Raw genomic sequence first — 56,956 nt, forward strand, 5'->3', positions numbered from 1 at the left:
TGCACGGACTGGGTCTTGGAGATCTTCTTGGACTCCAGCCGATCGCGCTCGAGCATGTTCTTGAAGTCCATGTTGCCGCCGAAGTTGAGCTGGTAGGTCCGCTCCACCACCACGCCGCGGTCCTCGAACAGCTTGGACAGCACGCGGTGGGTGATCGTGGCGCCGACCTGGCTCTTGATGTCGTCGCCGATGATCGGGACGCCGGCTTCGGTGAACTTCCGCGCCCACTCGGGGTCGGTCGCGATGAAGACCGGCAGCGCGTTGACGAACGCGACACCGGCGTCCAGGGCACACTGCGCGTAGAAGCGGTCGGCCTGCTCGGAGCCGACCGGAAGGTACGACACCAGCACGTCGGCCTCGGTGTCCTTCAGCACCTGCACGACATCGACAGGTGTCTCGTCGGACTCGGTGATGGTCTCGCGGTAGTACTTGCCGAGCCCGTCGAACGTCGGACCACGCTGCACCGTGATGCCGAGCGGCGGCACGTCACAGATCTTGACCGTGTTGTTCTCGCTGGCCTGCGTCGCCTCGGCGAGGTCCTGACCGACCTTCTTGGCATCGACGTCGAAAGCGGCGACGAACTGGACGTCGCTGACGTGATAGGTCCCGAAGCGTACGTGCATCAGGCCCGGCACCTTCGACTTCGGATCCGCACCACGGTAGTAGTGCACGCCTTGGATCAACGACGTCGCGCAGTTGCCGACCCCTACGATCGCTACCCGAATCCCACCCATTCGATCCCTCTCTGCTTGATTTCGGCTGCCCGTCACCGGCGACGTTTTTCGTCGCGCTCCTTGTGGCGTTCAGACTCGATGAGCTGGGTCAGCCAGCTGACCTCTCGCTCGACCGATTCCAGGCCGTGGCGCTGGAGCTCGATGGCGTACGCGTCCATGCGTTCCTGCGTGCGCTGGAGTTGCGCGCGTACGCGCTCCTGCCGTTCTTCGAGCCGGCGCCTGCGACCTTCGAGGATGCGCAGCCGGACAGCGGCGTCCGTCCGTGCGAAGAAGGCGAAGTGAACGCCGAAGTTGTCGTCGTCGTCCCAGGTTGCGGGACCGGCTTCGGCCAACTGTTCGGCGAAGCGTTCCTTTCCTTCCGGCGTGAGCTGATAGACGATCCGCGCCCTCCGGCCAAGCGGCGGGCCGCTCACGGCGTCCTGCACGTCCGAGCTGAGGTATCCCTGCTGGAGAAGCGACTTCAGGCACGGGTACAGCGAGCCGTAGGAGAGTGCGTGTCCCCAGCCCAGAACGGTGTTGAGCCGCTTGCGCAGCTCGTAGCCGTGCATCGGCGACTCGTTGAGGATCCCGAGGACGGCCATCTCCAGCACTCCACCGCGACGAACCAGGGAACTCACCCCATCTCGGATTGATATATCGACTCGATACATCAGCTGGATACATGTCACGGTAGATGTCAGACAACTGGCTGTCAATGGCCGTTCATGGCCGTCCAGGTCCGTTCGCGGGAGTGGGCCGTCAACGTCAGAAGCGTCACGGACTCGGACTCCCGGCGGTTGGCCAAACCCCGTACCCTCGTTGGCATGTGGTCCCAGCGGTCGGTCGTCGACTACAGCCTGCAGCGTCGTGCGACGCTGCAGTCGCTGTTCACTGGCGGCGCAACGGTGATGGACGACGTCTGCGACGCCGACCCTTACCTGCTGCGGGCGGCGAAGTTCCACGGCGAGCAGACCGAACGGCCCTGCCCGATCTGCCGCAAGGAGAAGCTGACCCACGTCACGTACGTCTACGGCGACGAGCTGGGCCAATACTCCGGACGCATTCGTCAGACCGCTGAGCTGGAACCGATGGCCAGGAACCACGGCGAGTTCCGGGTGTACGTCGTCGAGGTCTGCCAGGGCTGTTCCTGGAACTACCTCACCACGTCGTATGTTCTGGGGGACGGTGTGCCGCGACGTCCGCCCCGGCGACAGCGCACCGTCGAGGACGAGTACTGACGAAGTACTGAAATTCGCACGAAACGGGACCCACGTCTGAGGTCTCAGGACAACCTGCTAGGAACGTGCTGCGTCGTAAGTTCACACCGACTACCAAGGATGGGACGTGACGACTCCTCCGTACGACCCGTACGACCCCGACGAACGGCCGTCGTACTACCGGTCCCGTCGGTCGGAGCCGCGACGAGCCGACCCCAGGGAGCCGTACCAGCAGCAGGACTACCAGGGCGCCGGCTCGCACTCCGCCCGGCACGCCGGTGGCACCTACCACGACGACGAGCGCTACGACAACCGTGGCTACGAGCGTGGCGGCCACGACCAGGGTGGTTACGACCAGCGCGGCTATGACCAGCGTTACGACGATCGTTACCAGGACCACCGCCACCAAGGCGGCTACCAGGACCAGTACGACGATCGTTACGACGAGCACGGCCAGGCCGGCTACGCCGCCTACGACGAGTACGACGACGAGCAGGGTCGCTACACCTACGACCCCAACGACCCGGAGGCCACGGCCGCCTACGGCCCGCCCGGCGACCGGCGCCGCCGCAAGCCCAAGAAGAAGGGACGCGTGCTCCGTCGCGTCCTGATCGGCCTGCTGCTGACGTTCCTGATCGGCATCATCGGAGGCACCGCGGCGTTCGCCATCGGCTACTCCATGACGACGATCCCCAAGCAGAACGACCTGGTCACCTCCAACGCCACGATCGTCTACTACGCCGACGGCAAGACCCAGCTCGGCACGTTCGCCGCCCAGAACCGCATCTCGGTCGATCTGGACAAGATCTCGGACCCGGCGGAGAACGCCGTCCTCGCTGCCGAGAACCAGACGTTCTGGACCGACAACGGTGTCTCGCCGACCGGTATCGTCCGCGCCGCCTGGAACGACTTCGCCGGCGGCCACAAGCAGGGCGCGTCGACGATCACCCAGCAGTACGTCAAGAACTTCTACCTCTCGCCCGAGCGCACCTGGGAGCGCAAGGTCAGGGAGCTCTTCATCACGCTGAAGGTGCAGCAGCAGCTGTCCAAGCAGCAGATCCTCGAGGGCTACCTCAACACCAGCTACTACGGTCGCGGCGCCTACGGCATCCAGACGGCTTCCCAGACCTACTTCGGCAAGGACGCCAAGGATCTCACCCCTGAAGAAGGCGCGGTGCTGGCGGCGATGCTGCGGGCGCCGAGCAACTACGACCCCGACTACCGGGAAGGCAACCTGAAGCGGCTGGACGGCCGGTTCCGCTACGCGCTGCGCGGCATGGAGGAGATGGGCAAGCTCGAGCCGGGATACGCGGAGACGGCGAAGCTGCCCAAGATCAAGCCACGCGGCAACTCCGAGAAGTTCCGCGGCCCGCGCGGCTACCTCCTCGACCAGACCAAGCGCGAGCTGGAGAAGCTGGGCTACGACGAGAAGGAGATCGAGACCGGCGGCCTGCGGGTCACGACGACCTTCGACATCAAGGCGCAGCGCGAGCTCGAGAAGGCCGTCAAGGAGAACTCCCCGGCCAAGAAGGCCGACGGCGTGCGCGTGGGCGCCGCTTCGGTGCGGCCCGCCACCGGCGAGGTCGTGGCGATGTGGGGTGGCCCCGACTACCTCAAACGGCAGTGGAACGACGCCACCCAGTCGCAGATCCAGCCGGGTTCGACGTTCAAGCCGTTCGCGCTCGCCGCGGCGCTCGAGCAGGGGATCAGCCTCGACAGCCGGTTCGCCGGCAACTCGCCGTACAAGCTGACCGGTGACAAGGTCAACAACGAGTTCAACCGCGACTATGGCAAGTACGTCAGCCTGCGGACGGCGATCGAGAAGTCGATCAACACCGCGTTCGTCGACCTGACCGTCTCCAAGCTCGGCGACGACAAGGTGGACGGCGACCAGAAGGTGATGGACGCAGCCATCCGCGCCGGCGTGCCGAAGAACTCGCCCGGCCTGGAGGCGATCCCGAAGGTCTCGCTGGGGTTCGCGTCGGTGCGGCCGGTCGACATGGCCAACTCCTATGCCACGTTCGCGGCCGGCGGTCAGCGGGCCAAGTGGCGGGTCGTCGACCAGGTCTCCGACCGGCACGGCACGATCTCCTATCCCACGGACGACCGGCCCAAGCCCGAGCTGGAGAAGGCGTTCGACGCCGACGTCGCCAACAACGTCAACGCTGCTCTCGAGCAGGTGGTGAAGAAGGGCACCGGTAGGAAATACGCCAGCAAGATCGGCCGGCCGGCAGCCGGCAAGACTGGTACCCACGAGGACGAGACGGCCTGGTTCGTCGGCTACACACCGCAGTTGTCCACGGCGGTCGCGTTCTACAAGGATGCCAACAGCGACGGTATCAAGGAGTCGCTCGACTGGGCCGGTGAGATGGAGACGTTCACCGGTGGTGGCTACCCCGCCAAGATCTGGGCGGCGTACATGAAGGGCGCGCTCAACGGCCAGCCGAAGGAGGCGTTCCCGAAGCCTTCCAAGGTCGGCAAGGCCTACAACCCGAAGCCGAAGCGCACCTGGACGCCCGACCCGAATCCGACCTCGCCCGGCCCCACGCCCACGGGTCCGGACTTCCCGACGCCCACCCAAACCACCGAGCCGGACCCCACCTGGGATCCGACGCAGGACCCCGATCCGACGCCGACCGAGACCAACGACCCGGACCCCACCCAGGATCCGTGGCCGACCTGGCCACCCGGCAAGAACGACCAGGGCGTCACCGGCACGCCCACACCAACGCGGGACTCCTGGTGGCAGTAGGAGCGGGATGGACCCGTGCGGGCGACGCCCGTACGGGCCCCGAGCTCGGCTGCGAGGCCCTGGTCCGCGCGCCGAAGGGGTGACGAATCCAGGGTTCGTAGGGCACCATGGCCCGAGCCCTTCGGGGTGATGCTTTCGGCCGAAGGTCGGTCAGGCAGTGCAGGACCCCACGCGGCGGTGATGCGTGGGCGCGCGCGGAGGTGCGGTGAGCAGGAGCCCGTCACGGGAAGACCCGTTGGTCAGGTCGGCGACGACCTGGCTCGGTGGTCCCATCGGCGCCTGCGCCCGGCTCGGCGCCTCCTGGTGGACCCCCGTCGTGGTCCTGTTCCTCGTCACCACGGCGACCTTCGCGGTCGGTATGGTGCAGAAGGCCCCCTGTCACGAAGCCGGCTGGCCGGGCGACCGGCAGGAGGCCTACACCAAGCTCTGCTACAGCGACGTCGCCTACCTCTACCGCGAGCGTGGGTTCGCCGACGGTAACAGGGCGTACGTCGACCGCGGCGACTATCCCTCGCTGGAGTACCCCGTGCTCACCGGCGCGGTCATGCAGGTCGCCGCGACCATGACGCACTGGATCGGCAACGGCAATCCCGACCACGACAGCGTGCTGTTCTTCGACCTCACCGTCGTCATCCTGTTCGGCTTCGCGCTGCTCACGATCTGGCTGCTGAGCCGGATGGTTCCCAGTCGTCCGTACGACGCGATGTTCGTGGCCGCCGCACCGACACTGGCGCTGGCCGGAACGATCAACTGGGACCTGGTGGCGGTGGCGCTGACCACGGCGGCGCTGTTCGCGTGGTCGCGTAACCGGCCGGCGCTGGCCGGCGTGCTGATCGGCCTGGGCGTGGCGACGAAGTTCTACCCGTTGCTGCTGCTCGGACCACTGTTGTTGCTCGCCTGGCGGGCCCGGCGGCTGCCGGCGTTCTTCCAGGCCGCGTTCGCCGCGGCCGCGGTCTGGCTGATCGTGAACCTGCCGATCCTGGTGCTGGCGCCGCAGAGCTGGCAGATGTTCTGGTCGTTCAACGAAGGCCGGGCGGCCGACTTCGGCTCGCTCTGGTACGTCCTGGCACTGGCCGGACACCCCATCGAGAACGTCAACCCCGTCTCGCTCGGCTGCTTCGCGCTGGCGTGTGCGGTCATCGCCGCACTCGCGTTGTTCGCGCCGACCCGGCCCAGGCTCGGGCAGCTGGCGTTCCTCACAGTCGCGGCGTTCCTCCTGGTGAACAAGGTCTACTCACCGCAGTACGTCCTGTGGCTGCTGCCGTTGGCCGCCCTGGCCCGGCCGAGGTGGCGGGACTGGCTGATCTGGCAGGCGGCGGAAGTGTTCTACTGGGTGGCGATCTGGCTCCACCTCGGCCAGCACTTGTTCCCGCCCGTCGCCGGCACGCCTGACCGCGTCTACTGGCTCGCGGTCGTCATCCGGTTGCTCGCGACTGTCTACTTGTGTGTCGTGGTGGTCCGCGACATCTTGGTACCGGCGGACGATGTCGTCCGTGCGAAGGGTGCCGTGGATGATCCGATCGGTGGGCCGTTCGATAGAGCGCCGGACAATCGCTGGCAGCGTCGCCGGCCCGGCAGTGACACCCGTCCAGGTGGCGGGAATGGCCAGTCCAGCGCAGGCGGGAGTGGCGGGGTGGGCACCGTGCATGAGGGAGTCGTGACGTGAGCGACCGCGACGAGGACGCCGAATACTGGCAGATGCTGCAGGACTTCCGGGGCGGCAAGCCGGCCAGGAACGAAGAGCAGCAGCCGCCGCAGGGCCGCCGTGCGGCGGGGCCCCGGCGTCGCCGTGACGTGCCCTCGGAGGACGACGTCGGCGGCTATCCCGGTCCGCGGCCGGGTGCGCCGGTCGGCGGGCCGGGCGGATACTCCGATCCCGGCACGGGTGCCCAGCAACAGCAGAACTACGGCCGCCGGGCCGACCGAAACCGTCAGCAGCCGCCGCAGTCCGGTGGTGGACAGGACTGGGCGGAGGAACGCCAGACCTGGGGCGGCGGTGGCCGCACCGGTGAGCAGTCCTACGGTCGCCGCAGCGGCCAGTTCCCCGTACCCCCGCAACCGCCGCCGTCGACGCCTCCGCAGGGATGGAGCCCCGACCCGCAGCCGCAGCCGCCGGCTCCACCACGCAAGGAGCGAGGCCGTGGCCGGCGCCGGCCCGAACGCGGTGAGCAGAGCGGCGAGCAGCAGCAACGTCCCGGCTGGGGCCAGCCGCCGCCGGAAGCCGCACCACCGCCGTGGGGATCCGCTCCTTCGGGTGAGCAGTCACGCGAGCGACGGGCACCGGGATGGCCGGAAGCTCCTCAGCCCAACCAGCCGACCGGACCGCAGACCGGTCCCCAGACCGGCCCGCAACCAGGTCCGCATGGCCCGCAGTCGGGCCCGCAGGCGGTGCTCGGTCCGGGCCCTGGTCCGGGTGGTCCGCGCTCGGGTGAGCTGCGCCAGCCGGAGAACCGGCGCCGGCGTGGTGAACAACCGGCAGACGCTCCGCAGGACTGGGCCCCGTCGTTCGCTCCCACCGAGGCTCCGCACCCGGGCGGTCCAGCGGCCGAGCCCGCGCTGACCGATCCGCACGACGAAGCTGCCACCCAGGAGACGACCCGGCGCGGGCGCCGCTCGGGCGGCGGCGAGGAGGAAGACAAGCCGGGCGGCATCCTCGGCCTGCTGAAGCTGAGCGCGATCGACCGCGAGGTGCTCGGCATCTGGCTGCTCACCCGCGTCTCGCTGTGGATGATCAGCGTCACCGCCCCTTGGCTGTTCGCCGGCGACGGTGGCGTGACCAGCTGGCTCGACCGGTGGCGGCAGTGGGACGTTCTCCACTTCGACCGGATCGCGACGCAGGGCTACTTCGGCCACGCCGAGCCCGAGGAGGCGTTCTTCCCGGGCCTGCCGTTGCTCATGCGGTTGTTCCACACGATCGGCGTGCCGACGACGTTCACCGGTTTGCTGGTGTCGTTCGTCGCCGGTGGCATCGCCGCCGTCGCTCTCTGCCGGCTGGCCGACCGCGAGTGGGGCGACGGTGCCGGCCGGCGGGCCACGATGGCATGGATGCTGGCGCCGCCCGCGGTGTTCCTTGCCGCTCCCTACACCGAGTCGCTGTTCCTCGGCTTCGCGATCCCGGCCTGGCTGGCGGCGCGAAAGACCAACTGGCGGCTGGCCGGTCTGCTGGCCGCCGGCGCGTGCACCGTACGCGTGTCCGGCCTGTTCCTGATAATCGCGCTGGCCGTGGAGTTCCTGACCACCAGGCGACGGCGGGGCACCGAGGCCAGCTGGCTGCAGGGCGCCTGGCTGGCCGTGCCGGCCGTACCCCTGCTCGCGTACACGAGCTATCTCTGGGTCAACACCGGTGATCCGCTGCGCTGGTACCACGCGCAGTCCAAGGGGTGGTACCGCGAGTTCACGATGCCGTGGGACTCGCTGATCCGCACCTGGCAGGCGGCGACCGGGCAGATCAAGTACACCAACGCGACGGCGGCGATCCAGGCCAACTTCGACTGGATGTTCCGGGCCGAGTTGGTCGCGATGCTGATCGGTGTCGTGATCACGGTGGTGCTGTGCCTGCTGGCCCGCTGGGGCGAGGCGACCTGGATCGGCCTGCAGGTGGTCGCATTCTCGACCTCGGCGTGGTTCTTCTCCGTGCCGCGAGCGACGCTGCTGTGGTTCCCGATGTGGATCTTCTTCGGCGCACTGGCGCTACGACATCGCCTGGTGTGGTGGGGCTATCTGGCGATATCGGCACCACTGTTCGGCGTCTGGGCGGCGGCGTTCTTCACCGGCCGCTGGAGCGGCTGACGCCGGCTTGGAGGTTGGAGGAAGGCCGCGTCGGCCGGCCTTCCTCCGCGCAATCGTCTAGTGGATCACCGTGTGGTCGAAGCGGGTTATGGTCATGCCCACGTTGACGTCGAGCTCGTCACCGACGTCCGGCGGCTGGATCGACGTCGGCAGGAACAGCACGCTCACCTGCATGTGCGGCGGCTCGGCGAACCAGCGGCGCTGCCCGGCGACGTAGAACGGCGACAGCGCCAGGCCGGCGGCCTCCAGGCCGCTCGTCGCCAGCACCTTCGCGCGTGTACGCAGGTTGGCGACGTGGCTCGGGGCCTCCAGCGCTATGCCGTGTGCGGTGCCGCCGGTCACGACGACGAGGTGCCCGTCGGTGGGTACGCGGCGCTGCCGGTAACCGAACCGCTCGCCTCGGCGTACCTTGTGCACCTCGAGCACGTGCGCCTTCGCGTGGTAGGCCTCGCGATCGGCGAGCCACAGCTGTGTGCCGATCCGCGCGCGGATCCGCAGGTCCGGATAGACGCGGGCCAGGATGCCCTGTTCGCCGGCCGACAGGTGTGAGACGAACAGCGTCTTCGCCGGGATACCGGCGTCTGCGAGCCTGCTGATCCAGGCCTCGACCTCGCCACTGTGCGCGCCGGCCTCCGGCAGCGGCAGGTGCAACGCCCAGCCTTCGAGCCGTACTCCACTCAGCAGGTCGGCGATCGCCGGCAGGTCGTCGGCCGACACACCGAAGCGGCGCAGCGTGCTCAGCAGCTCGATCACGACGCGCGGCCGCTTGCCGTCCGCCCCGGACGGGCCGTCGGCCAGGATCTGCAGGTCGGCCAGCCGGCTGACCGTGTGGATCATCCGCGGCTCGACGACCGGCGCCGGGATGAACGGGCGGTACGGCGTGAGCACGAGCAGGTCGCCCGGGAAGACTGACTTGGCGAGGGCGAGCTCGTCGTAGGTGCCCACCGCGAGCAGGTCGGCGCCGAAGCCGGCGGCCTCGGTCGCCAGCTGCTCCACACCGAAGCCGTAGCCGTTGCCCTTGGCCACGGGAACCAGACCTGGGTAGGCGTCGATCACGCGTTTGTGCTGTGAACGCCAACGTTCCGCGTCGACGTGTAGCGTCAGGGTCACCGGTTCAGCCTCCTCGGCGTCGCATGTAGAAGTCGAACGCCGTATACAGAATTCGAGAGATCGGAAGATCCCACTCGCCGACGTACTCGATCGCTTCGCCGCCCGTGCCGACCTTGAACTGCAGAAGCCCGACGTGCGGATCGGACTCGTCGAGGGTGTCTGTGATGCCGCGTAGGTCGTAGACCTGGGCGCCGGCCGCCATCGCGTCCTTGATCATGAACCACTGGAGCGCGTTGGACCCGCGCACGTCTCGCTTGTGCGTCGAGGACGCGCCATAGGAGTACCACGCGTGCGTGCCGACTCGGACACCGATGGTCGCGGCCGCCAGTTCGCCCTCGTGCCGGGCCAGGTAGAGGCGGATGCGGTCGGGCTCCTCAGCCGCGAGCGCGCGGAACATGGTCTGGAAATAGGTCAGAGGTCTCGGCGTGAAGTGGTCACGCCGAGCGGTCTCGACGTAGAGCGTGTGGAATTCCGGTAGGTCCTCGACGCTTCCGATCGACACTTCGACGCCGGCCTTGGTGGCCTTGCGAATGTTGCGCCGCCAGAGCTGGTTCATGCCGGCGAAGACATCGTCCTCGGTGCGGTCGGCGAGCGGGATCTGGAAGACGTACTTCGGCTGGCCGGCGGCGAACCCGCCGCCGAGATCCTGCGGCGGCCGCCAGCCGTGCGCGGTCAGCTGGTCGGTGACGCTGACGCCGTTCTTCTCGGTGGCGTCGGCCGGTGCGTCGCCGAGGCGCTTCCACTCACCGCCCGCCAGCGCGGACTTGACGGTCGCGGCGGACCAGCGCTTGGTGGCCACCGGCGGGCCCATCCGGATGCCGAACGCACCCTGCTCGGTGACGTGCTCGGTCAGCGGCGTGAGCCAGCGAGCCAAATCCGGGTCGGCCCAGTTTATGGCCGGTCCTTCAGGCAAGTAAGCAAGAGACCGTCGCATCCGTGGCAGTCGCCGGTAGAGCACGAGGCCGGCGCCGACTGGTTCAGCTTCAGGGCCGTCGCCGTCGAACCAGCCGATCGACTCGGCTCGCCATTCGCGCTTGACCTCGCCCCATGCCGGGGTCTGCAGGAAGCTGACGGATGGACAGGCACGAACGAACGCCAGATGTTCCGCAGCGGAGATGGTACGGACGCGAAGGGCCACGGACGCGAGGCTACCGGTCCCCGGCCGGAGATTTCTCTGGCCCCATGGTCCTTTTGGACGGCTTATGTACCTCGGCCGGCGGTTGATCCACATCAGGTGGATAGACATCTGACAAATCGGGCACATAGCACCTATCGCCGAATGCGCAAGGCCCACGAGGCGAGGCCCTGGAACTGAGGGGAGTGGCCGTGCTGAACCGGAGGCAGATCCGCGGCGCGCTCGCGGCCGGGGGTGCGGTGCTCGCGGGATCTGCCGTTCTTGGCCTGACTCAGCCCGGCGACTCCGGTACGACCGACGTCGTGGCCGCGCCCGCCCAGCTCTCCGTCAGCATCGACGACCAGCACACGGGGACAGCCAGCGGACGGGAGCTGACGTACCGGATCCGCGTCCGTAACAACGGGACGACCCCTGCCTCCGACGTTCGGATCTCGCAACGGCTGCCGGCGGCGCTCGAGCCGCTGTCGGCCGCGCCCGCCGCCACGGTCTCGCGGTCGGAGGTCGCGTGGTTCACCGATGTGCCCGCGGGTGCCGAGGTCACAGTCGCGATGACCGCTCGCGTAGGGCGTACCCACAACAACTACCCCCGGCTGGTGACGACCGGCTGCGTCGCTCCCGATGGGACCACCGAGCCGGCCGTGTGCGGCTCCGACGTCAACGCGCTGCGCACGCCTGCCCGTTCACCGCTGGGCTCGGTGCTGTTCGGCGCCTTCGTACTCATGCTGGCGGCGATCGGAACCGGCCTGTGGCTGTGGCTGCGCCGGGAGCCGGCGAAGCGGCCGGCACGGGCGCGGACCAGGCCGGTGATCGCAGTCGGCTGGAGGGCGCGACCCGGGCAGACGCTCGTGGCGTACGCGGCCGACGACCGGCTGGACGAGCTGGATCTCGTGGACGAGCTGTTCATCCCGTCGCGCGTGCGTGCGGCGGTCGACCGGCTGGCGAACCGGACCATCGGCCACGGAGCGCGCAGCCCTCCACGAGTGCGGCGCCGCTGTGAGCGGCCTTCCATCGCGGCGGTCAACGTCGTACGTGCGATCGCCCACCTGCGAATGACCTCGATCAGGTCGGCCGGGTCTCCGGTGTCGGGTCGAACCCGTTGCCGGTATCGATGAGTACTTGACGAGGCAAGAAAGCAAAAGAGCTACGAAACCTGCCTTCGCGTGCCCCGCGACAGTGCCAGCCAGGGATGGGCCGGCACTTGCGCGGGGCCGCTCAGTTTTGCGGCGAACGAATTTGCGGCGAACGAAGGTCAGCCACCCAGCCCGGATCGCAGCCATGCGATGTCGGCGCCCTGCTCCTCGGCGCCGCCCGGGGTCTCGACGATCACAGGTGCGCCCGCCGCCCGGATCACGCCGAGCAGGTCGTCAGGCTTGATCTCGCCCTGGCCGAGGTTGGCGTGCCGGTCCCGGGCGGAGTCGAACGGATCCCTGGAGTCGTTGCAGTGCACCAGGTCGATCCGGCCGGTGATCGCCTTCACCCGGTCGACGACCGTCGCCAGCTCCTCACCGCCGGCGTGGGCGTGGCAGGTGTCGAGACAGAAGCCGATCTGGTCGCCGCCCTCGGCCTGGCGGATCGCGTCCCACAGCCGGGCGATCGCGTCGAGATGACGGGCCATCGCCTTGTCGCCGCCGGCGGTGTTCTCGATCAGCACCGGGAGGCGCTGGTCGAGCCGCTCGACGGCCTTGCGCCAGTTGTCGAAGCCCGCGGCCGGGTCGTCTTTGGCCAGCACGTGGCCGCCGTGCACGATGATGCCGCGGGCGCCGAGCTCGGCGGCGGCGTTGACGTGCTGCTGCAGCAGCTTGCGGCCCGGGATCCGGATCCGGTTGTTGGTGGTCGCGACGTTGAGCACGTAGGGCGCGTGCACGTAGAGGCCGACGCCGGCCTCGGCCGCCGCGGCCTTGAGCGCCTCGGCGCCGCCTTCGTAGGCGAGCACCGGGCCCTTGTAGTCCTGCGGGTCGCCGAGGAAGAACTGCGCGAGGTCGGCTTGGCGGGCGCGCGCCTCGGCGATCGGGTCTTCTTGGTCGACGTGAGCGCCGATCTGGATGCTCATGCCGTGACTCTACGACCAGCCGCCGACAGCCGTGCCGCGCCCGCTGCCCAGGGCGATATGTACGAACTGTCACGGTTTGCGGAAAAAACTTGATCTTGGCGTGTTTGGTTTGCTTACGCCATGGACATGGTCAGATACTTTCTGTCGTGACCGCACGAGAGCAGCTGCACCGCATCATCGACTTCTTGGACGAGCGTCAGATCACCGCCGCCCTTGGCGTGCTGGAGCCGCTCGCAGACACCGGCTTCGGCCTGCATGCCGCAGTGCCCGAGCCGGCAGGCTGGTCCACTTACGACCTCGGTGACCTCGCCGAGGCTTCCGCACCGGCACGTTGCGCCGGCCGTCATCGCCGCTGGTAGTCTTGGCGGCTGGCCCGGGCATTCGTGCCCGGCCTTGACGTAATCCCTCCTGCCACGGAGAGACCGTGGCCGCTGAGTCCGAAGGAGGTGGAGTTTTCCACATGCGTCGCTATGAGGTCATGGTGATCCTCGATGCCGAACTCGAGGAACGCACCGTCGCCCCGTCCCTGGAGCAGTACCTCGGTCCCGTCCGCACCAACGGCGGTTCCGTAGAGAAGCTCGACGTCTGGGGTCGTCGCCGGCTGGCGTACGACATCGAGCACAAGGCCGAGGGCATCTACGTCGTCCTCGACGTCAACTGCGAGCCCGGCACCGTCCAGGAGCTCGACCGTCAGCTCAAACTCAATGAGTCGGTGCTGCGGACTAAAGTCATTCGCCCAGACGCCCGCTGAGCAGTTCCACCCAGACGGGAGAGTTATATGGCAGGCGAAACCACAGTCACCATCGTCGGCAACCTCGTTGCCGACCCCGAGCTCCGTTTCACCCCGTCGGGCGCGGCGGTGGCCAGCTTCCGAGTGGCCTCCACTCCGCGCACCTACGACCGGCAGTCGGGTGAATGGAAGGACGGCGAAGCGCTGTTCCTGACGTGCAGCGTGTGGCGGCAGGCGGCGGAGAACGTCGCCGAGTCGTTGCAGCGCGGCATGCGCGTGATCGTGCAGGGACGCCTCAAGTCCCGTACGTACGAGACCCGCGAAGGCGAGAAGCGCACCGTCTTCGAGATCGACGTCGACGAAGTGGGTCCCAGCCTGCGCAGCGCGACCGCCAAGGTCAACCGCGCCAGTCGCTCGCAAGGCGACTTCGGTGGCGGAGGCGGAGGCGACCCGTGGCAGACCCCACCGCAGGGCGGCGGCGGTCAGTCCGCTCCGCAGGGCGGTGGCGGCGACCCGTGGGGCGGTGGCGGCGGCGGTCAAGGCGGCGGTGGCGGCTCCTACGAAGAGCCTCCGTTCTAGAGCTAATCCCCAAACCAACTGACCATTCCCGCTCACCAGCGGGGCTCTCTAGGAGGGGAGCACCACGATGGCCAAACCCCCCGTACGCAAGCCGAAGAAGAAGGTTTGCGTGTTCTGCAAGGAGAAGATCTCCTACGTCGACTACAAGGACACGACTCTGCTGCGGAAGTTCATTTCCGACCGCGGCAAGATCCGTGCCCGCCGGGTGACGGGCAACTGCACCCAGCACCAGCGCGACGTCGCCACCGCGATCAAGAACAGCCGCGAGATGGCACTGCTGCCCTACACCAGCACGGCCCGCTGAGAAAGGAGGCCCTGAGATGAAGCTCATTCTGACCCAGGAGGTCTCCGGCCTCGGTGGCCCTGGCGACATCGTCGAGGTCAAGGACGGCTACGGCCGCAACTACCTCGTTCCCCGTGGTGTCGCGATCCGCTGGACCAGGGGCGGCGAGAAGCAGGTCGCTTCGATCAAGAAGGCGCGTGAGGTCCGCGAGGTTCGCGACATCGGTCACGCCAAGGAGATCAAGGGCCAGCTCGAGGCGCTGTCGGTCAAGCTCACGGCCCGCGCGGGCCAGGGTGGCCGGCTGTTCGGTTCGGTCACGCCGTCCGACATCGCTGACGCGGTGAAGGCGTCGGGTGGCCCCGACATCGACAAGCGCCGGATCGACATCAGCTCGCCGATCAAGACGGTCGGCTCGCACCAGGTGGCGATCCGTCTGCACGCCGAGCTCAGCGCGACGCTTTCGGTGGAGGTTCAGTCCGCCGCCTAGGATCCCTCGCGCTTGGTTTGCTTGATCGCGTCTGTCGTTTCTTTCCGGCAGGCGCGATCAGCCTTTTCCAGACCGTGGTGCGTCGGTTAGATGAGACAGTACGCAAGTCACTTCTTTTCACTGGGAGGGAACTGTGCGGCGATCTCTAACCGCATCCATCGTCGCGGCCGCGGCGGCAGTGTTTCTGGTCGCCGCGCCCACGGCCACGGTCACACCGGTCGCCGCTGATCCACAGGATCAGCTCACCAGCGACCTCGACACGATCCTCGATCGCGCCGGCTACGCCGACGGACAGGCCTCGGTGATGGTCAGCGAGGATGACGGCGACGTGCTCTACGCCAAGGGCGACACCGAACGCCTGATGCCGGCGTCCAACCAGAAGCTGTTCACCTCGACCGCCGCGCTCGACGTCCTCGGTCCGGACTACCGCTTCACCACCAGCGCGCTGGGCAAGGGACAGCGGTACGGCTCCACCTGGCTCGGCGACCTGTACCTCCGCGGCCAGGGCGACCCGACCATGCTGGCCTCCGACTACGACGAGCTGGCGGCGCAGGTCGCGGCGGCCGGCGTTCGTAAGGTCACCGGCAAGCTGGTCGCCGACGACACGTTCTTCGACGACTCGCGTTATGGCGACAGCTGGTCGTGGGACTACCTCGACGACTACTACGCGGGCGCGGTGTCCGCGCTCACCGTCGCACCCGACACCGACTACGACGCCGGCACCGTGATCCTCGAGATCAGCCCCGGCGCGGCGGCCGGTGATCCGGCTCAGGTGAAGGTCGTACCCGAGACGTCGTACGTCAAGGTGGTCAACAAGGCGACCACGAAGGCGTCCGGCTCGACGAGCCTCAGCACGAACCGGCTGCAGCTCGACAGCAACGTGATCACGGTCGAGGGCAGCATCGCGGTCGGCGCGGCGACCAGCAAGAACTGGGTCGCGTTGTGGGAGCCGACCGGCTACGCCGCGGACGTGTTCCGGCGGGCGCTGGCGCGGCACGGCGTTCAGGTGTTCGGACGGACCACGTCGGGCGCGACCCCGGCCGGCGCCAAGTCGCTCGCCTCGCATCAGTCGATGCCGCTTTCACAGCTGCTGGTTCCGTTCCTGAAGCTGTCCAACAACGGGCACGCCGAGGTGCTGCTCAAGACGATGGGGCGCAAGGTGAGCGACAGCGGCAGCTGGTCGGCCGGCATCGCGGCGATGACGCCGGTGCTGCAGGGATACGGCGTCGACACCGGCAAGCTGAGGATCCGCGACGGGTCCGGGCTGACCCGGATGGACGTCGTGCCTGCCCGGCAGGTCAACAACCTGCTGATCGGCGTGCGCGGCAAGCCGTGGTTCCAGACCTGGTACGACGCGTTGCCGATCGCCGGTGTGTCCGATCGGATGGTCGGTGGCACGTTGCGGAGCCGGATGGTGGGCAGTGCGGCGGCCGGCAACGTCCACGCGAAGACGGGCAGCCTGACCGGCGTGACCGCGTTGTCGGGGTACGTCACCGACAAGGACGGGCAGCTGCTGGTGTTCTCGATCCTGCACAACAACTTCATCACCACGCCGCGCCCGGCCGAGGACGAGATCGTGATCCGGCTCGCCAACTACACGCGGGTCGAGGGAGCCGCGGTGCAGCCGATGCGGAAGCCGAACAGCAAGTATGGTCCAAGTGACGTCGAGTGCAGCTGGGTGAAGAGCTGCTAGCTCTGCTGGGAGCGTGATGTGTGATGCGCCGCAAGCTCTGGTCGGTTCTCGTTCTGCTTGCCTGCCTGGGGATTGCGGCGCCGCTCACGCCGGCGGTCGCTGACACTGGTGCGCGCGTCGTCCAGGAACGCCGCGTCGACGCGCGCACCATCGACCTGACGATCTCGTCGCCGTCACTGCAGGAGCTGACACCACCGAAGGTCCGGTTGCTCCTGCCGTCCGGGTGGGACTCGCAGCCCGGCCGGCGCTGGCCGGTGCTGTACCTCCTGCACGGCGGCGGCGACCTCGACGGCTACCGCGCCTGGACCAAACAGACCGACGTCGAGCAGCTGACCGCCTCGCGCGACGTTCTGGTCGTGATGCCCGACGCGGGTTTCGTCGGCTACTACTCCGACTGGTGGAACCACCGCCAGGGCGGGCCGCCGGCCTGGGAGACGTTCCACCTCACCGAGCTGCGCTCCATCCTCGCCGACTCCTACCGCGCCGACTTCTCCCACGCGGCGATCGCCGGGCTGTCGATGGGCGGCTTCGGCGCGTTGTCGTACGCCGGGCGCCATCCGGGCCTGTTCCGCGCGGCGGCGTCGTACAGCGGGGTCGTGCACACCCGGTTGTATCCGAGCGACGTGCAGAACGCGCTGCTGCTCACCTTGCACGATCCGAACGCGCTGTGGGGTGATCCGGTGGCGCAGGAATCGATCTGGCGGGCGCACAATCCGTACGACCTGGCGGAGCAGTTGGCCGGCATCCCGGTGTTCCTCGCCTGTGGGAACGGGCAGCCGGGGGAGCTGGATCCGCCGCTGACGCTGCCGACGGACGGAGAGGGGCGCTTCCTCGAGATGGGGCAGGCCCTCGGCGAGCGGCTGCGTTCGCTGGGCGGGAACGTGACCGAGGACTTCTACGGCAACGGGACGCACTCCTGGCCGTACTGGGAGCGCGAGCTGCACCGCTCGTTCCCGATGCTCATGCAGGCGATCGGCGGGTAGATGGGTGGACTGGGGTGCGCCAGCACAGGCGGAGTCTCGGGAAGCCCCGGTTCCGAGCCCCGAGTGTCCGACCCGCCGGAGGCAACCCACAACGGCAACGCGCCGCGAACCAACCCAAGCCCAAAGCAGCCGATCGCGGACGACGGCGGCGACCCAGCGGTGTAGCCAGCCGAGGTGGGCGCGCGGCCACGTGCCGCGCTGCCGGATAGTCCACGCGGCAAAGGCTAGACGGTATGAGGTGACGCCGTTGTGCTGACGGGGTTGCGGGCCGGGGCCTCGCTCACAAGATTCGTGGGTTGCCGGGCAGGGGCCGCCTGCTCGGCCGATCCGACATTTGTGGGAGGCCCCGGTGTTCACCGAGCGTAGGAGTGTAGGGCTGGATGTGCACGCCAGATCGGTCGTCGCGGCGGCGATCGATGGCGTGACGGGCGAGCTTCATCAGGCGAGACTGACTCCCTCGCACCGGCACATCCGGTCCTGGTTGGACGAGCTGCCCGGGCCGGTGGCGGTGGCTTATGAGGCCGGTCCGACCGGGTTCGGGCTGGCCCGGTCGCTGGCCGCGGCCGGGATCGGCTGCGAGGTCGTGGCACCCAGCAAGTTGCAGCGGCCCAGTGGCGATCGTGTCAAGACCGATGCGAAGGACGCGGTGCACCTGGCCCGCCTGCTGCGGCTGGATGAGTTCACCGCGGTGTCGGTCCCGACCGTGGAGCAGGAGACGGCCCGCGATTTGGTGCGTGCCCGGGAAGACTGTCGTGGTGACCTGATGCGGGCCCGGCACCGGCTGTCCAAGCTTCTGCTGCGGCAGGGCATCCTCTACTCCGGCGGACAGGCCTGGACCGGCGCCCACGATGCGTGGCTGCGACGCCAGCGGTTCGACTCACCCGCCCTGCAGCTGGCGTTTGAGTCCGACTACGAGGCCGTGCTGACCGTGCTGACCGTGCAGGCCCGCCGGGACCGACTCGACACCGCGATCGCAGAGATGGCCGCCGACAGCCAATTCACCCCACTGGTGCGACGGCTGGGCTGCCTGCGCGGGATCGGCACCCTGACCGGGTTCGCGCTGGCGGTCGAGATCGGCGACTGGCACCGCTTCACCGGCAACACCATCGGCGCCTTCGTCGGGCTCGTCCCGTCGGAGTACTCCTCGGGCCAATCCCGGGCACAGGGCCCGATCACCAAGACCGGCAACTCCCACGTGCGTCGACTCCTGGTCGAGGCTGCCTGGCACCACCGCGCCCGCTACGTGATCGGCACGACCATGCGTGACCGATGGGAACTGGCTCCACCGGCCGCACGTGCCAGAGGCGATGCCGGCAACCGCCGCCCGCACAAACGCTGGAACACCTTCCGAGCCCGCCGCAAACGGCACGTGATCGCCAACGTCGCCATCGCCCGCGAACTAGCCGGCTGGTGCTGGTCCCTGGCCGTACTCGACGACTAACCACCCAGATCTGGCTCGTCGACCACAGGCGGTGCAAGCAGCGCGTGGAGCAACCCGCGACACAGCTATGAGCAACCCGACCCATCGGGTGACGCTCGACCCTAGACAAGCGGTCCGCTCCTGCCGAACACCCCGTCCCGCGGTAACCAACCCGCGCATATCAGTCTGACCGCGCGTCGCCAAACGACACGCTCACACCGCACGCCGACCACGCCACCAGGCGCCCGCCCCACCATCACGGGACGGGCGCCTCACCCTGCCACTTGACAAGACCGCACTACATATCAGCTGTGGGCCATGTCGACGAAGCGCTGGTAGTGGCCCTGGAAGGCGACCGTGATGTCGGCGGTGGGGCCGTTACGGTGTTTGGCCACGATGAAGTCGGCCTCACCCGGGCGGGACGACTCGCGTTCGTAGGCGTCTTCGCGGTGGAGCAGGATCACCATGTCGGCATCCTGCTCGAGGGAGCCGGACTCACGCAGGTCGGAGAGCATGGGGCGCTTGTCGGTGCGTTGCTCCGGGCCACGGTTGAGCTGGGCGAGTGCCACCACCGGGACCTCGAGCTCCTTGGCGAGCAGCTTGAGGTTACGGGAGAACTCCGAGACCTCGACCTGCCTGCTCTCGACTCGCTTGCCGGAGGTCATCAGCTGGAGGTAGTCGATGATGACCAGGCGGAGGTCGTGGCGTTGCCGCAGCCGCCGGCACTTGGCGCGGATCTCCATCATCGTCATGTTGGGTGAGTCGTCGATGTAGAGCGGGGCTTCGGCGATCTCGCCCATCTTGCGGGCCAGCCGCGACCAGTCGTCGTCGGTCATGTTGCCCTGGCGCATGTGGGTGAGCGGGACGCGGGCCTCGGCGGCGAGCAGGCGCATCGAGATCTCGGTGCGGCCCATCTCCAGCGAGAAGATGACGGCTGCCAGGCCGTTGTGGATCGCGGAGGCGCGGGCGAGGTTGAGCGCCATGATGGACTTGCCGACACCGGGGCGCGCGGCGACGATGATCAGCTGGCCGGGGTGGAGTCCGTTGGTCAGCGCGTCGAGGTCGGACGTGCCGGTCGGGACGCCGGACATCTGCCCGCCCTGCGCGCCGATCGTCTCGATCTCGTCGAGCGTGGCCTCCAGCACCTCGCCGAGCCGGGCGTAGTCTTCCTTGCTCTTCTTGTCGGTGACGCCGTAGATCTCGGCCTGTGCCCGGTCGACCAGCTGGTCGACCTCGGCGTCGCCGGCATAGCCGAACTGGGTGATCTTCATGCCGGCTTCGACCAGCCGGCGCAGGATCGCCTTCTCGCGGACGATGGCGGCGTAGTAGCCGGCGTTGGCGGCCGACGGCACCATCGACATCAGCGTGTGGAGATAGGGCGCGCCGCCGACCTTGCCGAGCTCGCTCTTGCGTTGGAGGTCGGCCGCGACCGTTACGGCATCGGCCGGCTCGCCACGACCATAGAGGTCGAGGATGGCTTCGTAGACAGTCTCGTGGGCCGGGCGATAGAAGTCGATGCCGCGCAGCACCTCGACGACGTCGGCGATCGCGTCCTTGGACATCAGCATGCTGCCGAGCACGCACTGCTCGGCCGCCATGTCCTGCGGCGGCGTCCGGTCGGGTGCGCCCTCGACCGACTGCAGACCGGGAAACTCCGTGACTGTCACGCGCCGCATCCTCCTTCCCCGTGGACCTGCACCTTGCGCAGTCTTCAAACGTACGTTCGAGCCGCTGAGGTGAGATTACCGCTGAGCACCGACATAGCCCAGTTGTGCGGCTGCACGAGACTAGGGCCGACGGAGGGCGGTGCGAAAGTTGGCCTGTTGACATTCTTGTGGACGAATCCTGTGATGTTGTGGATACCGCGCCGTAGCTTGTGAACTAGCCTGGGGAAAGCGTTGTGGAGAACTCGGTGATCTTGTCAAAAACGGCGCTGTGACCTGCGGCGATGGTTTCCACTACCTGTGGGTAAAAACTAGTTTCCGCCTTTTTCGGCCAGCTGGCGACGTGGTCGGATTGTTAAGGACCACTGTAGGCTTCTGGTCCTGACATTGTTACGCCACGACAGCAGGAGCCACAGGTGCCGGGAGGGCTGCGCACACGCGCGTTCCAGCGAGTCCGGAGTCCGTACGACCGCCAGATCTGGGCGCTGGCGCTGCCGGCGTTCGGCGCCCTGGCGGCCGAGCCGGTGTTCCTGCTCGCCGACTCGGCGATCGTCGGCCACCTCGGCACGCCGCAGCTCGCGGCACTCGGCATCGCGGGCACCGCGATCCAGTCGGTCGTCGGTCTGTTCATCTTCCTGGCCTACGCCACGACGGCCGCCGTCGCGCGCAGCCTGGGGGCGGGCGATCAGCGCACGGCGATCCGGTATGGCATCGACGGGCTCTGGCTCGCGGTCGGGATCGGTGCCGTACTCGCGGTGGCCGGCATCCTGGCGGCGCCGGCCGTCGTCACCGCGTTCGGTCCTTCTCCACAGGTGCACGAGCAGGCCGTGACGTACCTGCGGATCGCCGTGCTCGGCATGCCGGCGCTGCTGCTCACGTTCGCCGGCACCGGTGTGCTGCGCGGGCTGCAGGACACCAGGACACCGCTGTGGGTGGCCGGTGCCTCCTACCTCGCGAACATCGTGCTGAACCTCGTCCTCGTCTACGGCGTCGGCCTCGGCATCGCGGGTTCCGCGTGGGGCACCGTGCTCGCGCAGGCAGGCGGTGCGATCGCGCTGGTCGTGGTCGTCGTACGCGGCGCGCGCAGGCAGGGCGTCCGGCTGGTGCCCGACTGGCGCGGGATCCGCACCTCCGCCCATGCCGGGGTCCCGCTGCTGGTGCGCACCGTGACCCTGCGCGTGGCGCTGCTCGTCACCACCTACGTCGCGACCAGCGCGGGCGACATCTCGCTCGCCGCTCACCAGATCGCGTTCACGCTGTGGAACGCCCTGGCGCTCGCCCTGGACGCGATCGCGATCGCCGGGCAGGCCATCGTCGGCAAGGCGCTCGGGGCGGGAGACGTGCCGGGTACCCGTGCGTCCACCCGGCGGATGATCGAGTGGGGCTTGGCCGCGGGCGTGCTGTTCGCGGTCGTGCTGATCGCCCTGCGCCCGGTCTACGCGCCGTTCTTCACCGCCGACCAGGCGGTACGCGACACGCTGGCCGCGGTCGTGCCGGTGCTCGCGGTCTTCCTGCCCGCCTCCGGCGTCGTGTTCGTGCTCGACGGCGTGCTGATCGGCGCGGGCGACGGCCCGTACCTCGCCTGGGCCGGCGTGTGGACGCTGGTCGCCTACCTGCCGCTCGCGTTCCTGGTCTGGCAGGCGGACGCCGGCCTGGTCTGGCTGTGGTGGGCTTTCGGCGGCTTCATGGTGGCCCGGCTGGTCACCCTGCTCGTCCGCGAACGCGGCGACCGCTGGCTGGTCACCGGAGCGACCAGCCGCTGAGCATCAGCTGCCCTCGCCCAGTTCCAGCCGCCGCAACCGGTCGAGCGTGTCGGCGTCGGACTGCTCGAGCACCCGCAGGTAGCACCGCAGCAACGCCCGCTCCCAGGGCGACGGCTCCGGCTCGGTGGAGGCGTTCCAGGTGCCGAGCTGCGACCGTAGGGTCTCCCGTCCCCGCTGCAACCGGCTGTTCGCCGAAGCCACGCTGACTCCGAGGAACTCGGCTGCGTCCCTCGCCGGCCAGCCGAGCAGGTCGCGCAGCAACACCGTCATCCGCTGCGATGCCGGCAACCGCCGGATCGCCAGCAGCCAGGCCCGCTCGACGAACTCGCGGGTCCACAGCGCCGCCTCCGGCTCGGTCCCGTCGGGCCGGCCCTCCGGCGCCGGATCCGGTGCCGCGGGAAACGGCCGCCGCGACCGCGAGGCGAGCTCGTTCATGCAGACGTTGGTCGCGATCCGGTACAGCCAGGTACGGAAGCTCGACCGCCCTTCGAACGTCAACCGGCTCTGCCAGGCCCGGAGCAGTGTCTCCTGCACCAGATCCTCCGACTCGTCGTACGACCCAAGCAGCCGCGAGCAGTGCACCCGCAGCTCGTGCCGGTGCAGGCCGGCCAGCCGGGCGAAGGTGGCCTCATCCTTTGCCGGTGGGCCGTTCACCGCCGGACTCCTTCCGCTGTGTCGCCGGGGGTCGCTCCGGATCGCATCGCCGGGCGGCCTGGAGGTCCAGGACGACGTGCACCTGCTTGCCGATCAACCAGCCGCCGGTCTCCAGCGCCTGGTTGAACGTGATGCCGAACGCCTCGCGGTTGAGCGTCGTGCTGGCCGAGAAGCCGATCCGCGGCTGGCTGGCGTCGCCGAGCAGGTCCGGGCCGGCGCCGTGGAACTCGACCGCCAGTACGACCGGCTCCGACGTCCCGCGGATCGTGAGGTCGCCGTAGAGCCGGAACTCCTCGCCGTTGCGCAGGTCCATGCCGCTGCTGGCGAACTCGAGTACGGGATAGGTCTCGGCGCCGAAGAAGTCGTCCGACCTCAGATGCGCGTCGCGCTGCGCCTTGTTGGTGTCGACGCTCGCGGCCTGGATCGTGACCCTGGCCGCGGAGTCGCCCGGCACCTCAGCGACCGTGATCGTGCCGGCGAAGTCGTTGAACCGGCCGCGGACGGTGGACAGCCCGAGGTACTGCACCTCGAAGCCGACGCCGCTGTGCACCGGATCGATGTCGTAGGTGCCGGGCAGCGGCATCTCCCGGCCCTCGACAGTACGGGTGAACGAGCTGGTCATCGGCGGTCTCCGTCCGGTGTGGTCGCGCTTGCCGCACCAGGATCGGAAAACCGGCCATCGATCCGCTATCGATTCGCTATCGCCCCTCGTCAGCGTTGATCCGGGAACGGATCTCCTCCAGCAGGCTCTGGGTCTTGGCCTGCCGGTGCGCCAGCCCGAGCTCGCCGTAGCGGCGGTGGGCGTTCTCCAGATGCTCGACCGCGGTCGCGGTCTCACCCAGTTCGGTGGCGATCTCGCCGAGCGCCCGCCAGGCATGCGCGATGATCTGGTCCTCGCCGACCCGGCTCGCGGCCTCGACGGTGGCCCGGAACGTGCGCTGGGCGTCGTCGAACCGGCGGTGATGATGCTCTGCCCTCCCGATGTCCAGGAGCACGAACGCCTCGCCGACCCGGTCGCCGATGTCCCGGACGACGTCCAGCGCCTTCCGCAGGCTCGCGAGTGCGTCGTCGATGTCGCCCATCTGGCTGTGGAGAGCACCGAGCTGGGTCAGCATCATCGCCTCGCTCCGCACGTCGCCGGCGGTGCGGACGATGTCGAGCGCCTCGCCCAGCATCGAACGTGCGGTGTCGAAGTTGCCGTCGTAGATCTCGCAGCTGGCGCGCTTGCGCAGGGTCTGGGCGTACCCCACCTCGTCACCGACCGCACGGAGCAACTTGCCCACCTCACGCAGCTGCCGGAGGCAGCTCTCGGTGTCTCCGAGGATGCCGGCGGCGGTGGCCTGGTGGTTGAGGGATCGTGCGAGGCCGTGGTCGTTGCCCATGGCCCGGAACTCCCGCTCGGCCTGGGCCGCGTACCGCAGCACTTCGTTCGGCCGGCTCTGGGCGAGGTACATCGCGCTGAACGAGTGCAGCATCCTGGCGCGGCCGAGCCGGTTGCCGGCCTGCTCGACGGAGCGCAGCGCGACCTCGTTCGACTCCAGCCAGTCGTCGAAGTGCCCGAGCTCGAACAGCGTCGTCGCGCTGGCGACGATGTTCCAGCAGGTTTCGTCCAGCCCGGTGTCGGCAGCCTGCCGGATAGCCGCGACGATGGCGCTGCGTTCGCGTTCGAGCCAGGCGTATGGGTCGCCGCCCATCAGCTCGGCGAGCGACACGTCGCTTGGCCGCCACCTGGGCGCGGAGCCGTGCAGTGCCCTGAGCGCACAGCTCTTCGCCACCAGATGTGCCTCCTCGACCAGGGTCAGCCAGCCGCCCAGCATGCGTTCCAGAGCCGAGCGCCGGTCGTCGTCGGGTTCGTCGGCGGCCAGCCGTTCGCTCGCGTACACGCGGACCAGGTCGTGGAACCGGTAGCGCGGACGCTGGTCCGCGTACGTGACGACGGTCAGCAGCTGGGCGTCGACCAGGTTCTCGAGCTTGTCCTGACCGGTCGCGAAGTCGGTGTCCAGCAGCGCGGCGGCGACCCAGGCCGGGAAGTCGGGAGTGGGTACGACCGCGGCCAGCCGGAACAGCCGTTGCTCCTGTTCACCGAGCTCCCGGTGGCTGAGGTCGATGGTGGATCGGAGCTCCTGTCCGTGCAGGCTGAGCTCGTCGAGCCGGTGGACCTCGGAGGCGAGCCTGCCGACCAGTTCCCGCACCGGCCAGTGCCGCTTGCCGGCAAGCCTGGCGCTGGCCAGGCGCAGCGCCAGCGGAAGCCCGTCGCAGAACCGGACGAGCTCGGCGGACGCCTCGGGCTCGGCGTCGATTCGTTCCGGGCCGGCGACCTTGCGGATCAGTTCCAGCGCCGCGTCGGAGTCGAACACGTCGAGGTCGATGGAGAGCAGACCCGGCAGGTTGCCGAGCCGTTCGCGGCTGGTCGCGATCACCGCGCAACCGGCACTGCCCGGCAGCAGCAGCTCGACCTGCTGCTCCCTGGTGACACCGTCGAGCACCACGAGTACGCGCCTGCCGGCGAGCAGGCTGCGGTAGGTGGTGGCGCGCTCGTCGACGTCGTCGGGGATCGCGAGGCCGGTCAGGCCGAGCGCACGCAGGAACCGGGAGAGCAGCCGGGCCGGCGCCTCGTCGCCACCAGCCGTGCGTAGGTCGACGTAGAGCTGGCCGTCCGGGTACGCATGGGTCAGCTCGTGTGCGGCGCGGATCGCCAGGCTGGTCTTGCCGACGCCGCCCGGACCGGAGATGCCGACGACCGGGACGGCGTACGCTGCGGGCGAGCCGGCCTCAGGCGACAGTTCCGGATCCAGGGCCTGCCGGATCGCCGCCAGCTGTTCCTCGCGTCCGGTGAAGTCGGTGAGGCCGGCGGGCAGCTGGCGTGGCGTGGTCCACGTGGTGCCGGGCGGCCCGGCATCAGGCCGCCCGGGAGGCGCCGCCTCCGGCTCGGGCTCCGGCTCAGCAGGCGGATCGAGGGACGGGTCGCGGGTCAGGATCGCCTGCTGCAACGCGCGCAGCTCGGCACCCGGCTCGACGCCGACCTGCTCGGTCAGCTGGTCCCTGGCCTGGCGGTACGCCGAGAGGGCGTCCGCCTGGCGGCCGGAGCGGTAGAGCGCGAGCATCAGCAGGCCGTGCAGGCGCTCCCGGAGCGGATGTTCCTCGACCAGCGCGAGCAGCTCGCCGCTGAGCTCGTGGTGCCGGCCGAGGTCGAGATCGAGCCGGATCCGTTCCTCCAGTGCGACCAGCCGATGCTCCTCCAGCAGCGCGACGTCGCCGCGTACGGCCGCCGCCGGAACGCCGGACAGCGCGGGTCCACGCCACAGCTCGAGCGCCGAGCGCAGGGTTTCGGCCGCCGCCCTCCGCCTGCCAGCCGACGACTGCGAACGGGCGAGCGCGACGAGCCGGCCGAACTCCTCGGCGTCCAGGTCGGCGGGCGGGATCTCCAGCACGTAGCCCGGCTGACGGGACCGGATCGCCCACGGCAGGCCGGCCCGGTCGAACAGCTTGCGCAGCGCCGAGACGCAGATCTGGATCTGGCTGCGTGCGGTGGCCGGCGGCGAGGTCTCCCACACGGCGTCGATCAGGCGCTCGATCGGAGTGGTGCGGTTGGCGTTCAACGCCAGCACCGCCAGGACGACACGGTTACGCGGGCCACCGATGTCGATCGACCGCCCGTCGCTCAACAGCTCCGGCGGTCCGAGCAGGCGCAACCTCATCAGACCTCACACGTACCGGCCGCCGTACGTTCGCGGCGGTGGGGCCACAGGATAGACGGCCGCGCTGGCGTGGCGCTGGCGCGAGATCAGCCTCGCGGCACGACGAGCGGGAGCACCGTGGTGAGGTCCACCCAGTCCGAGCTCACGACCGACGCGTGCTGCCGGGCGAGGTCGTCGACCCGCTGGGTGGCCTCGGCGACCGTCGGGTTACGGCTGTCGATCGCGGGCGCGACCGCGTGTGCGTCGGTCATCACCACGAAGTAGTGGTTGTCGTCGTACCAAGCGAGCCCGGTGCCGGCGAGCCAGGCGCGGGCATCGCCGTCGAAGACCACGAACCACGGCCGCAGCGCCGCTTCGTACTGGTCGCGTGGATCGCCCGGTGCCACGCCGTGGACCGTCGGGAAGACCTGCGCGTCGCCGAGCCGGCCGGCGTTCCGCAGCGCCACGAGGTAGCGCGCGTACTCGACGTCGGTCCGCAACGTGTCGGTCGGGTTGCCCTCCTCGACCGTTCCGGGGATGACCTCGACGAACACCTTGCCGCGCAGAGCGTCACGGCTGGGCCAGTTGTCGGCCCTGGCGGCGGCGTCGAGCGTGGAGTACGAGCCGAGCAGGTCCGCCGGCCGGAAGACGTGCCCGGCCAGATGTGTACGGATGCCGGCGTCCAGCTCGTCGGGCCCGCGCCCGCGGTTGTCGGAGAAGCCGGGCTTCATCTCCAGCTTCAGCAGCACCGGTCCCCGGTTCGGATGGGCGTCGAGCCAGACCCGGATGTCGTCGAGGCAGTGCTCGAGGTTCTTGTTCCGTCCACCGGTGTAGAGGTCGGCCGGCGAGCTCGCGGCGACGCAGTTGTTGTCGTTGCCGAACGGGTCGTCGTGGCTGACCTTCCACTCGCGCGTGATGATGTTGGGCCACACGTCGAGCTCGATCATCGACGTACCGTTGTCGAGCGCGCGGGCCAGATAGTCGTACGCGCCGGGGTCGTAGGTGTTGTGCACGCCGACCGTCGTCGAGCCGGAGAGCTTCGCGGGATCGGCGGCTGCCGGGACGGCCGTGGAGGCCGCGAGCAGTCCGCCGATCGCCAGCGTCAGTGCTGCCGGGGAGAGTCGCACATCTCCGTGCTAGCCGATGGGCGGCCCGGTGGGAACGGCCATGGCAGCAAGACGGCAGCAAGCTGTCAGTCGTTGACCTGGCTGCGGTTCTTGAAGACCAGGTCCTCGTAGTCGGGATGCTTGGCGATCCAGTCGGCGATGAACGGGCAGATCGGCAGCACCTTCGCATCGGCTGCCCTGGCATCGTCGAGTGCCTTGCGTGCGATCGCCGAGCCGACGCCCTTGCCGGAGTAGATCGGGTCGACCTCGGTGTGGGTGAACACGATCATCTTCGGTGTACGGACGTACTCCGCGAACCCCGCGATCTCGTCGTCTACGCGCGCTTCGTAGCGCGCCGCGCCTGGGATGTCGACAATCGTCGGATCACCAGACATATTCGCCCTCCTTGCCACGGCTCTCGCCGTCCCCGTTGCCTGCCTACGTCCTACTCTTCCAGCACCGCCGTCAATCCAGCCCTGCGTCGTGCACCAGGATCGCGGCCTGCACGCGGTTGGTCAGCCCCAGCTTCGCCAGCGACCGGCTCACGTGGGCCTTGACCGTCGCCTCGCTCATACCTAGTTCGCGCGCGATCTCCGCGTTGGACCACCCCCGCGCCACTCCTTTGATCACTTCGTGCTCGCGTTCGGTCAGCTCGGTCAGCCGCTTGCGGGCGACCTGGGCCACCGACGTCTCCCGGTCCGCGAACGTGCTGAGCAGCCGCTTGGTGATCGTCGGGCCGAGCATGGCGTTGCCGGCCGCGACCGTGCGAACGGCGGCGGCGAGGTCGCGCGGCGGCGTGTCCTTCAGCAGGAAGCCGACAGCGCCTGCCCGCAACGCCCGGTGCACGTACTCATCCTGGTCGAACGTCGTGAGCATCACAACCTTCGGCGGGGCCGGGAGCTTCCCGAGTTCGACGGCCGCCGTGAGGCCGTCCATCCCAGGCATCCGCACATCCATCAGGACGACCTCGGGACGGTGGCGGCTCACGGCCGCGATCGCCTCGGCGCCGTCGCGTGCCTCGGCCACGACCACGAGGTCACCGGCGGACTCCAGGATCATCCGCAGCCCGGACCGGACCAGGCTCTCGTCGTCGACGATCAGGACGCGGATCATGCCGGCTCCTCCACAGTGTCGGCCGGAAGCCGGGCCAGTACCAGGAACCCGCCGTCCGGCTGTGGGCCGGCATCGAGCTCGCCACCCAGCAGCTCCACTCGTTCCCGCAAGCCGACCAGCCCGAACCCGCTCGCCGGCGGCGCCTCGACCGGCCGGCCCGGAGCGTGGTTGCGCACCATGACCTCGAGCATTCCGGGCAGGTAGCGGACCGCCACCTCGGTGGGCGAGTCTCCGGCGTGCTTGTGGACGTTGGTCAGCGCCTCCTGGACGACGCGGTACGCCGTCTGCTCGACGATCACGGGCAGCCGCCGCGGGCTGCCCTCGTCCTCGCGTTCGATGGGGATGCCGGCCGCGCGTGACTGGCCGAGCAGGCGCTCCAGGTCGACGAGGACGGGCGGTGGGCTCAACGCGGAGTCGGCGACGGCATGGGGCGAGCGCAGCACGCCGAGCACGTCGCGCAGGTTGGCCAGTGCCTCGCGTCCCGTGGAGCGGATCAGGCCGGCCGCCTCGGCCGTACGTTCGTCGGGCGCGCTCACCTCCAGCGCGCCGGCGTGCAGCACCATCAGCGACACCCGGTGGGCCACGACGTCGTGCATCTCGCGCGCGATCCGGGCGCGTTCCTGCTCGCGGGCCTGCTCGGTACGTGCGGCCTGCTCACGTTCGAGACGCTCGGCGCGTTCGTGCAGGCCGGCGACGACCTCGCGGCGGGCGCGGATCCACAGGCCGGCGACCATCCCCAGCCCGATGGTCAGCAGCACCATGAAGATGACGTTGCCCGCCTCTTCGGCCCGGTCCGGGCCGTCGAACGGCACCGGAACGGGCAGGCGGGACGCCACGACGAGGACCACCGTCGCGATCACGGCGTACAAGGCGAGGTGCAGGCGCCGGCGCAGCGACGTACCGGCGTAGTAGGACGCGAGGAACGACGGCGCCCAGAACGTGAACACGACGAGCGCGACCGTCGCTGTCGCGAACAACGGCCAGCGCCAGCGGCGGGCCAGCCCGGCCGCGACGGCGATGAGTGTCGCCATGCCGAGGACAGCCGGGTGCGTCCAGTCGTCGAAGCGCTGGATGCCTGCCAGTGAGATGAGTGTGGCCGACCCGCCCGCGAGCCACGGCGCGACGCGATGGAACAGCCGGCTGGCCCAGCCGAGAACTCGGCCACGGACCAGCACGGTCTCCGCGTAGGTTTCGCCGGCACTCACATCACGAAGCGTAGGTGGCGATCCGGGATCTGCCCTAGGCCGATCGTTACCGGACCCCCTACTTAAGTCGAAGTCCGCGGTCGACTCGTGGCCGAGGCGCGATCGACGTGCCGCACCGATGGTGGTCTCATGTCGACCGAAACCATCCTGCAGGTCGTCCACGACGTGATGGGCTCGCCGTGGATCTACCTCGCGATCTTCCTGCTGGCCGCACTCGACGCGTTCGTTCCGATGGTGCCCAGCGAGACGGTGGTCATCACGGCCGGCGTGTTCGCGGCCACCGGGCAACCGAGCCTGCCGCTGGTGATCCTCACAGCGGCGCTCGGTGCGTTCATCGGTGACCACGTGTCGTACCTCGTCGGCCGGACGGTCGGCCGGCGACTGCTGCGGAGGATCAAACCGGGCACCCGCAGGCGAGCCGCGTTCGACTGGGCCGAACGCGCTCTCGCCGAACGCGGCGGGCTGGTGCTGGTCGTCGCGCGCTACATCCCGGGTGGGCGGACCGCGATCACGTTGACGATGGGGTCGGTCGGCTATCCACTGCGGCGGTTCACGTTCTACGACACGATCGCCGCCGTCTCTTGGGCGGTGTACGGCGCGATGGTCGGGCTGATCGGCGGAGCGGCATTCGAGAACGACCCGATCAAGGGCGTCGTCCTCGGTGTGGGCCTTGCGATCGGCGTCACCCTCCTGGTCGAACTGGTCCGCTACCTGCTTCACCGTCGTGTGCCGAAATCGACGTTTCCCATGAAACAACGCGAGGAAGAGGTTGTTAGTTCATGAAGCGCACATTCGCCGGATTGGTCGGCCTGGCCGCGCTCACATCCCTGCTGGCGTTGGGGACTCCGGCTGCCGAGGCGACGCAAGTACGGCTTGCGCTGCCTGAGCCGACCGGTCCGTACTCCTTGGGCAAGCACGACCTGCTGCTGGTCGACCACAGCCGGCCGGATCCGTGGGTACCGGCTTCCGGCGATCGCGAGCTGCTGGTCTCGGTCTGGTACCCAGCCGCGCTGCCCGTGGGCCCGCGGGCGGAGTACATGACCGCGGCGGACTCCGAGCTGCTCCTGAAGCGCCAGGGCGTGACCGGCGTCGATCCCGCGGTGCTGAGCACGACGCGGACCACGGCCAGGATCGATGCGCCACCGCTGCCCGGGCGCGGCGGGCGGCCGCTCGTCGTCCTGTCACCAGGCTTCTCGATTCCGCGCACGACGTTGACCGGCCTGGCCGAGGACCTGGCGAGCCGTGGGTACGTCGTCGCCGGCATCGAGCACAGCTACGAGGCCGACGCGGCCACGTTCCCCGACGGCGAGGTGAAGACGTGCGTGGCCTGCGACCTGGCCGAGTCGGGCACGCAGGTCGTGGGCGGACGGGTGGCCGACGTGTCGTTCGTGCTGGACGAGCTGGAGCGACGGCCCGTCGGCAAGCTGGTCGACTGGCGGCGGGTCGGGATGGCCGGGCACTCGATCGGCGGTGCGACGGCCGCCGCTGTGATGCGCGCGGACGACCGGATCCGGGCCGGCGTGAACCTGGACGGCACCTTCCATCCACGGCTGTCGGAGAGCGGCGGGCTCACCCGTCCGTTCCTGCTGATCGGCACCGAGGCGTTCCACCGGCCGGGCGGGATCGACCCGTCGTGGAACGAGGACTGGCATCTGGTCACCGGCTGGAAGCGCTGGCTGACGGTCGCGGGCACCGGGCACTTCGCGTTCAACGACCTGCCCGCGCTCGCCAACCAGCTTGGCATCAGCGATCCGGAGGCGCCGCTGCCGGGTGCGCGGGCGATGGAGATCACCCGGGCGTACGTCGCGGCGTTCTTCGACCACCACCTGCGCGGGCGGGCTCAGCCACTGCTCGACGGGCCGTCCGAGCGGTACTCGGAGGTGAAGTTCTGGTAGGGAGCTGTGTATGCAGCCTCTGATCCGGCCGGCGACGGCCGATGACGCCGAGCAGGTGCGCGACCTGCAGCAGGCGCTGGACACCGAGTCTCGTTTCATGTTGCTGGAGCCGGCCGAACGAGACCTGGATCCGGCGCCGCTGCGGCATCGGCTGGGTGAGCAGGAGAGCGGCCGGATCCCGGCGTTCACCTACGTCGCCGCGGGTGACGGCGAACTCGCCGGCTATGCCGACGTCGACGTGCTGCCGTACGCCCGCGCCCGGCGCACCGGGTACGTCGTGATGGGCGTGCGCTCGGCGTACGCGGGCCACGGCCTTGGTGGCGGACTGCTCGGCGCGGCCGTCGAGGCGGCCCGGGAGCGGGGGATGCGGCGGCTGGAGCTGACCGTGATGACCCACAACCAGCGGGCGCTGGGGCTGTACCTCCGTACCGGCTTCGTGGTCGAGGGCCTGCGCCGGGCCGCGCTGTCGGTCGACGGTGCCGATGTCGACGAGTACTACATGGGCTTGCTGCTCTGAATCGCCGCGTCGGCGGCCACGATCAGGAAGTTCGGCATTCTCACGTACGCCTCGAGCGCCGGGTGATCGACCAGAGCCGGATCGAGGCCGGGCTCGACGACCTCGCGCAACGTGCAGCCGAGCGCGGCCAGCTCGTTGAGGTACGCCGAGAGTGGCCGGTGGAAGTCCGACGCTCCGGCGCCGGCGACCTCGTACTCCTCCAGGTAGCGGTCGACGCGGTACTCGCCGTGTTCGCGCCACGTCGGGTAGAGCATCTCGAACGCGGGATGCACGATCGCGAAGACGAACCGGCCACCGGAGCGAAGCGCTTCCACGCAGGCGCGGACGGCGGGCTTCCAGTCTGGGATCGCCATCAGCACCATGGAGCAGACCACGGCGTCGAACGGCTCGCCGAGGCCGGCCAGGTCAGTCAGGTCAGTCAGGTCGGCCTGGACGTACGTGACGCCCTGCCGCAGCTCGGCCTCCTTGTCCCGCGCGAATCCGCACATCGTCGCCGTGGGCTCGACACCGACGACCCGCGCGCCGCGGCCGGCGAGGAGCCGGCTGAGGTAGCCGTTACCGCTGCCGGCGTCCAGGACGCGCTTTCCGGAGACGTCGCCGAGCAGCCTGAGCACGTGCGGATTGACCAGGTGCCGCTTGGAGAAGTCACCGTCGTCAGCGGTCTCCTCCATCGAGTCGATCGTCGTGTTGTCGTTCCACTGCCGGATCGCGGCTTCGTTCGTCCAGCCAGAGCTCATCTGGACGACACTAGGTTCCGCGCCGCCGAACGTCGCGGCATTTTCCGGCCGGCCATCGGGCGTTCGACCAGGACGTAGGTGAGGGCGGCCGCGGCCAGCGTGGTGAGGACGACGGTGATGGTGCGGGGGAGACCGGTCAGGTCGAACGAGCCGGCCAGGGCGAGCAGCGGGTAGTGCCAGAGATAGATGCCGTAGCTCAGCCGCCGGCCAATCCAGGCGAGCGGCGGCCAGGCGAGGACCGATCCCCAGCGGGCGCCGGTCACGAGGCCGGCCAGCAGCGTCGTGGTCAGCAGGCCGGCGACGAGGAAGCCCCAGGTGTAGACGAACGGTGTGGACGGCGTGCGGCCGGTCACCGGCACGAACACCGCGAACGCCAGCAGCGCGGCCGCCGCCGGAGCGGACAGCCGGCAGCCCCAGCGGGTCAGCCCGGCCGCCACGGCAGGCGAGGCCCGGTGCAGCAGCAGCGCCAGCAGGCAGCCGAGCAGCAGTTGGTCGGCCCGGGTGTCGAAGCCGTTGTAGATCCGGTGGGCCGCCTGCTCGTCCCACAGCAGCAGCCGGATGGCCGTCGGCAGCAGGCAGAGGCCGGCGGTGATCGCGATCAGCGCACGGGCGGTCAGGCGGGACAGCAGGAACCGCAACGCCACCGGCCACAGCAGGTAGAACTGCTCCTCGATCGCCAGCGACCAGGTGTGGCCGAGCGAACCGGTCAGGTCGGAGTACGTGCCGGGCTGCGCGGCTCGCACGAGGTTCACCATGTAGGTCAGCGCGAGCAGGGCCGCGAGCCACTGCCCGTCCCACACGACGACGAACCCGGCGACGAGCAGAAGCGGTGGCAGCAGGCGGCGGAAGCGGCGGACGTAGAACGGGCGCAGGGTGATCGTGCCGGTGCGGTCGTGTTCGCGCAGCAGCAGTTGCGTGATGACGAAGCCGCTGATGCCGAAGAACACGTCGACGCCGATCGAGCCGCCGGGAATCGCCTGTGGATACAGGTGGTACGCCAGCACGGTGAGCGCTCCCACCGCACGCAACCCGTCGAGCGCCGCGTACCGGCCTGGCTGGTGGGTGCGGGTCCCGGTCGTCGTCATCGCGGTCCACGATGTCCGGAATGCCTGTGTGTTCCCCGGCCGCCGGCTGGGCGCCGGCTGTGGGACCGGGTTCGACACGACCAGGCCGAAGTGGCAAACTCCGGGAACCGTGACGACGCCTTATCCCCAGCAACCCCAGCAACCGCATCAACCGCCGCAGCAGGTGCAGTTCAGGCTCGGCACGGCCAAGCTGAACAAGAACTTCGGCGTCGCCGGGGCCGTCATCGGGATCATCGTCGGCGTCGTCATCGCGGCGGGCGCGCTCATCTCGGCGCTGGCGCAGAGCATCGTTCCGATCGCCCTGGCCGCGCTCGCCGCCGTGATGGTCATGCTGCGCCGGATCCTGCGGCCCAGGCGGAGCGGAGTGATCGCCAGGCAGGCGATGGGCAGCATCACGATCGGTACGCAGGGGATCGCGATCGCGAACGTCCAGGGCACCACGAACGTCTTCCCCTGGGAGGAGATCGAAGCGATCGGCGTGCTGAGCTGGAAGGACAACATCGCGTTCCGGAGCAGCTCGCCGCGGATCGCCCAGATCCTGCCTCCGATGCGGCCCGGCGTTCCCGTCTACCTGCCGATCTCGCTGCTCTACATCGAGGCGCCGCGGGAGGAAGTCGTGGCGGCCCTGCAGTACTACGCCGGTGGCCGGTTCGCCGGCGCCGGCCTCGACAAGGACACCTTCGGCCGCTGATGGGCGACGCTCAGTCCGGCGCCGGCTCGATCCCACGCAGCAGTGTGCGTACGACATCCCTGGCGAACTGCTCCAGCGGCTGCGGCGTGAAGTCCGTCCCCATGAACGAGCTGATGTAGGCCCGCTGGAAGCAGGCGCCGAGCAGCAGTTGAGCAGCCGCCTCCGGCCGGGCCTGCTTGCTCAGCCGCCCGAGCTTCTGCTCCGCGCGCAGGTACGCCGCGACTTCCTGGATGCCGCGCTGCGGCCCGGTGCCCGCCGCGCGCTGCAGCTGCTGGTGCTTGTCGAGCAGCGCCGGCTGTGAGAACAGCGAGCCGCCGATCGGGAGGCTGAGCTCGAGGAACGGCACCATCGCGACGACGATCTCCTCCAGGTGCGCGCGTACGGTCGACTGCCCCGGCCACTCGGGCAGCCGCGCGAACACTCCGACGCTCGCGGGCATCTGCTCGCGCAGCGCGGCCAGGAACAGTTCGTCCTTGTCGCGGAAGTGTTTGTAGAGCGTCGCTTCGGAGTAGCCGGCGGCGCGGGCGATCTCCTTCGTGGTGGTGCGGGCGAGGCCTTGCGTACGCATCAGCTCGACCGCGGCCGCGAGGATCAGGTCCCGGGTGGACTGCGCCACAGCCGCTCTCCCTCCATTTCAGGGCCTTCTGCTTGACAGGTGGTGAGTACTCACTCATCATAGAGGTTAGTGAACACTCACTAACCAGAAGGAGTGACTCCCTGATGAGTGACGCCAACAAGGCAGTGATCCGCCGGATCTACGACGAGGCGCTGAACCAGGGCAGGCTCGAGCTGGCCGACGAGCTCGTCGACGACTCGTTCCGGCTGCACGACTTCGTGCCGACGCCCAGACCGACCGGTCCGGAGGCGCTCCGGACCATCATCCGCCAGCTGCACACGGCGTTCCCGAACGACCTGAGGTTCACCATCGAGGACCTGGTGGCCGAAGGCGACAAGGTCGTCGTGCGCTGGACCCAGCGCGGCACGCACGAGGGTGAGTACTTCGGCGGCATCCCGGCGACGGGCTTGAAGATCGAGCAGCAGGCGATCGTCATCTACCGCGTCGCCGACGGCAAGGTGACCGATCTCTGGTCGCTGGTCGGCCAGGTCGACGCGGTGCAGCAGCTGCGCGAAGCCGCGAACGCCGCTGCCTGAGCTCCACCGGCGTTAGGGTCGGGCATGACCTCCGAACGACGGGCGCTCGACGAGCAGTTCGCCGGCGACACGCTCGACCCTGACGTCTGGCTTCCGTACCACCTGCCGCACTGGAGCTCCCGCGCCCAGTCCGCGGCCACCTACTCCGTCAGCGACGGCGAGCTGCACCTGAGCATCCCGCCCGATCAGCCGTTGTGGTGTGCCGACCTGCACGACGAGCCGGTCCGTATCTCGTGCATCCAGAGCGGGTGCCTCAACGGGCAGCAGCCGTTCCGGCCGGGACTCGGCATCCAGGAAGAGCAGCCGGAGTTCCGGGGATACACGCCGCTCTACGGCAACATCGAGGTGCGGATGCGCGGCACGGTCACCGCGCGGTCGATGTTCGCGTTCTACCTCTCCGGCATCGAGGACCAGCCGGACCACTCCGGCGAGATCTGTGTCGCCGAGATCTTCGGCTCCGACGTAGGGCCGAGCGGGGCGCACGTGGGGATCGGCGTGAAGAAGCTGCGCGATCCCATGCTGGCCCAGGAGTTCTCCGCCGATCCGCTGCCGATCGACGTCAGCGAGTTCCACACCTACGGCGTCGACTGGCGTCCGGGCGCGCTGGCGTTCCGCGTCGACGGTGAGGTCGTACGCCGGGTCGCGCAGGCGCCCGACTATCCCGTGCAGCTGATGCTCGGCGTGTTCGACTTCCCGGAGCAGGCGCAACCCGACGACATCGCGACGCCGGAGCTGGTCGTCTCGCACGTCCGCGGCCAACCCCTGAGCTGAGCCGCTCAGCTCGCCTGATACTTGAGCCAGGTCTCGATCCCCACCAGGGCGGACCGCTTCAGTGCCTCGGGTGCGCCGGAGTACTCGATCGAGGTCCGGGCGATGCCGGCGAGCTGCTCGTCGCTCAGGCCGAGAACGTCGCGGCCGAGCTCGTACTCGCCCAGCAGGTGCGAGGCGAACAGCAGTGGGTCGTCGGCGTTCATCGAGCACCGCACGCCGGCCTCCAGCAGCCGCGGCAACGGGTGCTCGTGCAGTGACGCGGCCACCGCGAGCGCGACGTTGCTGGTCGGGCAGACGTCCAGCGCGACATCGCGTTCGACCAGGAACGCCAGTACGGCTGGGTCCTCGGCCGCGCGGACGCCGTGCATCAGCCGGCGCGGCCGCAGCGTGTCGACGGCTTCCCGGACGCTCGCAGGTCCCTCCAGCTCGCCGGAGTGCGGCACCGACAGCAGCCCGGCCGAGCGTGCGATCGCGAACGCTTCGGCGAACTGTGCGGGCGCGCTGCCGGTCTCGTCACCGTCCAGGCCGAGCCCGACCACGCCGGAACCGGCCAGCTTGGCCGCCATCCGCGCGGTGACCACCGCGTCGTCCGGCCCGAGCGTGCGGTTGACCGCGACCACCAGTCCGAAGCCGATGCCGACCTCCTCGGCCGCTTCGTGCCCGGCCGACAGCGCCAGCTCGACGCCGGCGTCGATCCCGTCGTCGGGTGCGCGCCCGAGCAGGCCGGTCTCGAGCGAGGGCTCGATCCAGACCGCGCCGGCGCGCGCCGCGTCCTGAACGAGCTCGCGGGTCACCCTCGCCAGCGCCTCCGGCGTCCGCATCGTGTCGACGACCGCCGAGATCGTGGTCTGGAAGTGGGTGAACGAGGTGTACGGCGGCTCCGGCATCGGCGCCGGCAGCCCAGCTGTCTCGGCGATCGCGACGTAGGTTTCGGGGCGCGCGGCACCCGCCAGATGCACGTGCAGGTGCGCCTTCGGCAGGGCGGACAGGTCTCGCGTCGGGTCTCCCATGGAGATGAGTCAATCAGGTGGCGTGGATGCGTAGGCTTTCCTGCACGGCATCAGCAGGGAGGAACCGATCGACGTGGGTGTGAACGATGGCGGCTACCTGAGGTATCCGACGATCAGCGGAGACACGATCGTCTTCGTGTGCGAGGACGACCTGTGGAGCGTCCCGGCCGGCGGTGGGCGGGCCTGGCGGCTCACGGCGGGCGTCGCGGCCGCAACCCGGCCATGCCTGTCACCTGACGGCTCACAGCTGGCGTTCGTCGGCCAGGACGAAGGGCCCGGCGAGATCTACGTCATGCCCGCCGAGGGCGGGTCCGCGCGCCGGCTCACCTACGACGGCGCCGGTTGCGTCGTACGCGCGTGGACCGGTCCGGACGAGATCGTGTTCGCGTCCAACGTCGGACGCCCGTTCACCCGCGACTGGCGGCTGCACCGCATCGGCACCGACGGCGGGCTTCCCGTTCAGTTCGACCACGGCCACGCCGACGCCATTTCGTACGGCACGAACGGCGCCGTCGTCCTCGGCCGCCACACCGGCGATCCCGCGCGCTGGAAGCGCTATCGCGGTGGTACGGCCGGCGAGCTGTGGGTCGACGCCGACGGTTCGGGCGAGTTCCGGCAGCTGGGTGCCGACCTGGCCGGCAACCTCGCGAGCCCGGTGTTCGCCGGCGAGCGGATCTTCTTCCTGTCCGACCACGAGGGCATCGGCAACGTCTACTCCTGCGTGCCCGACGGCTCCGACCTCCGCCGCCACACCGACCACGACGACTACTACGCTCGCGCGCTCGCCGGCGACGGCAGCCGGCTGGTCTACCAGTGCGCCGGCGATCTCTACCTCCTCGATCCGGCCGACGAGCAGCCGCAGCGGATCCAGGTCGAGACCGGCAGCTCCCGCACGCACCGCAACCGGCAGTTCGTCTCGGCGGCCGAATACCTCGACAGCGCCACGCTCGGCCCGGAGGGCAGCGACCTGGCGATCACCACGCGCGGCAAGGCGTTCTCGCTCGCTCACTGGGAGGGCCCGGTCCGCCAGCACGGCGAGCCCGACGGCGTGCGCTACCGCCACCTCACCTACCTCATCGACCACAAGCGCCTGGTCGCCGCCGCCGGTGACGACGGGCCGCAGGAGCGGCTGGTCGTGCTCACGGCCGACGGCAGCGCGCCGCCCGAGTGGCTCGACCTCGACACCGGCCGCGTCCGTGAGCTGGTGCCCGGTCCACACATCGACCTGCTCGCGATCACCAACCACCGCTGCGAGTTGCTGCTCGCCGACCTGACTGGCGACGAGCCGCAACTGAAGCGGCTCGACAGCAGCACGCAAGGCCCGATCCACGAACCGGCCTGGTCACCGGACGGGCGGTACCTGGCGTACTCCAAGCCGATCGGCCCCACGCGCCGGGCGATCATGGTCTGCGAGATCGAGTCGGGTGACCTCCACCAGGTCACCGAGCCTGTGCTCAGCGACAGCTCGCCGGCGTTCGACCCGGAGGGCAAGTACCTCTATTTCCTCGGGCAGCGCGACTTCAGCCCGGTGATGGACTCGCTGCAGTTCGGCTTCGGCTTCCCGCTCGGCAGCCGGCCGTATCTCCTGACGTTGCGCAAGGACCTCCTCTCGCCGTTCGTGCCGGAGCCGCGTCCGGTCGTCAGTGAGGCCGCGGCCAAGCAGAAGAAGGCCGAGGAGGAGCTCAAGGAGGAAGAGGAAGCCAAGAAGCCCGAGGCTGAGAAGGACAAGCCGGAACCGGTCGAGATCGACTTCGACGGCATCACCGACCGCGTGCTGCGGTTCCCCGTTCCGGAAGGGCGCTACCTGCAGATCGCCGGTGTGAAGGGCAAGGCGCTGTTCTCCAACGTGCCGCTGCACGTCGACAACGGCGACGACGAGGACGACTCGCACGGCGGCCACGCGGTGCTGGAGTCGTACGACTTCGAGTCCCAGAAGAAGGAACGCCTGGTCGACAAGCTCTCGTCGTTCGAGCTCGACCGCGGCTGCTACACCCTGCTCTACACCTCCGGCAACCGGCTGCGGGTGCTGAAGGCCGGCGACAAGCCGTCGGAGGACGGCGACGAGGCGAGCCGGGCGACCGGCTGGATCGACCTGTCGCGGGTGAAGGTGTCGGTGCGGCCGGGCGCGGAGTGGCGGCAGATGTTCCGCGAGGCGTGGCGGCTGCAGCGTGACCACTTCTGGGTCGAGGACATGTCCGGCATCGACTGGGACGAGGTCTACAAGCGCTACCTGCCGCTGGTCGATCGGGTCGCGACCCGATCGGAGCTGTCCGACCTGCTGTGGGAGCTGCAGGGCGAGCTCGGCACGTCGCACGCCTACGAGTACGGCGGTGCCTACCGGCCGTCGCCGTACTACCAGCAGGGCAGTCTCGGCATCGACTGGGCGTACGACCCAGAGACCGAGACCTACCGCATCGCCCACATCGTGCGTGGTGACGTGTGGAACGCCGAGGCGACCTCTCCGCTGCGGCGGCCGGGCGTCGACGTCCGGGTCGGTGACGTCGTGCTGGCGATCAACGGCCGGACGCTGAGCCGCGACCAGCTGCCCGGCGATCCGCTGGTGAACCAGGCGGATCAGGAGGTCCAGCTGACGATCCGGCGCGACGGCGAGGAGCCGCGTACTGTCACCGTCCGCGCGATCGGCGACGAACGCGACGCGCGCTACCGCGACTGGGTCGAAGGCAACCGCGCGTACGTCAAGGAGAAGACCAGCGGCCAGGTCGGTTACCTCCACATTCCCGACATGGGATTCGGCGGGTACGCCGAGTTCCACCGCGGCTTCCTCACCGAGTTCGACCACGATGCGCTGATCGTCGACGTCCGTTTCAATGGCGGCGGTAACGTTTCACAGCTGCTGCTGGAGAAGCTGGCCCGTCGGCGGGTTGGTTACGATTTCACGCGGTGGAATGAGCCGGAGCCGTACCCGCTGTACTCACCGCGTGGACCCCTGGTGGCGCTGACCAACGCCGAGGCCGGCTCTGACGGCGACATCTTCTGTCACGTGTTCAAGGTCTGGCAGCTCGGCCCGTTGATCGGCAAGCGCACATGGGGCGGCGTGATCGGGTACTCTCCTCGCGCGCGGCTGGCCGACGGCACGGTCACCACCCAGCCGGAGTTCTCCTTCGCCTTCGACGACGTGGGCTGGAAGGTCGAGAACTACGGCACCGACCCCGACATCGAGGTCGACATCACGCCGCAGGACTACGCCGCGGGCCGCGACACCCAACTCGACAAGGCGATCGAGGTCGCCCTGCAGCGGCTCGAGGACAACCCGCCCCACCGCCCGAACCCAGCCGACCGTCCGGTGCTGACTGCGCCGTCGCTGCCGCCGAGGCCGCAGCTGTCCTGATCGGACGTGATCGCATGAGCTGGGCACCGGATCGCGACGGGTTACGCGGCAAGGTCGCCGTGGTCGCCGGCGCGACCAGGGGTGGTGGCCGCGGCATCGCCGCCGCACTCGGCGAGGCCGGCGCGACGGTCGTCTGCACGGGACGCAGCAGTCGTAAGGGTTCGGACACCTCCGACTACGACCGCCCCGAGACGATCGAGGAGACCGCCGAGCTGGTCACCCGGCTCGGCGGTACCGGCGTCGCGGTCCAGGTCGACCACCTCGACTCCAGCCAGGTCGAGCAGCTGGCCGGGCGGGTGCGGGCCGAGCACGGCAGCATCGACGTGCTCGTCAACAACGTCTGGGGTGCCGAGCGGCTCAAGGGTGGGCCGGCGGAGTGGAACACGCCGATCTGGGAGCACGACCTCGACCGGGGCATGCGCATCCTCCGGCTCGGAATCGACACGCACCTGATCACGTCACATCACCTGCTGCCGCTGCTGATCGGGCGGCGGGGCGGCCTGCTCGTCGAGATGACCGACGGCACCAGCGACTACAACGCCTCCACGTACCGCATCTCGGTGTTCTACGACCTGGTGAAGGTGGCGGTCAACCGGCTGGCGTTCTCCCAGGGCCATGAGCTCGCACCGTGGGGAGGGACCGCGGTCGCGCTCACTCCTGGGTGGCTGCGTTCGGAGATGATGCTCGACAACTACGGCGTCACCGAGGACACCTGGCGCGAGGCGCTGGAGCCGGATCGCGCCGACGGCCTGCCGACGGCGCCGCCGGGGTTCGAGGAATCGGAGTCTCCGCGCTACGTGGGCCGGGCGGTGGCCGCGCTGGCCGCCGACCCGGACCGGGCCAGGTGGAACCAGCGCTCGGTGACCTCGGCGGAGCTCGCCAGGGAATACTCCTTCACCGACGTCGACGGCCGGCAGCCCGACACGTGGGGCTCGCAGTGAGCCGGCCGTGCGCCCGGCGAGCCGAGCCTCGTACTTTCGGCTGAGCTGATTCGCGCCGGATATACGTACGATGAGCCCGTGAACGCCTTGCTGCGCTCGGTCTGGGCCGAACCCCGGCCGCCCAGTCCGCGGCCACGGTGGTGGCTCGACTGGGTGCTGGTCGGCGCGCTCGTGCCCACAGCCGTGTTCGAAGGCGTGGTCCGCACCGACGTTTCCTACCGCGTTGCGACGATTGTGATCGCTGTCGGATTGATCCCCACCCTGCTCTGGCGGCGGTCGCATCCGCTGCTGGTGGTGGCGATCGCGTTCGGCGTGTGCGGGCTCTCGCCGTTGCTGATGAACGGCACCCAGCCCGATCTCAACACGTTCGCGTTCATGCTGCTGTTGCCGTACGCCTTGTACCGCTGGGGATCCGGCCGCGAGATCGTGATCGGCTCGGTGATCGTCCTGGCCAAGCTCGGTTTCACGCTCGCGCTCGACCAGCTCGGCCCGATGGAGACGTTCGGCGGTGTGGGCGTGCTGACCGCGGCCGCGGCGGCGGGAGCGGCGCTCCGCTACCGCGCCTCTGCCCGGCAACGCCAGTTCGAGAAGGTCAAGCTGCTCGAGCGCGAACGACTGGCTCGCGACCTGCACGACACCGTCGCCCATCACGTGTCGGCGATGGCGATCCGGGCGCAGGCCGGGATCGCGACCGCGCAGCTCGAGCCCGGCGCGGCGGTCGACGCGCTCCGGCTGATCGAAGCCGAGGCGTCCAAGGCGCTGGCCGAGATGCGCGGGATGGTTCGCCTGCTCCGTAAGAACGAACCCGCCGATCGCGCGCCGAGTCCAGGCGTCCGCGAGCTCGAGCTGCTGGCCAGTCCCAGCGGCGATCCGCATGTGGGCGTCGACCTGGCCGGCGATCTCGACGACCTCCCGCCGCCGGTCGTGACCGTGCTCTACCGGCTCGCGCAGGAAGCGGTCACCAACGCGCGCCGGCATGCCCGGCACGTCACCCGGATCGACGTGAGCGTCGCCGCCGACGACCGGTCGGTGCGCCTGCGCGTGACCGACGACGGCGAGGCGACCACCACGCGGTCGCAGGGGTCGCCGGGCTTCGGCCTGATCGGCATGACCGAACGCGCGGGTCTGCTGGGCGGCACCTGCGAAGCAGGCCCCGACCCCGACCGCGCACGTGGCTGGACGGTGAGCGCGGTGCTGCCGCGCACCGGCACCGGCCTGGCAGCCGGCTAGGCCGCCGCCGATGAGCATCCGCGTGCTGGTCGCCGACGACCAGGAGATCGTCCGCACCGGCCTGACGATGATCCTTTCCGCACAGCCCGGCATCGAGGTCGTCGGCTCGGCTGCCGACGGCAAGCAGGCGGTCGAGCTGGCCCGGCAGCTGCGCCCCGACGTCTGCCTGTTCGACATCCGGATGCCCGGCCTCGACGGCATCGAGGCGACCCGCCTGCTGGCCGGACCCGACGTCGAGCATCCGCTCGCGGTCGTCGTGATCACGACGTTCGACCTCGACGACTACGTCTACGGCGCGCTGCGGGCGGGCGCGAAGGGCTTCCTGCTGAAGGACGCCGGCCCGGAGCTGCTCGCGCAGGCGATCCACGCGGCGGCGGGCGGCGACGCGCTGATCGCGCCCAGCGTCACCGCCCGGCTGCTCGAGGCGTTCGCCGGTGCGGCGCCCGCGGCGAGGCCCGCTCAGCCGATCGAGCCGCTGACCGAACGCGAGGAGCAGATCCTCGCCGCCGTGGCCCGCGGCCGGACCAACAGCGAGATCGCCGACGAGTTCTACGTCACCTTGTCGACGGTGAAGACCCACATCGCCAGCCTGATGGCGAAGCTCGGCGCCCGCAACCGCGTCGAGATCGCCATGTGGGCGTACGAAACCAACCGGGTGAAGCCCGCCCGCTAGGTGCGATCGGACAATCCTCCAAGCCTCAGCAGCAGCCAGATGCTTTACAAAGTAGCTTTGCAGAAGCTCCATCGCCGTCGTGCCGGCTCGGCTTCCAGCTGCCCGACGGTGGCCCTGTGCTGGCCACGGCCGGGATCTGCCTGCTCGCGATTGATCGCAGTGGCTGCGGGCAGAGCACGCCGTGTCCTGGCCGGACGGTCCGACCGTTGTCCGGTCCGTCGTCGGTGGTCGACGGCGGACATTGACGCATGTCACCACACCCCACAGCCGAAAGTACGCCCGGATCGCTGTCCTTGTGGTGCTGCGATCCCGGCTCTTCGTCCGATGTGCCGGGACCTCCCCGATCGCGACGATCGGTGGCATGACGACGACAACACCGACCAGGCCAAGCACCCGGCGACGCGCACCGGGGTGGCTCGCGCCCGCAGGACTGCTGGTGCTCAGCTTCGTCCCCGTGGTGGGGGGCAGCTTGCGGCTGACGGAGCTGGCCGGTGGTCCTGCCGCGCTGCCGGACGTCGACCGGTTCGCCGGACTGTCCCTGCTGCTGACGGCGCACATCGTCGGCGCCAGCGTCTACTGCGTGCTCGGTGCGTTCCAGTTCCCGGCCAGGTTCCGCGGGAAGCACCGCGGCTGGCACCGGATCGCCGGGCGTGTGCTGGCCGGCTCCGGGTTGGTGGCCGCGCTGGCCGGGCTGGGGCTGACGTTCGCCGCAGGCCCGGTACCCGGTGACGGCGTGCTCCTGCAGGCGATCCGGCTGGTGGTCGGCTCGTTGATGGTGTTCTCGATCGTCGTCGGCTTCACCTCGGCCCTGCGCAGGGACTTCCGTAACCACCGCGCCTGGATGATCCGCGGCTACGCGATCGGTCAGGGCGCGGGCACCCAAGGTTTCACCCAACTGCCCTGGATCCTGCTCGTCGGCCAGCCCCTCGGGCTCAGCAGGACTCTCCTCCTCGCCGCCGGCTGGGCGATCAACCTCGCCGTGGCTGAACTGATCATCCGAAGGAGTTCTCGATGAAGGCAATCGTGCAGGACCGCTACGGCTCGCCCGCCACGCTGGAGCTGAAGGAGGTCGGCAAGCCCACGCCGGCCGGCAACGAGGTGCTCGTCCGGGTCCACGCCGCCTCGGTCAACGCCTACGACTGGCACTTCATGCGCGGCGACCCGCTGCTGGCGCGCCTCATGATGGGCTCCCTGTCCAAGCCGAAGCAACCGATCCGTGGCCGCGACTTCGCCGGCACGGTCGTCGAGGCCGGCGCCGGCGTGACCCGGCTGCGACCGGGCGACGAGGTGTACGGCGACTCGTTCCACGCGAACGGTGCGTTCGCGGAGTACGTCTGCGTACCGGAGTCGATGGTGGCCCCGAAGCCCGCCAACCTGAGCTTCGAGCAGGCCGCGGCGGTGCCGCTGGCCGCGAACACCGCGCTGATGGGGCTCCGCGACCTGGCAGAGGTACGGCCGGGTCAGTGCGTGCTGATCAACGGCGCCTCGGGCGGCGTCGGTACGTTCGCCGTCCAGCTCGCGAAGGCGTACGGCGCGGACGTGACGGCGGTGTGCAGCACGCGGAACCTCGACCTGGTGAAGTCGCTCGGCGCGGACCACCTGATCGACTACACACAGGACGATTTCACACTCGACAAGCAGCGCTACGACGTCGTGTTCGACCTGGTGGCCAACCGCCGGCTCCGCGACCTGCGCGGCTGCCTGTCACCTGCCGGCACACTCCTGCTCAGCGGTGGCGGCGTCTTCGACGGCGGCAGCCTGGTCGGCCCGATGGGCCTGGTGATGCAGGCGCAGCTGCTGGCCCGGTTCGCCCGCCAGCGCCTGCTCGTGCTGAGTGAGCAGCCGAGCAGCGCGAACCTGTCGGTCCTGCGCGAGCTGATCGAGGCCGGCGACGTCAAACCCGTGATCGACCGGACCTACTCGCTCGCGGAGGTGCCGAAGGCGATCGAGTACGTCGAGACCGAGCACGCCCGCGCGAAGGTCGTCATCGCGGTCATTCCCAGTTGACCGAGACCCGCCCCGCGGTCGAGCCGCAGCATCGCTTGTAGGCGATCTCCGAGCCGCACCAGCACGGCGCCTTCCGTTCCGGCGGCCACTCGACGCCCCTGCCCTGCCTGGCCAACTCGAGCGCGTAGCCGGAACGGGCGCCTGGCCCGGTGGGATCGAGGCCACGCTCGGAGGCGTAGGCGCGGAACTCCTCGAACGTCGCCGGAACGACCACCACCTTGGCGCTCTGGGTCGCGCGGTAGGTCGCGAGCGTCGCCGCGACTTCGGCGCGATGGCCGTCCCAGGTGCCGCCGTAGCCCTCGGCGAGGCTCGGCCACTTGGCGGCGAACGCGCCGAACGCCGGCTCCGGCCAGTAGAGCACCGCGATCCGATGGGACTTGCTCGGGTGGGCGTGGTCGTCGGCCGCGGCCGGGGTACGTTCGTCCGGTTGCGCGGCCGCTTGCTGCTCGGCGGCTGCCACCTCACCGGCGAGCTCGTCGAGCGAGTCGGGATCGAGCTTCAGCCCGGCCCGGATCCGCCGGCGCTCGGCGAGCATCGCATTGCGCAGCTGGACGTCCAGCGGGTCGGCGGTGCCGTCGCCGGGCAGGCCGAGCCCGTCGATGGCCTCGGTCAGCCAGGTGACGGCGGTGTCCGGGGCGCCGACCTCCTGCAAGGTCTCGGGTACGAGGGTTGCCGCCTCGAACGACTTGCCCAGCAACGGGCGCAGCTCGGCGAGGATTGTCCAGCCCTCGTCGGCCCGGTCGGTCTCGATCAGCAGCTTGGCGTAGAGCAGCCGCGGGTAGATCCGGCCGTCACCGGCGGGCATGCGGGCAAGAGAGAGTTGACAGCAGCGCAGGGCCTCGCCGAGGTATTCGGCATGGCGGTAGAGCTCCGCGGCCATCACCAGCGCTTCTACCCGGTCGACGTCGGCAGCGAGGTCTTCGACGCGGACGGCCTGGCGGATCCGATGGGCGATCGGCACAGCGTTGCGGGCTCGCATGCCCTTCCGGTACAGCTTCGTCAGGCCTGCGAGCTCCAGCTGGCGGTCCCACGGAATCCATGCCACAAGGCTTTGACCTTACTGCTCGGGCGCTGGTTCCGTAGGTCGTGTTTCATAAATAGGGCCGGTGAAGCGCGCGGCGCAGCCGCGCCGCGAGTCAGGCGACATTTATGAAACACGACCTAGTCCCAGAGCGCGCTCGGCCAGTTGTGCCAGATGTACCGGTTCGCGCAGGCCGGCCTGGCGTACCTGGGTCCGGCAGCTGAACCCGTCGGCCAGCATCGCGGTCTCCTCGGGCGCCTCGCGGACGGCAGGCAGCAGCATGCGCTCGCCCGCGGCCATCGACACCTCGTAGTGGCCCTTCTCGAAGCCGAAGTTGCCGGCCAGCCCGCAGCAGCCGGAGTCGAGCACCTCGGCCTCGACGCCGAGGGCCGACAGCACCTGCCGGTCGGGCCCGAAGCCCAGCTCGGCGTGCTGGTGGCAGTGCACCTGCACCATGGCTTTCTGGCCCGGCTGCCGTACGTCGAACTCGTCGGCGTGGCCGGCGAGCAGCTCGGCGAACGTCTTGGTCTGCGCCTTCAGCTTGGCCGCGGTCGCGTCCTCTGGGAACAGTTCGGTCAGCTCGCCCCGGAACAACGACGTGCAGCTGGGCTCCAGGCCGACGACCGGCACGCCCTGGTCGAGCCAGGGCTGCAGCGTGCGAAGCGTCTTGCCGAGCACGCGCTTGGCCTGGCCGAGCTGGCCGGTCGAGACCCAGGTGAGGCCGCAGCAGACCGCGCGGTCCGGCACCTCGACCCGGTAGCCGAGCGACTCGAGGACCGCCGTGGCCGACAGTCCGATCTCCGGGTCGAAGTGGTTGGTGAACGTGTCCGGCCACAGCAGCACGCGTGGCGCGTCGGGCGGCAGCGGGCGGACCGGACGCGTGCGGAACCGGCGCCGGAACGTGCGGGCGAGCAGCAGCGGGATCTCCCGTTCCTGCGCGATTCCGCCGACCTGCTTGGCGACCGTGGCCAGCGCGGGGTCACCCACCAGGGCGTTGACCAGTCCGGCGAACGGCGCCGCGAGCCGGAGCCACGTCGGCAGCCAGCCCATGGAGTAGTGCGAGGCGGGTCGCAGCCGGCCCTTGTAGTGCTTGCTGAGGAACTCCGCCTTGTACGCGGCCATGTCCACGTTCACCGGGCAGTCGGTCTTGCATCCCTTGCACGACAGGCAGAGGTCGAGCGCGTCCTTGACCTCCTCCGAACGCCAGCCGTCCTCGACCAGCTGGCCGGAGGCCATCTCGAACAGCAGCCTGGCCCGACCGCGGGTGGAGTGCTTCTCCTCCCTGGTCACGCGGTAGCTCGGGCACATCACACCGCCGTCGGCGGCGACGCACTTGCCGACGCCCATGCAGCGCCGGGTGGCGCCGAAGAACCCGTCGGCGTCGTGCGGGAAGCTCAGCGTGGTGCTGCCGTCGATGGTCGGCGTGCCGAGGAACACCCGCAGGTCGTCGTCGATCTTGGCCGGGTCGACCACGCGGTGCGGGTTCATTAGGCCGTCAGGGTCCCAGGCGGCCTTGAACTCGTCGAACGCGCGCAGGATCTCCGGCGGATACATCCGGTCCAGCAGCTCTGACGTGGCCTGCCCGTCACCGTGCTCGCCCGACAGCGAGCCGCCGAAGCTCGTGACCAGATCGGCCGCGTCTTCCATGAACCGCCGGAACCCCTGGACGCCCGGCTTGGTGAGCAGGTCGAAGTCGATCCGGACGTGGATGCAGCCGTCGCCGAAGTGGCCGTAGTAGACGCCCTTGCGCCCGTGGTCGGTGAGCAGCCGGTCGAAGCCGCGGAGGTACTCGCCCAGCCGCTGCGGCGGGACGGCCGCGTCCTCCCAGCCGGGATAGGCCTCGCGACCGTCGGGCAGCCGGGTGGTCGAACCGGCGCCTTCCTCGCGGATCCGCCACAACGCCTTCATCTGAACGGGATCGCTGACGACCAGGCCGCTCGCGCCATGGCCGGCCATCACCTTGGCGATCGTGCGTGCGCGGTCCTCGGCCTCCTCGGTCGTGGCGCCGCCGGTCTCGACGTACAGCCAGGCCCCGCCTGCCGGAAGCGCGTCCAGCACGGGGTTGCCGGGGTTGCGGGAACGGACGATGCCGACGATCTGCGCGTCGACGCTCTCGATCGTCAACGGGGACAGGTCGAGCAGCGGCATGACGTTGTCGGCCGCGACGAACTGGTCGGGAAAGCCCAGCACGGCAAGGGCCCGGACCGGCGGCGAGTCGACCAGCCGGACGTCCGCGGACAGGATCGTCGCGCACGTTCCTTCCGTACCGACGAGGGCGCGGGCCAGGTTGAAGCCGGCGCCGGGCAGCAACTGGTCGAGGTTGTAGCCCGAGACGCGGCGCGTGAGGTCGGGGAACGCTGAGCTCACCAGGTCGCCGTAGGTGTCGCGCAGTCCGCGCAGCGCGCGGTAGAGGTCGCCGACCCGGCCGGGCTGCTCGCACAGCCGGCGCAGCTCGTCGTCCGGTGTCGGTCCGACCGTGAGCCGGGTGCCGTCGGTGAGCAGGACGTCGAGCGCCTCCACGTTGTCGACGGTCTTGCCCCACGCGACCGAATGCGAGCCGCAGGCGTTGTTGCCGATCATCCCGCCGAGCGTGCAGCGGCTGTGCGTCGACGGATCGGGCCCGAACGTCAGGCCGTGCGGCGCCGCGGCCTTGCGCAGGTCGTCGAGCACGGTACCCGGCTGGACGGTGGCCCGTTTGGCATCGGGGTCGATCGCGGTGACCGCGTCGAGGTGCCGGGTGAAGTCGAGGACGAGTGCCTCATTGATCGCCTGCCCGCTGATGCTGGTGCCCGCACCGCGCGGCAGCAGCGGCACACCGAGCCGCTGGCACGCGGCGACGGCGGCCAGCACGTCGTCGACGTCCAGCGGTTGCACCACGCCGATCGGCACGTGCCGGTAGTTGGACGCGTCCGCCGAGAAGACGGCTCGGGTCGAGGTGTCGAACCGGACCGAGCCGCGGATCTGCTTCTCCAGCGCGTCTCGCAGGGACCTTCGATCGCTCACAACTCCTGGCACAAGAGACGAGCTTACGAGCCGGCTGTGTCCATCCAGCCCCCACTCCTACTCGGCCCTGGTCGCCAGCAGCGCGTAGAGCAGGGGTATCCGGGGTGCCTTGTCCGGAAGTCGCCACCAGCCGCGTTTGGTGCGGTGCATGGTCGGCCACCGCTGCCAGGGGATCTCGCCGGTCTCGCGCAGCCGGTCGATCCGGAAGCCGGCACCGAGCAGGGCGGTGACCAGCTCGCCGATCCCGTGCGCCCACTCATAGCTCACGGTGGCGGTCTGCAGGGCTGGCCCGTCGGTGTAGGTGCGGTCGGAGTCGCGCCGCCGGGCGCCACGTCCCGCGAGGTAGTCGGCGCGCAGCGACAGCCGCCCGCCGTCCTCGTCCGTGTTGTCTTCCGGGCGAGGTGCGGTGCCGAGCGACATGAGCAGCGGATGGAACTCCACGACGTAGACCCGGCCGCCCGGCCGCAGCAGCTGGTGGACGACACTCGCCCACCGGTCCAGGTCCGGCACGTAACACAGCGCCCCCTTGCCGGTGTAGACGACGTCGAACCGCTGCGTGCCCAGCACGTCGATGGCGTCGTGCACGTCGGCCTGGACGAAGCCGGCCTCCAGGCCCGCGTCGGCGGCGAGCTCCCTGGCGGCCTCGACCGAGGCAGCCGAGATATCCAGCCCGGTGACCCGCGCGCCTCGCCGGGCGAGCTCGATCGTCTCGGTGCCGAGGTGGCACTGGAGATGGAGCATGTCGCGATCGGCCAGCTCGCCGAGGTCGTCCCACTCGTAGTCGGCGAACCAGTACGCCGCCTCGCGCCGGTAGAACTCACTGGCCGTGTGCACGGGAACGCGGGCGTCCCAGTTGGCCTGGTTCGCTTCGATCATCTGGCGCTCGCTGGGCATGGTTTCAGGATCGCAGCCGGATCACCAGCCAGGTGAGGCAGGCGAGCGTCGCGGCGCCGAGGCCGGTGAACCCGACGCCGGACCAGCCGAGGTGCTCGTACAACGTCGCGCCGAGCGCCGCTCCGGCCGAGCCGCCGACGAACGCCAGGACGACGAACACGGTGTTCAGCCGGGACCGGGCGTCCGGTCGCAGCGACATCACCCGGGTCTGGTTCGACACCATCGCCAACTGCAACCCGGCGTTGAGTACCGCGATCGCGAGCAGCGAGATCGCGAGCGCGTGCTGTGCGAGCGTGAAGCCCACCGCCGCCAGCCAGATCAGCCCCGCGCCCGCGCCGGCGACCGGCAGCGGCCCGAACCGGTCGGCGAGCCGTCCGGCCAGGGGAGCGGTGCCCGCACCCACCAGGCCGACCAGGCTGAGCAGGGCGGCCTGACCGGCGTGGAAGTGGTACGGCGGCCCGGTGAACAGGAACACCAGCGTCGCCCAGAACATCGTGAACGTGCCGAACACCACGGCCTGCAGCAGGCTGGCGTGGCGCAGCGCCGGCTCGGTGCGCAGCAGCTCCGGCAGCGAGCGCAGCAGCCGGGCGTAGGACGCTCCCGTTCGCTTGCTCTCCATGGGCAGCAGCGCGACCGTGACCAGCCCGATCGCGGCGGTGGCGAGTGCGGCGATCACGTAGCTGGTCCGCCAGCCCGCTTGCTCACCGATCACACCGCCGAACGCCCGCGACCCGATGATGCCGACCACCACGCCGGTCTGGGCCGCCGCGATCACCCGGCCGCGATGCTGAGCCGGCGCGATCTCGGCCGCCAGCGGGATCAGCAGCTGGGGAATCACGGTGAACGCCGAAGCCAGCAGCACCGCGCCGAGCAGGACCGGGAGGCTGGTGGCCCCGCTGGCGAGGCCGAGCGCGCCGACCGTACCCGCCAGCAGCGCGAGCAACAGCGGCCGCCGGCGTACGACATCGCCGAGCGGGAGGAACAACAGCACGCCGAGCGCGTACCCGAGCTGCCCGAACGTCGCGACCCACCCGGCCGCGCCGGCGGAGACGCCGAGCCCGGCCTGGATCAGCGTGAGCAACGGCTGCCCGAGATAGATGTTGGCAACGGTCACGCCACAACACACGGCGATGACCGGGACCAGCAGCCTGGGCAACGCGCCGGCCTGCCCGGCGCCAACATCGGCCGTCCGGGTAGCCCCGGCGGAAGCAGCGGAAGACCCGGCGGGGGCACCCGGACCAGCGGAGGCAGCGGAATCGACCGAATCCGTGGCATCCGCCGAGGTCAGGGCGTCAGACCTGTCGGTGGAACGTGTGACGCTAGTCAAGGGGGTGACTCCCATCTAAACCAACTAGTTGGCTTCGACGCTAGCTCCGGATCTCGCCAGATGCAAACCATCCAGTTGGTTTACTCCGCTGTTACACTGAGGCACATGGCGTACGACGCGGAAGCGACCAGGCAGCGCATCCTGGCCGCGGCGACCGAGGAGTTCGCCGAGCGCGGCATCGCCGGTGCTCGCGTGGACCGGATCGCCGCGAAGGCGAAGGCCAACAAGCAGGCGATCTATGCCTACTTCGGCAACAAGGAGGCGCTGTTCTCGCGCGTCCTGCAGAACGTGATGGGCGAGCTCGCCGCGACCGCACCCGTCGACGCCGCCGACCTCGGCGGATACGCCGCCCGGCTCTACGACTACCACCGTGCGCACCCGGAGTTCCTGCGCCTGCTGCTCTGGGAGGCGCTGGAGTACGGCGACCGCGAGGTGCCCGACGAGGCCGACCGCACCAAGCACTACGAGCAGAAGGCCGGCGCGATGGCCAAGGCGCAGCGCGAGGGCCTGATCGACGAGGAGATCGACCCGTCGGTCCTGATGCTGTTCGTGATCGGCCTGGTCAACTGGGGACGCGCGGTGCCGCAGGTACGCCGGATGCTCGGCGCCGACCTGTCACCCGAGCAGGCCCGCCGGCAGATCGCGACCGCCGTTGCCCGGCTCGCCAACCAGGACGCTCAGTGACGCTCCTCCTCGGCCGCGGCGACCTGACCGAACTGCTCGCCGTCGACGAGTGTCTGGCCGCGATTCGCGTCGGCTTCGCGGCTGCCAGGAGCTCGATCGAACCGCAGCGCGTACGCACCGACCTGCCCGGCCAGGCCGGCACCGCGACGGCGCTGATTCCCGGGCTCGTCGACGGCATCCCGGCGTACACGGTCAAGGTCAACGCGAAGTTCCCCGCCGCCTCGCCCGCCCTCCGCGGCATCGTCTGCCTGCACGACCTCTCCACCGGCGAGCTGCTCGCCGTGCTCGACTCCGCCACGATCACCGCCTGGCGAACGGGACTGGCCGCCGCCCTCGGCACCCACCTGATCGCGCGGGCAGGCGCGCGATCCGTCGGCGTGATCGGCGCCGGAGCCCAGGCCGAGCTCGTGCTGAAAGGACTGGCCGCCCTGCGCCCGATCGACGACCTGGTCGTCCACGACCTCGTGCCGGAACGCGCGACCGCGTTCGGCGGCGACCCGGTCGCGACATCCGCCGAGGTCGCGCGACGCAGCGAGATCGTCGTTCTCGCCACGTGGTCTCGCTCGCCACTGCTCGCCGCCGCGGACCTCCGTCCGGGCATGCACCTCACGTCGCTCGGAGCCGATGAGCCGGGCAAGGTCGAACTCGCCGCGGACCTGTTGCGGTCCGCGACCGTGCTCGTCGACGACGTACGCCTGGCCACGGCCGTCGGAGCGATCAGTCACGCCGACGCGACGCTTGCCGAGGTGGTTCAGGGCAAGGCACCGGGGCGTACCCGCGACGACGAGATCACGGTGTACGCCCCGGTCGGCCTACCCTGGCAGGACCTCGCGCTGTCCTGGCTCGCCTATCAGTCGGCAACCAGGCAAGGCAGCGGCAGCACCTACGACTGGCTGGCCTGACCCGCGGCCCGGCACAGCCGCAGCACGTTCGCGACCACCTGGTGACCGGTACGCCCGGCCGCCGTCAGGATCGACTCCGGGTGGAACTGCACGCCCCACCGCCGCCGCTCCGGGTCCTCGATCGCCATCGCCACGGTCTCGCCGCTCGCGTCCTGCGTGACCGCCGTGACGCGATATCCCTTCACCTGCTCGGGCCTGGCGTAGATCGAGTGGTACCGCGCTCCGGTCAGCGGGCCTTCGAGCCCGGCGAGCAGCTCGCCGCCGAGGACGTCCACCGAGCCTGGCTTGCCGTGCGCGGGCGCGGGTAGCACGCGCAGCTCACCGCCGTCCGCCTCGACCATCGCCTGCAGGCCGAGGCAGACACCGAACACCGGAAGCCCGCGCGCGTCCAGCGCCCGCAGCAAGCTCTCCGCGTCGAAGTCCGCCGGCCGGCCGGGTCCCGGCGACAGTACGACGAGGTCCGGGCGGAGCTCGTCCAGCAACGACTCGGGAAAGCCGAACCGGTGCGTCACGACGTCCGCTCCGTGCTGGCGGAAGTAGTCGGCGAGCGTGAGCACGAACGAGTCCTGGTAGTCGACGACCAGCACCCGCATCCCCTTGCCTGGCTGGGCAGTCTCGGCAGAGGCGGCGACGTCCGGTGCCGCCGCACCCGACACGACGTCGAGCAGGGCCCGCGCCTTGAGGTGCGTCTCGCGTTCCTCCTCATCCGGTTCGGAGTCGTGGAGCAGCGTCGCACCGACCCGGACAGCGGCGATCCCGCCACGGATGTTGGCCGTACGCAAGGTCAGCCCGGTGTTCATCGACCCGTCGAAGCCGACGAACCCGACAGCCGCGCCGTACCAGCCGCGGGGTGTCTCCTCGTGGTCCTCGATGAACTGCATCGACCACTGCTTCGGTGCGCCTGTCACCGTGACCGCCCACATGTGCGTGAGGAACGCGTCGAACGCGTCGTACTTCGGCCGCAGCTCGCCCTCGATGTGGTCGACGGTGTGGATGAGCCTGCGGTAGAGCTCGATCTGCCGTCGCCCGATCACGCGCACCGAACCCGGCCTGCAGATCCGCGACTTGTCGTTGCGGTCGACGTCGGTGCACATCGTGAGCTCGGACTCGTCCTTCACGGAGTTGAGCAGCGTGCGGATCTGCTCGGCGTCGCCGAGTGCGTCGTCACCCCGGCGGATGGTGCCGGCGATCGGACAGGTCTCGATCCGAGATCCCTGTACCCGCACGTACATCTCAGGCGAAGCGCCCACGAGGTACTCGCCCTCGCCGAGGTTGAACAGGAACTCGTACGGCGCCGGGTTGTGTGCCCGCAGCCGCTCATAGAAGGCGGCCGGCGAGTCGCACGGCCCGTGCACGACGTGGCTCGGCGTGACCTCGAACAGGTCGCCGCGCCGGAACTTCTCCTTTGCCTGCTGGACGATCTCGGCGTACGCGCCGGGTACGGGCGGTTCCGGCAGGTTGCGCGAGGCGACGACCGGCGTGTCAGGCGTCCGGCGTGGCAGGCCCTCCGTCGTACGGTCGCCGGCGGCGAACTCGTAGTCGTACCGCGTGCACGTCTCCCGCTTCCGGTCCAGCACGACGATCTGGTCGGGGATGTGGAGCACGAAGTCGCGCTGCTGCTCCGGCCGTTGGTGTCTCAGGCGTACGGGCTCGAACTGGAACGCCAGGTCGTAGCCGTAGGCGCCGAACAGTCCGAGGTGGTCGTCCTGGTCGCTGGCGAAGCAGTCGGCGATCGCGCGCAGCACGGAGAAGACCGTGGGCTGCCGGGTGCGGTCCTCCTCGGCGAACGTCGCGTCCTCCGCCGCCGGCACGTACACCTCGAAATGGTCCTCGGTGACGGCGTCGAGCCGTCCGGCGCTGTCCACCGCCTCGGCGAGCGCCGGAACCAGCACCCGGCCACGACTGTTCAGCGCGCGTACCGTGACCGTCCGGCCGCGGGCGACCAGCTCCAGCGGCGGGTCGACGTAGCCGACGTGCCAGCGGCTGTACCTGCCCGGGTAGTCGACGCCGGAGCTGAGCACGCCACCACGCCGGTGGTCGAGGTCGGCGGTCAGCCGGCTGAGCTGCTCGGGTTCGGCGGCGCCGGCCGTGCGGTGCACGGTGATGCCGCCGCCGGTGACGTACCGGATCGTCTGGCCCATGGGGGTTGGCTCCTGTCTGGTCAGCCGCACCGGACGGGCCTCGGGCGTGGAAGCACGAAAAAGACCGCCGGTGACGGCGGTCTGGTTTCGCTTGGAGAGCGCGGAAACGCGGCAGCCGCCTAGGGGCGGCGCCACCACTGAAGCTGGAGTGGAGCCCGGAAGCGGGCACTGTTCCGCGTACGCATGGGGCCCATCTTACTGCGCCCGGCTTAGTAACCCATGGAAGCTCGTGTTGTCGCGCGGACGGAGGCTCCGACGAGCTGGTTGACCAGGCCCTCCCGCAACCCGGCAGTTACCAGCTCGCGAGCCGGCGGCATCCCGAGCTCGCGCATGGCAGCGCTCACGGTCTCGGTCGGCGTGGCGTACGGCCACACGCCGGCGACGATCACGTGCACGGCACCGGCGAACAACCACGCGTCCTGCACTCCGAGGTTCGGCAGCTGCCGCCGCACCAGCTCGGCGAGCCGGTCGGTGTTGTGGTTGGTGGTCTGCTTGAAGCCGAGCGCGAACTCGTGGGAGATGTTGCGTTCCAGCACGCCGGCCATCTGGCTGGCCAGGTCACACAGCAGCGGCCGGGCGAGCACAGTGCCGGCGATCGTCTCGGCGACCCAGGTCTCGCGGGCGTACGGGCGAGCCGGGTCGGCGGGCGACCCGGACAGCGCCGCCTCCAGTTCGTTCAGCCAGTCCGTCCAGTCGGCGGCGAGCAGCTCGAGGAAGATCGCCTCGCGGCTGTCGAAGTAGCGCAGCACGTTCGACTTCGCCAGGCCCACCCGGTCGCTGAGCTCGCGCAGGCTGATCTCCGC

Annotated in this window: 51 protein-coding genes (2 of these 51 only partly in view); 28 read left to right on the forward strand and 23 right to left on the reverse strand. The window is 69.7% G+C overall.

The window, feature by feature from the left end:
- On the reverse strand, positions 1-734 hold the 5' portion of the coding sequence (locus tag ACYVF6_RS07440; RefSeq protein ID WP_460517589.1) for an inositol-3-phosphate synthase. 346 nt of this gene lie to the left of the window's left edge; only the first 734 of its 1,080 coding nucleotides appear in the window; the start codon lies at positions 732-734; its stop codon lies beyond the left edge, outside the window.
- A gap of 32 nt (positions 735-766) precedes the next feature.
- A complete protein-coding gene (locus tag ACYVF6_RS07445) occupies positions 767-1,315 on the reverse strand; it encodes a PadR family transcriptional regulator (RefSeq protein ID WP_460517592.1) in 549 nt (182 codons plus the stop codon).
- Between the two features lie 222 nt (positions 1,316-1,537).
- Here ACYVF6_RS07445 and ACYVF6_RS07450 point away from each other — a divergent pair, with 222 nt between their 5' ends.
- The 4 genes from ACYVF6_RS07450 (at position 1,538) to ACYVF6_RS07465 (ending at position 8,471) form a co-directional block, all read left to right on the forward strand.
- A complete protein-coding gene (locus ACYVF6_RS07450; protein WP_460517595.1) occupies positions 1,538-1,951 on the forward strand; it encodes a DUF5318 family protein in 414 nt (137 codons plus the stop codon).
- Between the two features lie 106 nt (positions 1,952-2,057).
- Complete coding sequence (locus tag ACYVF6_RS07455; RefSeq protein WP_460517598.1) at positions 2,058-4,682, forward strand: transglycosylase domain-containing protein; 2,625 nt, start codon at positions 2,058-2,060, stop codon at positions 4,680-4,682.
- 205 nt (positions 4,683-4,887) lie between these two features.
- The gene (locus ACYVF6_RS07460) at positions 4,888-6,348 is read left to right on the forward strand and encodes a glycosyltransferase family 87 protein (RefSeq protein ID WP_460517601.1); all 1,461 of its coding nucleotides are present in this window, start codon (positions 4,888-4,890) and stop codon (positions 6,346-6,348) included.
- Positions 6,345-8,471, forward strand: a complete 2,127-nt coding sequence (locus ACYVF6_RS07465) for a mannosyltransferase family protein (RefSeq protein WP_460517604.1) — start codon at positions 6,345-6,347, stop codon at positions 8,469-8,471. The genes ACYVF6_RS07460 and ACYVF6_RS07465 overlap by 4 nt, the downstream gene beginning before the upstream one ends.
- Before the next feature lie 57 nt (positions 8,472-8,528).
- Here ACYVF6_RS07465 and ACYVF6_RS07470 read toward each other — a convergent pair whose 3' ends face one another.
- A complete protein-coding gene (locus tag ACYVF6_RS07470) occupies positions 8,529-9,581 on the reverse strand; it encodes an alanine racemase (RefSeq protein ID WP_460517607.1) in 1,053 nt (350 codons plus the stop codon).
- Positions 9,582-9,585: 4 nt separating this feature from the next.
- Positions 9,586-10,719, reverse strand: coding sequence for a lipid II:glycine glycyltransferase FemX (locus tag ACYVF6_RS07475; RefSeq protein WP_460517610.1), 1,134 nt, complete (start codon positions 10,717-10,719; stop codon positions 9,586-9,588).
- 188 nt (positions 10,720-10,907) lie between these two features.
- Between ACYVF6_RS07475 and ACYVF6_RS07480 the strand changes: the two genes are divergently transcribed.
- The gene (locus ACYVF6_RS07480) at positions 10,908-11,828 is read left to right on the forward strand and encodes a hypothetical protein (protein ID WP_460517613.1); all 921 of its coding nucleotides are present in this window, start codon (positions 10,908-10,910) and stop codon (positions 11,826-11,828) included.
- Positions 11,829-11,965: 137 nt separating this feature from the next.
- Here the strand turns inward: ACYVF6_RS07480 and ACYVF6_RS07485 are convergent, their stop codons facing one another.
- Entirely contained in the window at positions 11,966-12,766 is an 801-nt protein-coding gene (locus ACYVF6_RS07485; RefSeq protein ID WP_460517616.1) for a deoxyribonuclease IV, read from the reverse strand.
- 146 nt (positions 12,767-12,912) lie between these two features.
- On the opposite strand from ACYVF6_RS07485, the gene ACYVF6_RS07490 reads away from it, so the two are divergent.
- The 8 genes from ACYVF6_RS07490 (at position 12,913) to ACYVF6_RS07525 (ending at position 18,962) form a co-directional block, all read left to right on the forward strand.
- On the forward strand, positions 12,913-13,125 hold the full coding sequence (locus tag ACYVF6_RS07490) for a hypothetical protein (protein ID WP_460517619.1): 213 nt from the start codon (positions 12,913-12,915) through the stop codon (positions 13,123-13,125).
- A 101-nt stretch (positions 13,126-13,226) separates the two neighbouring features.
- Positions 13,227-13,517 carry a 30S ribosomal protein S6 gene (gene rpsF / locus ACYVF6_RS07495; RefSeq protein WP_460517621.1) on the forward strand — a complete coding sequence of 97 codons (291 nt, stop codon included), beginning with the start codon at positions 13,227-13,229 and terminating at the stop codon, positions 13,515-13,517.
- A 27-nt stretch (positions 13,518-13,544) separates the two neighbouring features.
- Complete coding sequence (locus tag ACYVF6_RS07500; protein ID WP_460517624.1) at positions 13,545-14,075, forward strand: single-stranded DNA-binding protein; 531 nt, start codon at positions 13,545-13,547, stop codon at positions 14,073-14,075.
- Between the two features lie 67 nt (positions 14,076-14,142).
- A complete protein-coding gene (gene rpsR / locus ACYVF6_RS07505) occupies positions 14,143-14,379 on the forward strand; it encodes a small ribosomal subunit protein bS18 (RefSeq protein WP_460517627.1) in 237 nt (78 codons plus the stop codon).
- Between the two features lie 16 nt (positions 14,380-14,395).
- Positions 14,396-14,845 carry a bL9 family ribosomal protein gene (gene rplI, locus ACYVF6_RS07510; RefSeq protein ID WP_460517630.1) on the forward strand — a complete coding sequence of 150 codons (450 nt, stop codon included), beginning with the start codon at positions 14,396-14,398 and terminating at the stop codon, positions 14,843-14,845.
- A gap of 133 nt (positions 14,846-14,978) precedes the next feature.
- The gene (dacB, locus tag ACYVF6_RS07515; protein WP_460517633.1) at positions 14,979-16,538 is read left to right on the forward strand and encodes a D-alanyl-D-alanine carboxypeptidase/D-alanyl-D-alanine-endopeptidase; all 1,560 of its coding nucleotides are present in this window, start codon (positions 14,979-14,981) and stop codon (positions 16,536-16,538) included.
- A 23-nt stretch (positions 16,539-16,561) separates the two neighbouring features.
- The gene (locus ACYVF6_RS07520) at positions 16,562-17,521 is read left to right on the forward strand and encodes an alpha/beta hydrolase (RefSeq protein WP_460517636.1); all 960 of its coding nucleotides are present in this window, start codon (positions 16,562-16,564) and stop codon (positions 17,519-17,521) included.
- A gap of 382 nt (positions 17,522-17,903) precedes the next feature.
- The gene (locus ACYVF6_RS07525) at positions 17,904-18,962 is read left to right on the forward strand and encodes an IS110 family RNA-guided transposase (protein ID WP_460517639.1); all 1,059 of its coding nucleotides are present in this window, start codon (positions 17,904-17,906) and stop codon (positions 18,960-18,962) included.
- Positions 18,963-19,246: 284 nt separating this feature from the next.
- Here the strand turns inward: ACYVF6_RS07525 and dnaB are convergent, their stop codons facing one another.
- Complete coding sequence (gene dnaB, locus ACYVF6_RS07530) at positions 19,247-20,608, reverse strand: replicative DNA helicase (RefSeq protein ID WP_460517641.1); 1,362 nt, start codon at positions 20,606-20,608, stop codon at positions 19,247-19,249.
- 413 nt (positions 20,609-21,021) lie between these two features.
- Between dnaB and ACYVF6_RS07535 the strand changes: the two genes are divergently transcribed.
- Positions 21,022-22,368 carry an MATE family efflux transporter gene (locus tag ACYVF6_RS07535; protein ID WP_460517644.1) on the forward strand — a complete coding sequence of 449 codons (1,347 nt, stop codon included), beginning with the start codon at positions 21,022-21,024 and terminating at the stop codon, positions 22,366-22,368.
- A gap of 3 nt (positions 22,369-22,371) precedes the next feature.
- Here the strand turns inward: ACYVF6_RS07535 and ACYVF6_RS07540 are convergent, their stop codons facing one another.
- The 7 genes from ACYVF6_RS07540 to ACYVF6_RS07570 all read right to left on the reverse strand — a co-directional run bounded on the left by ACYVF6_RS07540 (position 22,372) and on the right by ACYVF6_RS07570 (position 30,123).
- Positions 22,372-23,022 carry a sigma-70 family RNA polymerase sigma factor family protein gene (locus tag ACYVF6_RS07540; protein WP_460517647.1) on the reverse strand — a complete coding sequence of 217 codons (651 nt, stop codon included), beginning with the start codon at positions 23,020-23,022 and terminating at the stop codon, positions 22,372-22,374.
- Positions 22,997-23,644 (reverse strand): YceI family protein, encoded by a 648-nt coding sequence (locus ACYVF6_RS07545; RefSeq protein WP_460517650.1) that lies wholly within the window; start codon positions 23,642-23,644, stop codon positions 22,997-22,999. Before ACYVF6_RS07545 ends, ACYVF6_RS07540 begins: the two co-directional genes overlap by 26 nt.
- A 76-nt stretch (positions 23,645-23,720) precedes the next feature.
- Entirely contained in the window at positions 23,721-26,720 is a 3,000-nt protein-coding gene (locus tag ACYVF6_RS07550; protein ID WP_460517653.1) for an AfsR/SARP family transcriptional regulator, read from the reverse strand.
- An 86-nt stretch (positions 26,721-26,806) separates the two neighbouring features.
- On the reverse strand, positions 26,807-27,826 hold the full coding sequence (locus ACYVF6_RS07555) for a phosphatidylinositol-specific phospholipase C domain-containing protein (protein WP_460517656.1): 1,020 nt from the start codon (positions 27,824-27,826) through the stop codon (positions 26,807-26,809).
- A gap of 65 nt (positions 27,827-27,891) precedes the next feature.
- Positions 27,892-28,200: a GNAT family N-acetyltransferase gene (locus ACYVF6_RS07560; protein ID WP_460517659.1), complete on the reverse strand. Its 309-nt coding sequence runs from the start codon at positions 28,198-28,200 to the stop codon at positions 27,892-27,894.
- 70 nt (positions 28,201-28,270) lie between these two features.
- Positions 28,271-28,918 (reverse strand): transcriptional regulator, encoded by a 648-nt coding sequence (locus tag ACYVF6_RS07565; protein WP_460517662.1) that lies wholly within the window; start codon positions 28,916-28,918, stop codon positions 28,271-28,273.
- The gene (locus ACYVF6_RS07570; RefSeq protein ID WP_460517666.1) at positions 28,915-30,123 is read right to left on the reverse strand and encodes a sensor histidine kinase; all 1,209 of its coding nucleotides are present in this window, start codon (positions 30,121-30,123) and stop codon (positions 28,915-28,917) included. The genes ACYVF6_RS07565 and ACYVF6_RS07570 overlap by 4 nt, the downstream gene beginning before the upstream one ends.
- Positions 30,124-30,252: 129 nt before the next feature.
- Between ACYVF6_RS07570 and ACYVF6_RS07575 the strand changes: the two genes are divergently transcribed.
- From ACYVF6_RS07575 to ACYVF6_RS07585, 3 genes are read left to right on the forward strand one after another with little or no spacing between them, the layout of a single operon-like run.
- A complete protein-coding gene (locus tag ACYVF6_RS07575; RefSeq protein ID WP_460517669.1) occupies positions 30,253-30,906 on the forward strand; it encodes a DedA family protein in 654 nt (217 codons plus the stop codon).
- Positions 30,903-32,018 (forward strand): alpha/beta hydrolase family protein, encoded by a 1,116-nt coding sequence (locus tag ACYVF6_RS07580; RefSeq protein ID WP_460517671.1) that lies wholly within the window; start codon positions 30,903-30,905, stop codon positions 32,016-32,018. Before ACYVF6_RS07575 ends, ACYVF6_RS07580 begins: the two co-directional genes overlap by 4 nt.
- Positions 32,019-32,028: 10 nt before the next feature.
- Positions 32,029-32,535, forward strand: a complete 507-nt coding sequence (locus ACYVF6_RS07585) for a GNAT family N-acetyltransferase (protein WP_460517673.1) — start codon at positions 32,029-32,031, stop codon at positions 32,533-32,535.
- Here the strand turns inward: ACYVF6_RS07585 and ACYVF6_RS07590 are convergent.
- On the reverse strand, positions 32,514-33,272 hold the full coding sequence (locus ACYVF6_RS07590; RefSeq protein ID WP_460517676.1) for a class I SAM-dependent methyltransferase: 759 nt from the start codon (positions 33,270-33,272) through the stop codon (positions 32,514-32,516). The genes ACYVF6_RS07585 and ACYVF6_RS07590 overlap by 22 nt on opposite strands.
- Complete coding sequence (locus ACYVF6_RS07595; protein WP_460517679.1) at positions 33,269-34,357, reverse strand: acyltransferase family protein; 1,089 nt, start codon at positions 34,355-34,357, stop codon at positions 33,269-33,271. The genes ACYVF6_RS07590 and ACYVF6_RS07595 overlap by 4 nt, the downstream gene beginning before the upstream one ends.
- A gap of 109 nt (positions 34,358-34,466) precedes the next feature.
- On the opposite strand from ACYVF6_RS07595, the gene ACYVF6_RS07600 reads away from it, so the two are divergent.
- Entirely contained in the window at positions 34,467-35,048 is a 582-nt protein-coding gene (locus ACYVF6_RS07600) for a hypothetical protein (protein ID WP_460517682.1), read from the forward strand.
- A gap of 10 nt (positions 35,049-35,058) precedes the next feature.
- Here ACYVF6_RS07600 and ACYVF6_RS07605 read toward each other — a convergent pair whose 3' ends face one another.
- Complete coding sequence (locus tag ACYVF6_RS07605) at positions 35,059-35,664, reverse strand: TetR/AcrR family transcriptional regulator (RefSeq protein ID WP_460517685.1); 606 nt, start codon at positions 35,662-35,664, stop codon at positions 35,059-35,061.
- A gap of 104 nt (positions 35,665-35,768) precedes the next feature.
- Here ACYVF6_RS07605 and ACYVF6_RS07610 point away from each other — a divergent pair, with 104 nt between their 5' ends.
- Together ACYVF6_RS07610 and ACYVF6_RS07615 are read left to right on the forward strand one after the other, a co-directional pair.
- Positions 35,769-36,200: an ester cyclase gene (locus tag ACYVF6_RS07610; protein ID WP_460517688.1), complete on the forward strand. Its 432-nt coding sequence runs from the start codon at positions 35,769-35,771 to the stop codon at positions 36,198-36,200.
- Positions 36,201-36,224: 24 nt separating this feature from the next.
- Positions 36,225-36,971, forward strand: coding sequence for a glycoside hydrolase family 16 protein (locus ACYVF6_RS07615; protein ID WP_460517691.1), 747 nt, complete (start codon positions 36,225-36,227; stop codon positions 36,969-36,971).
- A 5-nt stretch (positions 36,972-36,976) separates the two neighbouring features.
- On the opposite strand, the gene add is transcribed toward ACYVF6_RS07615, so the two are convergent.
- Positions 36,977-37,981: an adenosine deaminase family protein gene (gene add / locus ACYVF6_RS07620; RefSeq protein ID WP_460517694.1), complete on the reverse strand. Its 1,005-nt coding sequence runs from the start codon at positions 37,979-37,981 to the stop codon at positions 36,977-36,979.
- Positions 37,982-38,054: 73 nt separating this feature from the next.
- On the opposite strand from add, the gene ACYVF6_RS07625 reads away from it, so the two are divergent.
- The 6 genes from ACYVF6_RS07625 to ACYVF6_RS07650 all read left to right on the forward strand — a co-directional run bounded on the left by ACYVF6_RS07625 (position 38,055) and on the right by ACYVF6_RS07650 (position 46,181).
- Complete coding sequence (locus ACYVF6_RS07625) at positions 38,055-41,330, forward strand: S41 family peptidase (RefSeq protein WP_460517697.1); 3,276 nt, start codon at positions 38,055-38,057, stop codon at positions 41,328-41,330.
- Positions 41,331-41,344: 14 nt separating this feature from the next.
- Positions 41,345-42,271, forward strand: coding sequence for an SDR family oxidoreductase (locus tag ACYVF6_RS07630; protein ID WP_460517699.1), 927 nt, complete (start codon positions 41,345-41,347; stop codon positions 42,269-42,271).
- Between the two features lie 78 nt (positions 42,272-42,349).
- The gene (locus ACYVF6_RS07635) at positions 42,350-43,501 is read left to right on the forward strand and encodes a sensor histidine kinase (protein ID WP_460517702.1); all 1,152 of its coding nucleotides are present in this window, start codon (positions 42,350-42,352) and stop codon (positions 43,499-43,501) included.
- Positions 43,502-43,511: 10 nt separating this feature from the next.
- Positions 43,512-44,174: a transcriptional regulator gene (locus ACYVF6_RS07640; protein WP_460517705.1), complete on the forward strand. Its 663-nt coding sequence runs from the start codon at positions 43,512-43,514 to the stop codon at positions 44,172-44,174.
- Between the two features lie 361 nt (positions 44,175-44,535).
- Positions 44,536-45,189, forward strand: coding sequence for a DUF2306 domain-containing protein (locus ACYVF6_RS07645; protein WP_460517708.1), 654 nt, complete (start codon positions 44,536-44,538; stop codon positions 45,187-45,189).
- Positions 45,186-46,181 carry an NAD(P)-dependent alcohol dehydrogenase gene (locus ACYVF6_RS07650; protein ID WP_460517711.1) on the forward strand — a complete coding sequence of 332 codons (996 nt, stop codon included), beginning with the start codon at positions 45,186-45,188 and terminating at the stop codon, positions 46,179-46,181. The genes ACYVF6_RS07645 and ACYVF6_RS07650 overlap by 4 nt, the downstream gene beginning before the upstream one ends.
- Here ACYVF6_RS07650 and ACYVF6_RS07655 read toward each other — a convergent pair.
- The 4 genes from ACYVF6_RS07655 to ACYVF6_RS07670 form a co-directional block, all read right to left on the reverse strand.
- Positions 46,168-47,226: an SEC-C domain-containing protein gene (locus ACYVF6_RS07655; protein ID WP_460517714.1), complete on the reverse strand. Its 1,059-nt coding sequence runs from the start codon at positions 47,224-47,226 to the stop codon at positions 46,168-46,170. The genes ACYVF6_RS07650 and ACYVF6_RS07655 overlap by 14 nt on opposite strands.
- 102 nt (positions 47,227-47,328) lie before the next feature.
- Positions 47,329-50,205: an FAD-binding and (Fe-S)-binding domain-containing protein gene (locus ACYVF6_RS07660; RefSeq protein ID WP_460517717.1), complete on the reverse strand. Its 2,877-nt coding sequence runs from the start codon at positions 50,203-50,205 to the stop codon at positions 47,329-47,331.
- 57 nt (positions 50,206-50,262) lie between these two features.
- Entirely contained in the window at positions 50,263-51,099 is an 837-nt protein-coding gene (locus ACYVF6_RS07665) for a class I SAM-dependent methyltransferase (RefSeq protein ID WP_460517720.1), read from the reverse strand.
- A 4-nt stretch (positions 51,100-51,103) separates the two neighbouring features.
- Positions 51,104-52,213: an MFS transporter gene (locus tag ACYVF6_RS07670; RefSeq protein WP_460517723.1), complete on the reverse strand. Its 1,110-nt coding sequence runs from the start codon at positions 52,211-52,213 to the stop codon at positions 51,104-51,106.
- A 318-nt stretch (positions 52,214-52,531) separates the two neighbouring features.
- Here ACYVF6_RS07670 and ACYVF6_RS07675 point away from each other — a divergent pair, with 318 nt between their 5' ends.
- Both ACYVF6_RS07675 and ACYVF6_RS07680 read left to right on the forward strand, forming a co-directional pair.
- Positions 52,532-53,110 carry a TetR family transcriptional regulator gene (locus ACYVF6_RS07675; RefSeq protein WP_460517725.1) on the forward strand — a complete coding sequence of 193 codons (579 nt, stop codon included), beginning with the start codon at positions 52,532-52,534 and terminating at the stop codon, positions 53,108-53,110.
- Complete coding sequence (locus tag ACYVF6_RS07680; protein ID WP_460517728.1) at positions 53,107-54,012, forward strand: ornithine cyclodeaminase family protein; 906 nt, start codon at positions 53,107-53,109, stop codon at positions 54,010-54,012. Before ACYVF6_RS07675 ends, ACYVF6_RS07680 begins: the two co-directional genes overlap by 4 nt.
- Here the strand turns inward: ACYVF6_RS07680 and ACYVF6_RS07685 are convergent.
- Together ACYVF6_RS07685 and ACYVF6_RS07690 are read right to left on the reverse strand one after the other, a co-directional pair.
- Positions 53,994-56,153: an anthranilate synthase gene (locus ACYVF6_RS07685; RefSeq protein WP_460517731.1), complete on the reverse strand. Its 2,160-nt coding sequence runs from the start codon at positions 56,151-56,153 to the stop codon at positions 53,994-53,996. The two genes, ACYVF6_RS07680 and ACYVF6_RS07685, sit on opposite strands and share 19 nt — an antisense overlap.
- Before the next feature lie 209 nt (positions 56,154-56,362).
- A protein-coding gene (locus ACYVF6_RS07690; protein ID WP_460517734.1) for a TetR/AcrR family transcriptional regulator crosses the window boundary here: on the reverse strand, positions 56,363-56,956 show its 3' portion. Its footprint extends 96 nt past the window's final position; the window shows 594 of its 690 coding nt (coding positions 97-690); its start codon lies beyond the right edge, outside the window; it ends in the stop codon at positions 56,363-56,365.

The sequence above is a fragment of the Flindersiella endophytica genome, assembly GCF_054779015.1.

Excerpts from the sequence above, each read along its gene's own strand:
- ACYVF6_RS07560 (WP_460517659.1), bottom strand. The coding sequence starts at position 28,200 with ATGTCTGGTGATCCGACGATTGTCGACATCCCAGGCGCGGCGCGCTAC.
- ACYVF6_RS07445 (WP_460517592.1), bottom strand. The coding sequence starts at position 1,315 with ATGGCCGTCCTCGGGATCCTCAACGAGTCGCCGATGCACGGCTACGAG.
- ACYVF6_RS07500 (WP_460517624.1), top strand. The coding sequence starts at position 13,545 with ATGGCAGGCGAAACCACAGTCACCATCGTCGGCAACCTCGTTGCCGAC.
- ACYVF6_RS07550 (WP_460517653.1), bottom strand. The coding sequence starts at position 26,720 with ATGAGGTTGCGCCTGCTCGGACCGCCGGAGCTGTTGAGCGACGGGCGG.
- ACYVF6_RS07595 (WP_460517679.1), bottom strand. The coding sequence starts at position 34,357 with ATGACGACGACCGGGACCCGCACCCACCAGCCAGGCCGGTACGCGGCG.
- ACYVF6_RS07610 (WP_460517688.1), top strand. The coding sequence starts at position 35,769 with ATGAGTGACGCCAACAAGGCAGTGATCCGCCGGATCTACGACGAGGCG.
- ACYVF6_RS07615 (WP_460517691.1), top strand. The coding sequence starts at position 36,225 with ATGACCTCCGAACGACGGGCGCTCGACGAGCAGTTCGCCGGCGACACG.
- rpsF (WP_460517621.1), top strand. The coding sequence starts at position 13,227 with ATGCGTCGCTATGAGGTCATGGTGATCCTCGATGCCGAACTCGAGGAA.
- add (WP_460517694.1), bottom strand. The coding sequence starts at position 37,981 with ATGGGAGACCCGACGCGAGACCTGTCCGCCCTGCCGAAGGCGCACCTG.
- ACYVF6_RS07665 (WP_460517720.1), bottom strand. The coding sequence starts at position 51,099 with ATGCCCAGCGAGCGCCAGATGATCGAAGCGAACCAGGCCAACTGGGAC.
- ACYVF6_RS07645 (WP_460517708.1), top strand. The coding sequence starts at position 44,536 with ATGACGACGACAACACCGACCAGGCCAAGCACCCGGCGACGCGCACCG.
- ACYVF6_RS07590 (WP_460517676.1), bottom strand. The coding sequence starts at position 33,272 with ATGAGCTCTGGCTGGACGAACGAAGCCGCGATCCGGCAGTGGAACGAC.
- ACYVF6_RS07630 (WP_460517699.1), top strand. The coding sequence starts at position 41,345 with ATGAGCTGGGCACCGGATCGCGACGGGTTACGCGGCAAGGTCGCCGTG.
- rplI (WP_460517630.1), top strand. The coding sequence starts at position 14,396 with ATGAAGCTCATTCTGACCCAGGAGGTCTCCGGCCTCGGTGGCCCTGGC.
- ACYVF6_RS07575 (WP_460517669.1), top strand. The coding sequence starts at position 30,253 with ATGTCGACCGAAACCATCCTGCAGGTCGTCCACGACGTGATGGGCTCG.
- ACYVF6_RS07565 (WP_460517662.1), bottom strand. The coding sequence starts at position 28,918 with ATGATCCGCGTCCTGATCGTCGACGACGAGAGCCTGGTCCGGTCCGGG.
- ACYVF6_RS07580 (WP_460517671.1), top strand. The coding sequence starts at position 30,903 with ATGAAGCGCACATTCGCCGGATTGGTCGGCCTGGCCGCGCTCACATCC.
- ACYVF6_RS07450 (WP_460517595.1), top strand. The coding sequence starts at position 1,538 with ATGTGGTCCCAGCGGTCGGTCGTCGACTACAGCCTGCAGCGTCGTGCG.
- ACYVF6_RS07485 (WP_460517616.1), bottom strand. The coding sequence starts at position 12,766 with ATGAGCATCCAGATCGGCGCTCACGTCGACCAAGAAGACCCGATCGCC.
- ACYVF6_RS07650 (WP_460517711.1), top strand. The coding sequence starts at position 45,186 with ATGAAGGCAATCGTGCAGGACCGCTACGGCTCGCCCGCCACGCTGGAG.
- ACYVF6_RS07585 (WP_460517673.1), top strand. The coding sequence starts at position 32,029 with ATGCAGCCTCTGATCCGGCCGGCGACGGCCGATGACGCCGAGCAGGTG.
- ACYVF6_RS07545 (WP_460517650.1), bottom strand. The coding sequence starts at position 23,644 with ATGACCAGCTCGTTCACCCGTACTGTCGAGGGCCGGGAGATGCCGCTG.
- rpsR (WP_460517627.1), top strand. The coding sequence starts at position 14,143 with ATGGCCAAACCCCCCGTACGCAAGCCGAAGAAGAAGGTTTGCGTGTTC.
- ACYVF6_RS07685 (WP_460517731.1), bottom strand. The coding sequence starts at position 56,153 with ATGGGCCAGACGATCCGGTACGTCACCGGCGGCGGCATCACCGTGCAC.
- ACYVF6_RS07520 (WP_460517636.1), top strand. The coding sequence starts at position 16,562 with ATGCGCCGCAAGCTCTGGTCGGTTCTCGTTCTGCTTGCCTGCCTGGGG.
- ACYVF6_RS07675 (WP_460517725.1), top strand. The coding sequence starts at position 52,532 with ATGGCGTACGACGCGGAAGCGACCAGGCAGCGCATCCTGGCCGCGGCG.
- ACYVF6_RS07640 (WP_460517705.1), top strand. The coding sequence starts at position 43,512 with ATGAGCATCCGCGTGCTGGTCGCCGACGACCAGGAGATCGTCCGCACC.